Below are 57,671 nucleotides of genomic sequence, written 5' to 3'. Positions count from 1 at the left end.
CCTAGTACTTTGAATAACAATCTTACCTACTTTATTATTCTTTATATAATCAAAATCCTTGTTTTTCCACCCCATGTTTACTTGAAAGTTTTCAAAAGTACTACAGCTTGTTAAAAACAAACAAATTAATATAACTAAACTAATCAAAATTGGTGTTTGCTTATTTTTCACCCTTTACTAATCTCCCCTTTATATTGTTAATATAAAAAAATACTAATCCCAATATTAATGTAAAAATAGCAATAAATTGTGACGTAGATAAAATTCCTACACTCCCCCTTGGATCGTACCTGAAAAATTCTATAGCAAATCTTCCTATACTGTAGATAATAAGATATGCCCCAAATACCCTACCTGCTTTTTTATTTCTACTATCAAACCATAACAAAAAAGCAGCAAGCAAAAAATCAAAAAGTGCTGAAACTAATTGAGTAGGATATAGTGATACCGCTGATGGGGCTAAACAGTTATCAGGAAAAGTAATTCCAATGGGAAGCCTTGTTGGAACTCCATAACAACAACCTGCTAGAAAACAGCCTATTCTACCAAAACCTTGCGCTAAAGGAAGACTAGGTATTGTTAAATCAACTATATCAAGTACATTCCATTTCATTATTCTGCAATATATATAAATTGCTAAAATACCACCTATAATGGAACCATAAATAACAAACCCTAATCCAAAGTCTGTAAGTATACTCATCGGATCTTTTGCTAAATTTTTTAAATCTATAATTATATATAGAATCTTACCACCTATAATTCCTAAAACCACAGCAAATATTGCCATATTAAAAATGTAATCTTCATTATAGTTTTTATTTTTAGCTCTATAATTTAACAGAGTGATGGCAGAGAGAATTCCTAAAGCTATCATAAATCCATAACCATAAACCTTGATCTCAAGAATCTCAAAAAGTACTGGTCTCATACTTTCACCACCTTAAAAATAGGAGAAGCACATGCTTCTCCCGTAACTCTAAGATAAATTATAATACTATTAGAATATTAAATCAAATCTTATTTCCTGCAATTTTACAAAGTGAAACCTGGTTAAAACTGATTAGACTCGATGTCCTCTCAGCTTTATTTGCCATCATTTCACGAAGTGAAATCTGACTCAAGTTAAATAGGCTCGATGCCTGCTCAACTTTATTTATTGACCTTACAAGTCTCAACTATGGCATCAAATACTGCTAAAAGGTTTTCTTTATACTTCTCCTCTCCAACGCTAAATAATAACTTGAAGTACTTTTCCTCATCTACTTTAATGTAATAAACGTTATCGTATACAAGCTTACCTTCATCTAAGTTTAATTTGTAAGATATCCTATATCCTTCCTTATCGTTTATTTTAGTTTTTAATGATTTATATTCTTTCACCTTATTTTGTGGTAATTTATTACCATCACTAATCGTTATATGTTCTAACCCATCCTTTGAATTCATAACTTCAACATATCCTATAATTCCCATGCTCTCGCTTCTAAAAGAGTTATGATAAACAATATAACTACCTGGATAACTCTTTTGATTAGTTGTCCATTCTGCTGGCAAGCTATAAGAATATCCTTCCGTGCCTATACTATACTCTTTTAAGTTTGTTATATTACTATCCATAAGCATGACAAGTTTTAATCTATCATTGAAACCTTTTTGGGCTAAAAAAAGTACCATCATTAAACCTATAAGTATCAAAGTTACCCCGAGCTGCTTCTTATTAATAAATTGATTCACCTTATTCCCTCCTAAATATATACCCTTCATGATAAAATATACTATATGTACTGAACTTTTATGATTATAATATTGTACAACTATGCAAAATATAAAAAGGAGCCGTTCAACACCACCTTAACGTGCACTGATACGACACCTTCATAATGTGTAATTTACGATTAAACAAGTTCATAATCTAACTTAGAACCAAAATTGCTTATCCTGAACTACTTCATTGGTACAACGACCATAGAATTCTTAAAATCATAGAACATAAGCCAATAACCTATATTCGTACCCCTATCTGGATATGGCATCCAAGTTACAAAGCCAGATTTTCCACCATAAGGTTGATTTGATTTATCCTTTGTACCAGCAATTGCATAGACTAAATACTTCATCTTTCCAGCTGCATCACATTTAAAACCTATCATAAAATGTCCATGTTTCTTAATGTATGGATAGTAATTTATCATTGGATAATAAACCACTGTATATTTATTATAATTTGATATGTTACACATTACATCTAAGCTCTCAACTGGAACCTTATACCACTTACAGTATTTTATGTCTTTATGACCTCTTGCCTCTTCAAAATCACCTACTACACTTAGGAAAAACTCTCCTACACTACCCCTTATCGTAAAATTATCTTCCCAATCTGTTTCTTCTCTCTTTGTATCTTCTCTCTTTGTATCTTCTCTCTTTGTATCTTCTATATGTCTTTCGTAATTATCAAATTTACTTTCTTCTTCTAATGCTTTTATATTCTTCGCCTCTTCTTCATAATGATTTTTATAATCTTTTTTATCTTTTAATTCTTCTTCTATTTCACTCTTAACTATCTCCTCATGCTTATAATCATAATTATGTTCATTATAATCTTGATTATTGTCATTATTGCGATGTCGTTCTTCCTGCATATATTCTTCCTGCATATATTCTTCCATTGAATAATCCTCTTTCATATCTTCTTTCATATATTCTTTCATATCTTCTTTAATTTCAAATTCGATCTTTTCTTCTGGACATTTTTCTTTAATATCCTCTTTTTCAACTTTTATTTCTTCTTTTTTAACTTCAATCTTTTCCTGAATCTTTTCTTCAATTACTTTAAATTCTTCTTCTGAACTCGTTTTTACTGTTATCATATTATAGTTCTTCCAATCATCAGAAGGCATTTCTCCATTCATAAATCCCACCATTAAAAAAATGATCTTACCAGCTTTCTCTTTACATAAAGCTGCACCTGATATCTTTTCATAATGAATGCCTGTTCCGCCTATGTTATCTACAGTAAACTCACTAGTTGCTTCTGCCTTACCTTGTTCACTAATATTCACCGGTCCTAATTTAATAAGCTGCTTTTTATCTTTCCTTGAGCATATTAAAACCCTACAGCACTTATCCCCATCTTTTCTAAGATTTTGTGCATAGAAAGATATTTTACATTTGTCATTCTTCGCCTCAATCTTAGCATATCCTGATAGAGGTTTATCTCCTGAAACTGAATATCCTCGCTCATCCTCTTGTAATATTATGAAGCTCCTATATAATTTTCCGTGTGACAACTTAACAGTCCCTCCACATACATTTATTCTTTATATTATATGATAGTTTTAATGTTATATTACAAATTCATTTTTAGTACCTTTTAATTAATACTAATGAAAAATTCACTAATAACAGTTAAATTTATAGAAAAATATAATTCATAAAAGTTTTTAAAAAGTAAAACTGACCAGACATCACGTCTGCTCAGTTTTAGCTAGATTTCACTTTATGAAATGGCAACAAATAAAGGGAACTCAAATTTTTTGAATTCCCTCTAATGTAATCAATTATTTTATTTATGTATTTGATCATAAATGGCATTAGCAAGATTTGCAAATTCTTGAAGACTTAAAGTTTCTCCTCTTCTCTTCTGGTCTATATCACTATTTTCAAAAGCTTTCTCCAAATCCTCCTTTGAAAGGTTGAAACCTTTTGTTGCATTCCAAAGGGTTTTTCTTCTCATGTTAAAGGAGTTTCTTACCACATCAAAGAATAATTTTTTATCTTTTACATCAACTCTAGGTTTTTCAAGTTTATCTAATCTTATTACAATAGAATCAACTTTAGGTCTTGGAATAAAACATGAAGGTGGTACTCTTCTTACAATTCTTGTATCACAATAATATTGAACAAGTATAGATAAAGCACCATATTCCTTACAATTTGGTTCTGAATTTATTCGTTCAGCAACTTCTTTTTGTATCATTATGGTTAAGGACTTAAATTTATATCCTTCATTTAATAGTTTTGCTATTATTGGTGTCGTTACATAGTAAGGAAGATTAGCAACAAGTTTAACACTTTCTTCATCTCCTATGATTTCATTAAAATCAACCTTTAGAGCATCTTTATGTATTAAAGAAAACTTAGGATTATCTCCAAGTTCATTTTCAAGTATAGGTATAAGGTCCGTATCAAGCTCTACTGCAACCACTCTTTTAGCTTTTTTCAAAATTTGAGCAGTTAATGTTCCAACACCAGGACCTATCTCTATAACTAAGTCATCCTCACATACGTCTGCTCCTTCAACTATATCTTCTAAGACAGAACCATCTACTAAAAAGTTTTGTCCTAAACTTTTTGAAAATTTAAAGTTGTATTTTTTTACAAGTTCTTGAGTTTTTATATCTTTTATATCCATTTATTATTCTCCTGTACTAATAATATTTTCTAACTTTTTTATAGCTTCAACAAACTCTTCTTTAGTTATTCCATAATTATTTAATCTAGAAAGAAACTGATTACCATTACCATAGCCTATTCCTAGCTGTTTACCTAAAAGTTGTCTCCTTTCCTTAGCTTTTTGATCACCTATTAGTTTAAAAAACACCATATCTTGAGTAGTGAATTCTTCCCTCTTAACTTTTTCTTCAGCTTTTGCACTTTCAAGAGCCTTAAGAATTATTTCTGGTGATGCATTCTCTACACCAACATCTCCATCTTTAGTGCCATCTTCTCTAGCTATAAAAGCATGCTTTACATCTGGTACCCTTTTAGAAATGATCCTTCTTATCTTTTCTCCTGCAAAATCAGGATCCGTTAGTACTATTACACCTTGTCTCCTTTGTGCTTCCTTTATTCTATCTATTACTTGTTTATTTATTCCAAAACCACCTACTGCTATTACTTCTGCTTCTACTGCTCTTTTAACTGCAGCAATGTCATCCCTACCCTCTACAACGATTACTTCTTTGATCACAAAAAAACTTCCTTTCAAATTAAATAATTCCTATTTAAATTTACCTACTGGGGAGAATTATGTCAACTTATCATAATTATATAAAAAGTATGATCTCAAACTTAACAACTATAAATATCTTTGATACTCAATATAAAGACCCTACTTATTAATATTATTACCAAGCAAAAAAAAAATAGAGATAACAGAACTGTTATCTCCATTTTAGATTATTATTGCCCTGGATAAGCAATAATATAAACATCTACTCTTCTTACACCCCATGAAATTGCTTCACTATTAGAATTCATAAATAAATCTATTTTATTGTTTTTTATTACTCCACCTGTATCATGAGCCATTGCATATCCATACCCTGGAATATACACCTTTGTTCCCAAAGGAATTACCCTAGGATCTACTGCTATGGTACTCAATCCACCTGGCTGTCTCCTCGGAACTACTCCAGTGGCTGTAATTCCATCGCCACTATAAGCTGTAGCAATCATTGATAGTTTCTTCTTGTAACCTATACTTTCACCTCTTGAAAGAGCCACTGTATTCATTGTTCCCTTAGCAACAATCTTAGTTGTTGGTTCTTTAATGACCTTTTCTGAGATTACATTCTTTTCTACTTCCTTGCCATTTTCATATAGAATTTTGTAGGTCACTTCTTTTTCTCCAAGTATACCTTCTTGAATTGTCTTACTAACACTACTGTCTAAATTGTCATCATTTTTAACTATTGTATCAAAATCTAAATCTTGATTTTCTGTTACTACCTTAGTCTCAACTCTTGTAATTTCGACTTTCATTTCTGCTGTCACCTGGGTATCTACTGATGGAGATATCTTATCAACCTCGTCATACTTTATACCTTCAGCAGCTAATAAATCACTTACATTACTTTCTGCAGTCTCTATCTTTAGATTTTTTCCATCTACAACAACCTCAACTTGAACAGGTTTTTTAACCACTATCTTTTCATTGTTATAAACCTTACTGTCCAAATTTGGCTCCACTTTATCCTTTGGGCCTAAAACTATTCCATTATCGTGTAACGCCCCTTTAACAGTCCTCTTAAATGTCATTACTGTCTGTTCTTTTCCGTCTATACTAACTATTACTGTCTTTTTCATGTTGTAAATTGTCAATGACAAGCCTGCAATTATAACAAGCCCCAACACGATTTTTGCCTTAGGACTATTCGAAAAAATCTTTTTTAGGTTACCTTTTATTTTTTCTACCATTTCTTCCCCTCCTTTGGCAAGAGCATATGTTGCATTATAACTAACGAATCGAAATTTGTCAATTTTCCAACTCCTGCTATTACTTTTGACTGTTTAAATGCGCCATTGCATAAAGTTAATTTTAACAAATAAATTGTAGATCTTTATTCAGAGCATTCTACCTAGAACAGCCAGCTACAGGGGGTTTACACATAAATAGCCCAACTATATTTGTCTTTAATATATGTTATTTTCCTTTGTTAATCGTTCCTTTTTTCCATATAAAGTAAAATGTTTAAATCTATTTTATACTATAATTATAATTTTAGCAACCCTTTAATGTTTTTTACCAATTGGTTGTTTATTTCTTCGACTTCCATTCCCCTAATTTCTGCTAACTTTTCCAAAATAAATTTTATATAATCTGATTGATTTCTCTTACCTCTATACGGTGTTGGTGCCATATAAGGACAATCCGTCTCTACAAGCATTCTCTCTAGAGGGATTTCTTTAGCGACCTCCATGATTTTTCTAGAATTCTTAAAGGTTACAACTCCCGTAAAACCTATATAATAACCGAGTCTTATGCAATCTTGAGCAAATTCTACACTTCCAGAAAAACAATGGATTATACCCTTAACAGTCGGAAATTCCCTTAATATTTCTAGAGTATCACCATGAGCTTCTCTATCATGTATTACTACTGGAAGATTGAATTCCTTTGCCAATCTCATTTGTGCTCTAAATGCATTTTTTTGAACTTCTCTAGGAGGATTCTCCTTCCAATAATAATCTAAACCAATTTCACCTATAGCCTTTACTTTAGGATTTTGTGCTAATTCTCTTAATCTATGTAATGTATTCTCATCTACAGTGTCAGCATGTTCTGGATGAATGCCTACTGCAGCATAAAAGATATCATATTCACTTGAGAGCTTTACTGAATTTTCTGCTCCTTCTATAGAAGCGCCACAATTAAGTACTCCTATAACTCCATTATTCTGTATCTGTTCAATTACTCTTTCTCGATCCTCATTAAATGCCTCATCATCATAGTGAGCATGAGTATCAAAAATCTTTAGTTTTTGGTTCATCTTTATAGTCACCTCTGACATCCTTGAATATATAAATTATTACATAATAATTCCAAACTGTCAAATTTAATATTCAGATAATTCCGTTAATTCGTCCGTTATTAACATAAAATTACACATTTCACATACATATATACCACTATTCTTTATGATTTTAAGCACAGCATTCTTAATACATTTAAGATATTTTACAATAACCCTAAAATAAAGCTGACCAGACATCGAGTCTGCTCAGTTTTATCTAGATTTTACTTTATGAAATTGAAATTATAGTAAATATAACTAATCAAAACTATTCTCGGTTATTCTTATAAACTACCTAGAACTGGTGATAAAATTCCTATGATTCCTCCTAGTAGTGCCCCAAGCCATGTAATAGCCTTTAATTCTTTATCTGCAATGTCAAGAATAATCCTTTCCACATAGTCTACCTCAAAGCTATTTATCTGCTCCTCAACTATTCTTGGAATGTTTATTAATTTAATCACATTCACTGCTTCATTTTCTATAAAATTCTTATAAGTATTTTTAACAATGCTAAATATACTTTTAGTAATTGTACCTTTTTCATCATTAACAAACTGATTTATTGATACATCTAATAATTGATCAAAAACATTAGAAACCATTAATGATATATTTTTTTCTACTTCTGTACTTTTTACTACTACAGAAATTGTATCTTTAATGTAATTCTTAATATTCATCTCAAAACCTTCATCAAGTACCTTTAAAAGCTCCTCATATAAATTAAAATTTTCTAAACTTGAAATTATGCAATCAACACTTTTTTTGAAAAACCTGTCACTAATGGTATTACTAACAATTAAATCTCCACAATATTTTGCAATCTGTTCTTTAGAATTTTGAGGAATCTTAGAAAATACATCTTTAAGTTCTTTATTCCCAAATTCAGCTAGTGCCTTTCCAACCACTGAAGCAATAGCAATTTTATTTTCATCTTCTCTTAAGTATCCATCTATTGCAGCTAAAAATTTCTCATAAAGTGAATCTACACTTAAAAACATTGAAACTAGTGGAGTCATTGAGGATAGTATATTTGTACTTATTGATTGTTTTATTTTTTCTGCTACTACATCTTCTCTAAGTATATCAACTATTTTATTTGTTATTGCTTCTCTCTCGTTAAATATGTATACATTTATTGCTCCGAAGGTTTCTTCAGGCACTAAGTCCTTAACAAGCTTAGGACTATCCTCAATCTCTTTTAATCCTTCTAAAATGAAACTAACAACAGCTTCTTTTATATTTTGCTGTTCTCCTAAAAGTTGAAGATTTTTAAAAATCTTTTCTCTCATTTCATCTTTCTTTAAAAATTCTATAAGCTTTTCTGGCTTTTCCTTTAAGCTTATTTTAACCTTTTCTACTATAATTTCTAAAACCTTATTAATAAGCCTATCTTCTTTTAGTTTAGCTATTAGGTAAGATGAAATCTTCATCTCTAATTTCAGTTTAAATTCCTGGAAGTACAATCCAAAATTCTTTTCAAACTTTGTCCTTATACTATCATTTGAACTCGAAAGCTCTTTAATTTTATTATCTATTAATTTCTTAATATGATTTTCAATCTTTTCACTTTCAAGAGCTCTTATTACAGTATCTGTTGATAATAAATGAGTACCTACTGTCTCCCCTACACTCTGAGCTATTCTACTTCTCTCCTTAGGTATCAACCCTGGTGTGAAGGGTACTCTTAAGCCCCAAATTTTCTTTTCAGTATAAGGTCTAAATAACATTTTTATTGCAATCCAGTTAGTTATATACCCTATGATAGCTCCAATGACAATGCCAAATATATACTTCATAGAACCTCTTCCTTTCTATTTATAAAATTAAATTTACACATAAACATAATCCTATTTTATAAAATTAAGGTGTAAAACCACCATCCCTTTAGGGGAGTTTGCTATTGATATTATTTGATATATATAATCTAAAGTTATTATAAAATTCCCCACTTGCAATTTCAATCAATATAATCATAATATTAATTATAATACTTAAAATTTAGTATATAGTAAGCAAGTATAAAATAAACTTAAAGTTTTAGATAAAGGTAACCAACTTCTAAAATACTTGTAAAGTTTGTTTAGAAATAAATTTGCTTACTTAACTCTGAATGGTTGGTGGTAATATGCAAGATATATTAATGATAATTGGGACTCTTAGTAAGTGTAGACTCTTTACCCATTTTACAGAAGAAAACTTAAAATCTATTATAAACAACAAGTGTACTTACTTAAAAAAATATAGCTCTAATGACGTAATTTTTATAGAAGAAGAACCTTGTCAATATTTAAGTGTCATTATTTCAGGAACAGTAGAAATTCAAAAATTTGATTCTAATGGAAATATACTCATAGTATCTACTCTAGAAGAAGGTAATGTTTTCGGTGAAAATCTTCTATTTGGAGATAGACATTTTTATCCTATGTCAGTAGTATGTAAATCCTCATCTTTTGTGCTCCATATTTCAAAAGACTATGTATATACCCTATGTGAGACTGATCATATATTTATGAGACAAATGCTAAGAATTCTTTCAAATAAAGCAATGGTTTTAAGCTCAAAGTTAAAACAAGTTAGTATGAGATCTCTTCGTCAAATGATATGTCACTTTATCACGGCAAAATACAAAGAAACAGGTGAAAATATAATAGATTTAAACATGTCAAAAAAAGAATGGGCAGAAAAACTTGGTGTTCAACGTCCTTCTCTTTCTAGAGAACTTATAAAAATGAAAGATGATGGACTTATAGACTATGACAGAAAAACTATAACTATACTCGATATAGAAGGTATAGAAAGTGAAAATTAAAATTATTAATAGAATCTTCATTTTTTTGACATAAAACTGACATAAAACTAATATATATTAAAGATATAAAGTAGCTAAGCACTTAATTATTTACCCTTTTAATATTATAAAATACCTTGAAAGTAACGGTCCCCCTTATATGTACTTTCAAGGTATTTTGCCTTTTAAAGTTTAATTGAAAACAAAAGTATACCTTCTTTATTCTCTAAAAAAGAATAGAACCCATCCTCTTTCAAGGACGAGTTTTAATTTTAAAAAACGTGTATCGATAAATGAATTATCGTACTATATTTCCTGTTGGCAGCTCACCTGGATTTACTACAAAAAGTTCAGAATCATCATCTGTTGCTGCAGCAAGTATCATTCCTTGAGATAACTCTCCTCTTAATTTTACAGGTTTAAGATTTGCTACAAGCACAACATTTTTTCCTATAAGTTCTTCTGGCTTGTAGTATTTAGCTATACCTGAAATAACCTGTCTCTCTTCTCCACCTAAGTCTACCTTCAGCTTTAAAAGCTTCTTTGCTCCCTTTACAGGTTCACAACTTAGTACCTTAACTACTCTTAAATCTATCTTTTCAAAATCATCTATAGTTATTTCTTCCTTGATAGGTTTAATCTGAGATTTTTGCATTGTCTTTATTTGTGCTTCTCTTAAAGCTTCAAGTTCAGCTAGTTTAGCTTCTACATCTATTCTTGGAAATATAACAGTTCCCTTGTTTACCTTTGTTCCTGCGCTAGTTCCATCAAAAGAAGATAAGCTATTCCAAGCTGTAGTCTCTGTATTTATTTGTTCATTGATTTTCTCACTAGTTGTTGGTAAAAATGCATAAATCATAACAGAAATAAATCTTAAGCTTTCGATTAAATTATAGAGAACTGTTCCAAGTCTTTCTTTATTGCTATCATCCTTAGCAAGTATCCATGGAGTTGTTTCATCAATGTACTTATTTGCTCTTCCTATAAGTTCCCAAATCACCTCAAGAGCTTCAGGAATCTTTAAGGCATTTATAGCATCTTCAACCTTCTTCGGAGCAGTAAGAGCTAGGTTTATAAGTTCATCATCTAAGACATCCTTAGTTATAGGAGCAGGAATTTCCCCCTCAAAGTATTTCTCTATCATTGTAACTGTTCTTGATAAAAGGTTTCCTAAATCATTAGCTAAGTCTGAATTAATCTTCTTTATAAATATTTCATTATTAAATAATCCGTCTGCACCAAATGGTATTTCTCTCAATAGGTAATATCTTACTGCATCAACTCCAAAATTATTCACAAGAGTTACTGGATCCACCACATTTCCCTTTGACTTTGACATCTTTCCGCCGTCAACTAATAACCATCCATGACCAAATACCTGTTTTGGAAGTGGAAGATCTAATGCCATAAGCATAATTGGCCAATAAATTGTATGGAATCTTAAAATATCTTTTCCAATTAAGTGAACATCTGCTGGCCAATACTTCTGATAAAATTCAGTATTTTCACTACCATATCCTAAAGCAGTAATATAATTTGAAAGAGCATCTATCCATACATATATTACATGCTTTTCATCAAAAGTTACAGGAATACCCCAATTAAAGCTGGTTCTTGATACACATAGATCTTGTAATCCTGGTCTTAAGAAATTATTTAACATCTCATTCTTTCTTGACTCAGGTTGAATGAACTCTGGATTATTTTCTATATGTTCTATTAGTTTATCAGCGTACTTGCTCATTTTGAAGAAATATGCTTCTTCCTTTGCTTTTTCAACTGGTCTTCCACAATCCGGGCAATTGCCATCTGCAAGCTGTGTCTCTGTCCAAAAGGATTCACATGGTGTACAGTACCATCCTTCATATGAATCTTTATATATATCTCCTTTATCATATAACTTCTTAAATATATCTTGAACAGCTTTAATATGATAATCATCAGTAGTTCTGATAAACTTATCATAACTAATATTCATCATAGTCCATAATTCCTTAATTCCTGCTACAATGCCATCAACATATTCCTTTGGTGTTACTCCTTTATCTTCGGCTATTCTCTGAATCTTCTGTCCATGTTCATCAGTTCCTGTTAAGAACATAACCTCATATCCTGTTAATCTCTTAAATCTTGCTATCGCATCTGCAGCTACAGTTGTATATGTATTTCCTATATGCAGATTAGCTGATGGATAATAAATTGGTGTTGTAATATAAAAAGTCTTTTTACTCATTCTTATTGCCTCCTTTTTGTAACTACATTTAACTATATTAATATAAATTTGAGCCAGATTTCACTTTGTGAAATGGCAACAAATAAAAACGCCTCTACATAGACATTATTGTCTATGTAGAGGCGTAAAATACGCTGTACCACTCTACTTTATGCTTATCTCACGATAAACATCTCTCTAAGTAACTCCACTAGCAAACTAATAATTAACTAATTCTTTAAGAACTAATTTAACTTATTCACTAAGCTTTTATCACTTTGCAATATAACGGTTGCTCCCGTACTTCCCTAAAAAATTCAGGAAATCTGCTCCAAGGCCATCTTCATAAAGGTACCTGTCACTGGCTTTCACCTAATCCAGTTCTCTTTAGACACTTATCCTTACTACTATTCTTTTCAATGCATTTACCAAATATAATATTAGTTTATGTTATAAATAATGTCAATATTTAATAATAAATTATATTAATAACCTAAACATATAGGATAATACTACAATAAATTTAACTATTTAAGACTCCCCGACCTAATTATTGATACTAAAAGCCAGAGACTAAAGATTCCTGAAACAAAATAACCAGTTATACCTATGACAGGAAGGTCATATATCTTAGGGCTAGTATTAGAGTTAATTATTATAGAAGAACCCATTATCATAGCTGCAACAATAATTCCAAAAACAAGCCTGTTTACCATCTTATTTAGTTGATTCAACGGTTTTCCGATTTCATCCACTTGAAGATTTACCTTAACCCTTCCTTGAATAAGGCTTTCTGAAAGTTCAACTATCTTAGATGGGAGCTTTAATGTATCATCTGCAAAATTATAAAGTGATAGCATGAATTCATCTGAATATAACTTATTTAGAACATAATACTTATTTTTTGACTTTACGAAAGGAATTATCACTTCTAATATCTCCATTTCTGGAGCTATTTCTGCTATTACACCTTCTAGTATAACCATTCCCCTTATAAGAAGCACAAGTTCTTTGGGAAGTTGTATGTTGTTTCTCTTTGCTATCTCAAATATCTCTTTTAACAATACAGACACTTTTATATTTTTTAATGAGGTAGATAGGTAATTTTGAAATAAGTAATCTATATCTTCGTAGAGTATATTTCTATTTACTCTTCCCTTTTTAACACCTACAGACATTATAAAATTAATTATTTTATCTACATCTTTAGTTACAGTCGCAAGCAGTGCTTCATTTAGCCACCTTTGAAGATTTTTAGACAACTTACCTACAAGTCCAAAGTCTATAAAACATATTTTATTATTGTATATAAGGAGATTTCCTGGATGAGGATCCCCATGAAAAAAACCATCATTAAAAATCTGCTTGCAATAAGAAAGGGCAAGCTTCTTTGCCACATCACACCTATCATATCCTTCTCTTTCTATAGAGTGTATATCTGTAATTTTAAAGCCCTTTATGTTTTCCATTGTTATTACTCTTGATGATGAAAATTCATCCACAATGTAAGGAGCATAAGTACACTCTACGCTAGAATTAAGATTTCTAAAACTCTTAACGTTTTCACATTCTCTTTTAAAGTCTAATTCTTTCTCAGTAGCATTCAATATTTCCTGAAGCACATCTAAAGGATCAATAAGCATCTCATTGAATTTTTCTTTTCTAAACCTTACAATTCTCATTAAAATGCTAATATCTAAATGCATTTTCTCATAGATATTGGGTCTCTGAAGCTTAATAACAACCTCTCTCCCATCCTCTAAAATGCCCTCATGAACTTGAGCCACTGAAGCTGATGCAAGAGGTTTCTCTTGAAAATATGTAAAAACCTCATATATGGGTTTATTAAACTCCTGTTCAAAAACATGATTTATAATACTAAAGCTTTCAGAAGGAACGCTATCCTGTAGTTTTGACAATTCTCTCACATATTCTTCAGGCAGGATATCTGTACGAGTACTTAAAATCTGTCCAATTTTAATAAATGTTGGACCTAATTCTTCAAAAGCTTTTCTTAAGTTTGCTGGAGACTTTTTTTCCTCACTTATCTTACTATCAAAAATATATCCAAACCCATAAAAAGCAAAAACCTTTATTATTTTTTTAAATCTTTGAAGTGACTTTTTTCTCATATCTCACCTCTACATAAATACTTCTTTAGTCTACTAATTTTTAAATATAATTAAAGGGGCTGACTGTTAGTCCTCCCCTAGCTTTCTTCTTTTCTATTTAACTTTTCTTCAAGTTCTTCTATCTTTCTCCTTAAAGCTTCTAATTCTAGTCTCGAAGGAATATCACTTTCTTGAACAAAAGCTTTTAAATCATCTTTAGTAATAGGCTTTAGATCATCAAACTTACTCTTTACCTTATTAGTAGTAGATGAAGTCTTTTCTTTAAAATCTCTTTTAAGTTCCTCTGTGAGTTCTTTACCTTCTTCTACAGTTAATTTTCCCTTTTGTACCATTTCACTTATAAGTTCATTTGCCTTTTCATATGTAGCTGCTACTGCACCTACACCAATGAGTAAAGCTTTTTTAAGCTCATTAATCATGTAACCAGCTCCTTAAATGGTATTATATATTTATTATACCACTTTATGGATTTAATTATCACTTTTTTAAAAATAATATTATGTTTTCATTTTAAATTCATAGGCACACTTTTTACAGGTTACTATTACTTTTCCTTTTTTTCTAGGAAGTCGTAACTTTTGTCCACACTGAGAACATTTAACTATTTTAAAATTCTTTTTTTGATTATACCAAACTTCAACTTTGTCCTTATGCTGCTGAATAACTTCTTTTATAGAAGTATTATATCCCCTAGTACCTTGCTGTTTCTTTTCATAGACCTTCGCACCTATCTCCACAGCTTTATTTCTTAGCCATTGCTCGAATCTTAATGCTTCATTACTTCTCTTTAGAATGTCTTTTGAGAAAGCTCTATAAAGCCCTATAATTAATAGTACAAATCCAAGTCCAAAAGTATATTTCCATAGTGAAAAAATAAGTCCTAAAATTACAGTAATTTTTGATAAAAGATCAAACCCATATCTCCCTCTAAAAAATTTCATAACCATCCTCCTAAAACTAATGTCTAATATAGATAAATAACTTCATAACTGAACTTATAATTCAGATATACAAGTTCATAATTTAATTAACAACTTTATGGAAATTATGGAATTACCAGGCTTTTCTCTAAGATTCATTAATGATTGAACTTATATATCCTTAGAAAAAGTATTAATGCCGAGGCTATTTGCTGCCATTTCACGAAGTGAAATCTGGCTCAAATTTAACAGGCTCGATGCCTATTAAATTTTATTTAACATGAATTGTTTACGGTTTAAAGTGATGTATCTTTAGTATAAAACTTTTATCATTAACTTTTTATTTACTTACTATAAAAGCTTCTATATCATTAACAGACTTAATCATATCTTTAGTTAATACTTCACAGCAGTCTTCTGTAATAAGAACATCATCCTCTATTCTTACTCCAATGCCTTCCTCTTCTATATATATTCCTGGCTCTATAGTGAATACCATACCTGGTTTAAGAGTAGTATTTCTATTGCCTACGTCATGTGTATCTAAACCTAAGCTGTGCCCTATACTGTGCCAATAGTAATTCCTAACATCTTTCTTGTCGGTAATGAGACCTAATTTTATACACTCCTCAGCAATAAGATCTGTTGCCATGCTATTTAAATCTATAAAATTAATACCCGGCTTTATTTTACTGATTATTTTTTCATTTACTCTTAAAACTGCTTCATAAACAGCCTTCTGCCTCTCAGTGAATTTTCCACTTGCAGGAAAGGTCCTCGTGATATCAGCATTATAGTAATTTACCTGCACACCTAAATCAAAAAGAAGCAAATCATCCTGCTTAATAATGCTATTATTGTCTACATAATGAAGTATCGTAGCATTTACCCCTGCTGCTGCAATAGTCTTAAAGGCATAATCTTTAACTCCATTCTTTTTACAATAGAAGTCATAATAAGCCTCTAGTTCACATTCTTTAACTCCTATCTTCATATTCTTCATTAGAAATTTAACTGCCTCTATAGTTATTTTTATAGCTTTTCTTATTTCATCTACTTCTTCTGGAACTTTTATCATTCTAAGCTCCACTATATAATTATATACATTCTTAATCCTTGTATATGGATATCTTAAAATAACCTCTGAAGCAAACCTTTGTGATTGAGTCTCTATTTGTTCAAAACTATTTCTTTCTAAATCTAAGTAAACAACATCAATCTTTCCACCTGTAAGCTTTTGATTTAATGCTGCATGAAATTCGTCAAGAAACTTAACCTTATCTATTCCAGAAATCTCTTTAACTTCATCCTCTGTTATAGTTTTACCAACCCATCTTTCCATAACAGGATCTGGTTTTTGTATAAAGATAATTTCTTCAACAGTGTTATCTATTTTAGAAAGCATAACAATATGCTTTTCTTCATCAATGCCAGTAATATAGTAAAAGTTTCTATTGGGTGTAAAAGGATAATTCTCATCAGCACTTTTCTTCGGAGCAGTTCCTGCAAATAAAATTACTACTGAGTTATCCTCTAATTCCATCATAAGCCTTTCTCTATTATTGATAAAAACTTCTTTTTTCATAGATAACTCTCCTTTTTCTAAATATTTACTCTTATATGCATTATAACACAAATTATTCCATAGCAAAGACCTTTACATTTTTCACTATTGGAATACTTGTAATCCTTTCAATTAATTCATTTACCTGTATATTCATACTAGAAACGTCTATAGTAATAGTACAATAACACGTCATATTTATAGGAATATCTTGGTTTATAGTTAGTATATTTCCTTTTGCCTCCGCTACCTCATCAAGTACTCTAGAAAGGGATCCAGCTTCATGACTCACCGACACATACATTGTTAACTTCTTTGAATTTACACCCTCACTCATAGGATATACATAATCCTTATACTTATAATAAGCACTTCTACTTATACCTACCTCTCTAGCCCCTTCAGTAATATCCTTTACTTGACCAGTATAAAGAAGTTCCTTTACCTTTATAACTTTAAGAAATATCTCTGGAAGAACTTTTTCATTTACTATATAGAATCTATCCTCTCTCATATATCTATCACCTCATTTACTATTTTATAATAATAGTAAAACTAGAAAACCTACAAACATATTTATAATAAACTTGTAGTTTCTGCAAAAATTCAACTAACACTAAACTTCTTCTTTTTAGCAATTTGTACTTTTGAAGAAAACAAATCCTTCAATCTGTCCTTCTACTATTATTTTAGTTCTGCAAAATCAACTATTATTTAGGATAATTAATCGATAATAGAGATTATTATTGTACTCTTCCAGGTATTTTCCCTCTAATACGCAATTAATCATTAATCTTTAAAAACCCCTTTTTTTATTTTTTGTATCTGATATAATACATTTAAACATATTTTTGGGGCTATAAAATATGTTTTGTTTTCCACTTCACTCAATTTTAACTTTATAAATATTAAATAGCAATAAGCAAAGATAAATAGGGGCTTTTTTACATAGGAATATTATTGCTAACAATACAACATATATCTCTATTAAACATGCAGTTTAGACGGCATGTTTTTTTTATTTTTAAAATTTGTGATAATATAATATGGAATTAACGGTAATAATTAAACTTGTTTATTATTAATGTATTGTCTTATGTTTTGAAAGGAGAAGCTTATGAAGTTTAATAGAAAAATAGTAAAAGACGTACTAAAGCTTGCCCTTCCTGCTGTGGGTGAAATGACCTTATATATGATGATATGGGTTTTTGATACCATGATGGTTGGTCAATACGGAGGTAATTTGGCTCTAAGTAGTGTAGGATTAAGTTCAGAGATATTATATACTTTTTCTAACATTTTAATATCTTGTGGTATATCTATAGGCATTACTTCACTTGTGGCAAGAAACGTAGGAGCAAAAGAATATGCTATGGCGGAAGAATATGCTACTTTAGGCTTTTTAACTTCTCTATTTATATCTATACTTTTCAGTCTAACCTTCTTCCTACTTTCTACACACCTGTTAACAGCTGTGGGCGCAGAAAAACAAGTTGTAATTCTAGGATCAGTTTATATGAAAATCACTTCCATTGGTATTGGATTTAATATGATAATGAACGCTTTAAATGCAGCTTTAAGAGGATTTGGTAATACTAAAACCCCACTTTTAGCATCAATTATTGTAAACATAGTTAACCTTTCATTAGATTATATTTTAATCTTTGGTAAGCTTGGATTTCCTACATTAGGAACAATGGGAGCAGCGATAGCTACAACAACTGCTCAAATTATAGGATTTTTATTTATTGTATTCTATATGTACAATGTGTCATCAATAAAGGTAAGATTAAAGTATATTAAAGATTTGAATACTTCTATGCTGAAAGGATTATTTGACCTTTCAATACCATCATCATTTCAAGAGGGTGCCTTTAGCATAAGCAGACTATTAAGTAATTTCTTTATTGTATCTTTAGGAAGCATAGCCTTTGCAGCTAATCAAATTACTACGGCTATAGAATCAATATCTTTTATGCCTGGTTGGGGTTTTGCTGTTGCTGCAACAGCACTAGTAGGTCATAAGATTGGTGAAAAAGACTACAAGGGCGCAAAAGAATATGCATATGTATCTATTTTTTTAGCAACCTTAGTGATGACCTTTTGCTCAATGCTATTTTTCTTATTTCCTAGAACACTAATTTCTTTATTTATAAATTCATCAGAACAAGAGGTAATAAGATTAGGAGCTTTATGTCTTATGATAGCTGCTATAGAACAACCTTTTATAGCAATCTCCATGGTAGTGGGCGGAGCACTTAAAGGTAATGGTGACACAAAAAGTCCACTAAAAGTATCTATTTTCACCAGTTGGATTATAAGGGTACCATTAATGTTTGTAATAATATACCTTCTAAAATTATCAGTAATTTATGTCTGGATCATTACTTCAATACAATGGATCATAGACGGAATTCTTATTTTTATTATATTTAGAAGAAAACATAAGAACATTTAAGAAAGACATATCTGTATTTAAAGATTAAAACTCAAGTTAAGTAGGCATCGAGCCCTCTCAGCCTTAGCCAGATTTCACTTTGTGCAATAACAATAATAAAAAAGGCAATCTTTTAAAATTGCCTTTTTTATTAATTATTAATACTATATCCATGAATATCTCTAATCACTTAAGCTTTTAAACATCTTAACTCCTTTAGTTCTAAGCAAATTATACATAACCACATCAAGAGTTATTATTATTACTGCTAGAATTCCAAAGTAAATAATAAAACTTCCTTTTATAAATACCCAGCTAGCTACAGTAACGCCTGTACTAGCACCTCCTAATATTAAACCTATTAAAGTACACTTTAATGGGTTTAAATTCTGCTTTACCGCCTTTTGTTCATCATCCCACACAAGTTTTGGCGATGAAAGATCTATAAGAACTCCTACTACAGCCATAAAGTACAGCTCTAGTATTGCTAAAATTAATATTAACAATATTACCGTAACAGAACCTCCTAGCAAAATCATCACAACAACTGCAATTAAAATTAAAGCTCCGTTGATTATTATAGCACTAAGAATTTTAGCCGTTAGTTGAGTTAAATAGTCTACAGGGAGGAATTTTGATATATATAAATTGTCTCCCTCTCTTGATATGGAGGTTGAAGCCGTTGGATTAGTGGAAGAAATAAATAATACTATACCAAAAGTAGCAGCTATAATTATAGTAAAATTGGAGCTATTTGATAAAAACCTCCTTGCACTAGAAACTGCAGTTTCAAAATTTTCTTCTGCTAAAATAGGCATTACTAATATTATTGGGATAATAACTATTGTTGATACACAATTTAAAAGATAAGCTGGTGTTCTAACAAGTATAGTTAATTCTTTTACTAGCCATGTCTTTAAAGGAGATTTTTCTATTAGACTTTTCTGAAAAACTTCTTCCTTAAGTTTTTTTCTGCTTCCATAGCTTTCTGAAGCGCCTACTGCTCCTTTAAAATAAAACTTATCTGTAACTAAGGAAAATATTATTACAGCTAAAACATTTATTAATATAAATAATGTGATATTTATTAAAATCTTTGAAGGAGTATCTCCCACTGTTGCATAAGCTCCTACCTTTGCCGTTATAAAGAAGTTTGAGAGCTTATCTATCAATACATTCTTCCCTAAATTGGCTACATCAGCAATGCCTCCTGGCCCATTTGTAGCATTTGCTCCCATTTTAGTTGAAAAGAAATTTACTATTATAGCAATAGCTATAGCTAAAAATCCAGTGAATATCTTAAAAGCATCTTTATGTTTTGATAAATTAGTAAAATTCATTAATATCATAGAAATAAGAGAACAGTATACTGTGGGAAGTATAGGAAGTAATATAAAACAAATTAATGATGTAAGGTAAAAACCGATCTCTGCACCTGTTCTAACTCCATATATAAATATAGTTGGAATTAAGATAAAAGCAGTTACTACATACTGGTATATTACTACTGTTATGAATTTTGCTAGGGTTATTTCCCTCGGCCTAAAAGGTAGCGGCAATACAAAATTTATGTCTTTTGAAAAATAAAATATACTCATCACTGACATTATTCCAAATACAAATGTAATCACAGATGAAATATTATAAGCTAAGCCAATAAGTAGATCCTCTTGATTTATCATTTTTAGCCCTTCAAACACTCCAAATACTGTAATTCCTATACTGAAAAGTATCATGGGCATAGTAACTAGTAAGAGAACTATATTAAATATCTTAGAATTGTTTTGTTTCTTTATTCTCGTTCCTTCTCCAAAACCTGTTTTTAAGAAAACCTTAGTAAGAATCCATACTTTATTCATTTTCTGTTAACTCCAAGAACATCTGCTCTAATGATTCATTAGCCTTAAAATGCTCCTTCATTTCTGCTAACGTTCCGCAGAACAATATTTTGCCTTTATTTATTATAGCTACTCTATCACATACCTTTTCTGCAACATCTAAAACGTGGGTGGAGAAGAAAACAGTTTTTCCTGCATCAGTATGTTCTCTCATCATTTCCTTTAAAATATAGGCCGACTTAGGATCCAATCCAGTTAACGGTTCATCTAGTATCCAAACCTCTGGATCATGGATTAGTGCTCCCATCACCACAATTTTTTGTCTCATACCATGAGAATAAGTTTGAAGTTTATCCCCTAACGCACTTTCCATGTCAAAGCGTTTGCTTAAATCCTCAATCTTCTTCTTTCTTTCATTCTTTGATACTCCATAAACATCTGCCATAAAATTAAGGTATTCTATACCTTTTAGTCTTAAGAACATATCTGGAGTATCTGGTACATAAGCGAACTTTTTCTTTGCTTCTAAGGGATTTTTAGTGATACTTATTCCACTAACCTTTATATCTCCTTTAGTTGGCGCTATTATTCCAGTAATCATCTTAATAGTAGTAGTCTTTCCTGCACCATTTGGTCCTAAAAAACCAAAAACTTCTCCTTTGTTTATAGTTAAGCTAATATCATCAACCGCATTATTGATTTTATTATAACTTTTTGAAACGCTTATTATTTCAATCATACACTTCCCCCCCTATCTATAAATATAGTAGCATACCTTTACTCATTAAATATTACATATTTATTAAATAATTACATTAACAAATCGTATCTATATTATTTAATCATATAGCAATAAAAATAAATAAACCTAAAACTTATTCACTTTTAGCCATATTTTACTTTCTAGATGGCAATAACTCAGTTAAGTAGACATCGAGCCTACTAAAGATACACAACTTCACCCCTAAAAAAATTCATGAAAATAGCCTCGACATCCAATGCTTTTTCATGAATTACAAATTCAGTTATGAAGTTGTGTATATATAGTTTGAGTTAGATTTCATCTTATGAAATGGTAGCAAGTAAAAAGTTACCTACGTAACTCACTTCACAAAAAATATCTCACTATAGTAACTGCCATTATTATAGCTGTAAGATCGGCCATAATTGCAGCCCATAGAGTATGCCTTATTTTCTTAACTCCTACAGCACCATAATATATTGTTATAGTATAAAATATAGTCTCTGTGGTTCCCATTATTACAGAAGCTACCACGCCTATGTAACTATCTGGACCATATTCCTTAAGAATCTCTGTAAAAACTCCTAAAGCTCCACTTCCTGATATAGGTTTAACAAGTATTAAAGGTACTATCTCTCTTGGAAGGCCAATAAGACCTACCACTGGAGCTAAAAAGTTATTTATCATGTCCAACAATCTTGCTTCCTTAAATATTCTAACAGCTATTATCATAGATAAAAGATAGGGAAAAATTTTATAATTAACTTTAAGTCCTTCCTTTGCCCCTTCTACAAACCATTCATAAACCTTTTTACCAGTTACCATACCATAAGCTATTATAATAATAAACATAAGAGGTATAATGCTCTTTAATAGATATATAAACATATTTATCCTCCTTAAAAATACCTCTGAAGGATTTTACAACATATAACTCCCACTAAAGCAGCTACTCCTGTTGCTATAGTAGCTGGAATTATTATAATCCCTGGATTAGAGGATCCTTCAGCAGCTCTTATAGATATTACAGTTGAAGGTACTAGTTGTATACAAGCAGCATTAATTACAAGAAAAAGTGCCATATCATTAGTAGCCATTTCTTTCTTATCATTTAACTTGTCCATCTCTTCCATAGCTTTTATACCAAAGGGTGTTGCCGCATTAGACAACCCGAACATATTAGCTGTAAGATTCATTACTATTGCACCTAAAGCCTTATCATCCCTTGCTGCCCCTTTAAAGAGTATTCTTAAAAAAGGTTTTAAAAGATTGGCTAATTTATCTGTTAAACCACTTTTTTCAGCTACCTTCATTGTTCCACACCAAAAGCACATTACTCCCATTAATCCCAGCATTAAATCAGTGGTTGAGGAAGCTGAGTCTATGATTGCTTTTGAAATCAGCTCTCCATTACCAGTAAATATTCCTATTGCTATACCTAGTAATACCATTGTAAACCATATGTAATTAATCATATCTTCCTCCAAAAACTTATTAAATTCCATATAATATATGCCTTGCATAGATAATTTAGTAGTGATAACATAAAACTATACTTTTAGAAACTAATAATTTAAAACTTATAAAGATATACAGCTTTAATCCTTAAACAATTCATGAAAATAGCCTCGACATGCAACGCTTTTTCATGAATTATCAATTGAATTATAAAGTTGTGTATCTGTGATAGCATACTTAATTCACAAAAATAAAGGAGAGTTTTTAATGGATGAAAAAAATCTAAAGATAGCTCAGCAAGACATTGATGAGGCACTTCAAACTGTTGAAGCAATAGAAAAAAGCTTAGATAATAATGAATTATCTAAGGATAACTTAAAAGAACAATTCTTAGTGCTAACGGAAAAAGTTCAGGAGCTTGAAGATATATTAAAGACTGAAGGAATAATTTAGTATAGTTTTATTTAATATTACTTATTACAAAGACGACTAAAGATACAAGTTGTCTTTTAGTTTATTGCGACTTCACAAAGTGAAATCTAGCTAAAACTGAGCAAGTTCGATACCTGCTCAGTTTTATTTTTATAACCATATGCTCTGATCTTCTGTTATCTTTATCTTAATAGTCTTTTTATTTCTATTAACTTATTTTTAATCATTATCTATCTATACTAAAATTAAATCAAAAAAAATACTAAGAAAATACCACTATGGGAAATACTAATAAAGGTGATTTAGATGAAAAAAAAACACATACCACTTCCCATTATTTATAATATAATAGCTGCTATAGCCTTTTTCTCACACTATGTAATATATTTTAAGTATTTAAAAGTAATACCCACTGTTCAAGCCATTGAACAAACAACTAATATATCTAAAAAGCAACTAAAGGAGTATATTACCCTTAGCCCTTCTTCATTAACTGTACCTATCAATAAATCTAAGCAGGCACCGAGCCTACTGAGATTGAGTCAGATTTCACTTCGTGAAATGACAGCAAGCCAAGTTTTATCAAAAACTTTTTATGAACCTACTTTACAAGGAAACATGAGAAATGGAGGGTTTATCACTTATAATGAACCGTATATATATTTTTCTACAATAATAGCTCTTGAAAAACAAATTTATAGAGTAATGTCCGATGGTTCAACTATGATGAAGAAACTTAATATTCCTGCAGGAAAAATGATGTGCATAATAAATAATACTCTTTACTATATAACCTTAAACGAAACTCTCACAAAAACTTCTTTAACTGGAGAAGACACCATAAACATTGACGATACATGTATCTCATATTATATTTATAAAGATATAATTTATTACTTAAAACCTGAAAAAAAATGTGTTTTTAGAATCCACATTAATGGTCAAAAACTTGATCCAATTCAATTGAAAGAAGATATACTTTATGTATCTAACTTAGTAGTGATTAATGATAAAATATATCTTCAAACTATCACACAGATGAATTTTAAAAACACTGAGAATAATACGAACAACTGGTCTTCTTTCCTTTATTCAATGAATTTAGACGGTACGAGATTGACCAAGGTGTTAAATGATACTATATTAAATTTTATTGTAGATAATGATTATATTTATTATAGCCGTTCACATATCACCAAGGGGGATACTTCTAGTAATAATAAAGTCTATTTGATTCAATATAACATAAAAACTTGCAATAAAAAAACTCTATTCTCATACGCTTCTACAAATACAAATTGTATACCATTTAATTTGGATAAAAACCATATTTACTTTATCGCAAACGATGTTAGAAATTATGAAAATAATGACTTTTTCTTAAAGAAGTATAATTTAAACACTAAAACTATATCTAATGTTTCAAAGGATAACCTTTATCCTGGACAAATATTTTTAGTAAAAGATAGAATTTTTTTATTCCCAATTTATATAACAGATAAAAACAGCTATATTTTTTATACAATTAAAACTGATGGTAGTGAAGGTAGATTTATAAGATAAAACTTAACTATTCTAAAGAAAGTAAAAAAGCATGCTATACAGCATGCTTTTTTTACCTAGAACTTTCTCGCTCTATTAAATTATGTTGAAGAACAACATGCCCTTCATCTAATGGTTTTTGATTTATAATTTTTATGAGCATTCTCATTGCTATTGAACCCATGTCATACATAGGCTGAGCTATTGTTGTTAACTTTGGATAGAATATATCTGCTGCATAAATATTACTGAAACCAATAACACTTACTTCTTCAGGTACCTTTATCCCATTTTCTCTTAAAGTATTTATAGCTCCCATAGCAATTTCATCAGAAGCACAAATTATGGCATCTGGTTTTCCGCCCTTTTCAAGGATTGACATAACACCTTCATGCCCTGTCTTAACTCTTAAAGTATCACAAAATACATAATTCTCATCAACTTCAATTCCTCTTTCTTGAAGCGCCTTTTCATATCCAAGGTATCTAGCACTCCAAGCAGTATTAACATCTCTTCTCTTTCCTATGTAGGCCACTTTATTGGCCCCTTTATCCAAAATATAGTTTGTAGCATCGTAAATTGCTTGAACATTATCTACAGTTACACTTGGTAATGAACCTTCTTTATCCTTAGTTTCAACAAGTACAGTCTTAAGGTCAAGCTCATTAATAAGATCAAGAATTTCATCATCAAGAGAACTACTCATATAAAGAACTCCATCAACCATCTTTTCTTTAAGAACCTTAAGATACTCCTTTTCCTTTTCCACATCAACATCAGAGTTACATAAAATTACATTATAGTCATAAATATTAGAAACATCCTCTGCTCCTCTAACTACTTCCGGATAAAATTGACTAGAAATATCCGGAATGAGAATTCCTATGGTTTTTGTTCTCTGAGTTTTTAAACTTCGTGCAACTATGTTAGGTCTGTATCCAAGCTTTTTTATTGCATCTAATACTTTTTTCTTAGTTTCTTCATTTACAACATCAATATCATTTAATACTCTAGAAACAGTAGCAATTGAAACTCCAGCTTCTTTAGCGACATCTTTAATTGAAACAGACATTCACCCATCAACTCCTATAATTGGTTTCAATAAGAAATATTATAATATCTAAAGAATTGTATTACAAGGAAATAAACGGTATTATGTCGATTTATTTATATTTTGCGTAAAAAAGTGATAAAATACACCTCATTTAAACGTTTCCTATATTTATTTGCAGAACGTCCTTAACGAAATCCATTATGTAAAATATGATATAATTGTAATATAATGTTAATATAGTTCTGTATTTAACAAAATGTAATTTATAAAATATTTTGGGAGGGAATAATAATGAATCAAATTACTATTGCCGAAGCCAAAAAACTTATAAACGATAATGAAAACGTTTTAGTGTTGGATGTTAGAACTCAAGAAGAATATACTGTTGGGCACATACTTGAATCAATACCAATACCAGCAAATGAACTTCCTCTTAGAATACACGAAATAGAAGAGTATTATGATAAACCAGTTATAGTGCACTGTCAAAGTGGGAGAAGAAGTCCAGCAGTAGTCCTGTTTCTTGAAAATAATGGATTTAAAGAAATATATCATATGTATGAGGGCTATAAAAAGTGGAGATAGTAATATCTTTTAAATATACTAGTAATAATTACAAGCTCAGGATTTAAATAATATTAAATACTTATAAAAATAAATAGTACTCGCATCTATTAACTTTTATTCAGATTTTACTTTGTGAAATTCCAACAAATAAAGTCGTACAAAATTCATATATGACTTTATTCTGGGGTTATAATAGTAGTTAAAAGGTCTTACTCCTTTAAGTTTAGGAGCAAGACCTTTTGTAAGTTATTATTAAAGCTTTTCTACAGCCATATCGAATTTTTCTCCGTTGATGTTGCATTCAGTGTATTGTACTTCACCATTATATACTATATCAACAGTTAAAGTTTCTCTCTTTATATTTTCAGCAAACTTCTTTACAACCTCTAAAAGCATATCATTATGTGCTACATAAAGGCTGATCTTATCTGATACTTGGAAGCCGCTTTCCTTTCTCATATTTTGAATCTTAGAGATTATTTCTCTTAGGTGTCCTTCTTCTTTTAACTTTTCAGTGATTGTTGTATCAAGAACAACCCCTATTGCACCTTCTCCAGCAAAAGCAAAGCCTTCTAATCCTTGCATTGTTACAAGAAGATTTTCGTTATTAAGAACTATTTCAGTACCATTTACAATTATGGTTTCACTTCCGCCATTTTGAACCTTTTGAGCAAGCTCCATTTGGTTTCTAGCTGCTATTTCTTTTCTTATTCCTGGTATAAGCTTACCATACGCCTTTCCTAATACAGGTAAGTTTGGTTTGATTTCAAAGTTAACGTACTTAGAAAGATCAGCACCAAATTCAACTTCTTTAATGTTAAGCTCATCCTTTATTATATCTCCATAGTACTCTGGAAGTGACTTAGTTGAAACTAACATTTTTGAAAGTGGCTGTCTATTCTTTATATTAGCTCCATTTCTCGCACTTCTTCCAAGTTTAACTATTGAGTATGCAAGTTCCATTTCTTCTTCAAGCTTCTTATCAACTAATTCAGAATTAAATTCTGGCCATCTGCATAGGTGAAGACTTTCTGGAGCATTCTTATCAAGATTAACCACAAGATTTTGATAAATCTCTTCTGTCATAAATGGAACAAATGGTGCTGCTACCTTAACAAGAGTTGCTAGCACTCTGTATAGAGTTACATAAGCTCCTATCTTATCATCTGTTAACTCCTCGCTCCAGTATCTAGCTCTATTTCTTCTTACATACCAATTTGATAACTCATCAGTAAATTCTTCTACTGCAAGTGCTGCTTGAGTTATTCTATAGCCATCTAAGTGGTTTGCAACATCTTGAACTAACGTGTTAAGTCTTGACATTATCCACTTATCCATTACGTTATCTGAAACAAAATTAACATACTTAGTTGCATCAAACTTATCAATATTAGCATATAGCACATAGAATGAATATACATTCCATAATGTGCTTAAAAATTTCCTTTGAGCTTCTGCTACATCATCTATTGAAAATCTTGTTGGAAGCCATGGTGCACTAGCAGTATAGAAGTGCCATCTTGTAGCATCAGCTCCTTGAGCCTCTAATACATCAAACGGATCGACAACATTTCCTTTATGCTTTGACATCTTTATTCCATGCTTATCCAACACATGTCCAAGCACTATACAGTTTTCAAAGGAATTTATATCAAATATAGCAGTAGATATTGCAAGTAATGTATAGAACCATCCTCTTGTTTGATCAACAGCTTCTGAAATAAACTGTGCTGGGAAATTAGCTTCAAATATTTCCTTATTTTCAAAAGGATAGTGTAATTGAGCAAACGGCATTGAACCTGAGTCGAACCAGCAGTCTATAACCTCATTAGTTCTTGTCATTTCTCCACCACAATGATCACACTTAAGCTTAACTTGATCTATATATGGTTTATGAAACTCTACTCCCTTTGGAGTATTTATACCTTTCTTCTCAAGGTCTTCTCTACTTCCAACACACTCTCTATGACCACATTCACATTCCCAAATTGGAAGTGGTGTACCCCAGTATCTATCTCTTGAAATACCCCAATCTATAACATTCTCAAGGAACTTACCAAATCTTCCTGTTCTTACGTTATCTGGGTACCAGTTTATCTTGTTATTATTTTCAAGAAGCTTATCTCTTAAAGATGTCATTTTTACAAACCAACTATCCTTTGGATAGTATAAAAGTGGAGTATCACATCTCCAGCAGTGTGGGTATGAATGCAGATGTTTTTCTGATTTATGAAGCATATTATTTTCCTTCATGTAATCAAGAATCTTAGCGTCTGCTTTCTTAACAAACATTCCCTTCCATGGTTCTACTTCATCTGCAAAGTTACCTTCTGAATTAACTAGATTAATAAGTGGTAGATCATTTTTCTTACCAACAAGATTATCCTCTTCTCCATATGCAGGAGCTATATGAACTATTCCTGTACCGTCTGAAAGGGTTACAAAATCACCATGTACAACAAAGAATGCCTTCTTTTCTGGTGTATGGAACTTAAATAATTGCTCATATTGAATTCCTAAAAGTTCTGCTCCTTTAAATTGTTTTACTATTTCATACTCCTCACCTATAACTCTGTCTAATAGTTCTTTAGCAAGGATTAAGTGCTCTTGGTTGTGTAGAACTTCAACGTAGTCATATTCTTTGTTAACTGCTAAGGCAACATTTGAAGGTAGTGTCCACGGAGTTGTTGTCCAAGCAAGTATATACTTGTTTTCTTCTCCCTTAACCTTAAACTTAACAAAAGCAGTTGCATCCTTAACATCTTTATAACCTTGAGCAACTTCATGAGATGAAAGTGCAGTACCACATCTTGGGCAGTACGGAACTATTTTATGACCCTTATATAAAAGTCCTTTATCCCACATTTGTCTTAATGCCCACCAAACTGACTCAATGTAATTATCATGATAAGTAACATAAGGATTATCCATGTCAACCCAGAAACCTATCTTCTCTGTCATCTGTTCCCACATATTTACGTAAGTAAATACGCTTTCCTTACATTCCTTAACGAATTTTTCAACACCAAACTCTTCAATTTGTGGTTTACCTGATATACCAAGCTTCTTTTCTATTTCAAGTTCTACTGGAAGACCATGAGTATCCCATCCGGCCTTTCTTAGAACTCTATATCCCTTCATTACCTTGTATCTTGGAATAATATCCTTCATAACTCTTGTTAATATATGTCCTACGTGTGGCTTTCCATTTGCTGTTGGAGGACCATCGTAAAATGTGAAATATTCGCCACCTTTATTTAAATCAAAGTTCTTCTTAATAACATCCTTCTCTTTCCAAAGCTGTGCGATTTCTTTTTCCATGTCCACAACGCTTCTTGAAGGATCAACCTTTTTGTACATATTCCCATCTCCTTTCATCTGCGCACTCTATAAATATTATTATTTACAAAAATTTTCATATCTAGTCTTTTCTCTTCTGTCTTTTTAATATAGTTTCTACAAAACAAAAAAACCCCATCCTAAAGGACGAAGTTGGATTCGCTATACCACCTAAGGTTGCACACTGCCCCTATGTATGAAATTATAAAACTTCCATTAAGAAGTCCTAATTTCTGACAGTTAATCTCGAGTACAATCATACTCTATCCTTTAACGCAGGCTAACGAGATAGCTTAATCAGAATATTCCTTTCAGCTTCCAACTCCTAGGTGATTTTCCTTAAGTCTTTCCGTGACTTCTCACCAACCAGCCACTCTCTGAAGGTAGAAACTTAAGTACTTGCCCTAATCATAGTTTTTCATTCAAAAAGATTATAAACTACCTTTAAGTAGTTGTCAATAATCTAAAATATATATATTAACTAAAGATTAAGTTTTTGTAAAGTTATTATAAACAACAGGATAATATCCCTTGTTTGTTGAATAATTTCAATAATAAAATATATCCTAAATTATTATAATAACATAATTAAAATATCTTAATGAAAGAGGGTATGTATTGTGTATGCCAACATTGTAACTTTCTCGGTAATTGCAATTTTCATTTTAAACGCTGTTTTTGACTTTTATAATTATCTTAAATTTCAATCCAATTATTCTAAGGAAGAATATAAAGTCATACAACCGCCAACTTTCTTTTTAGCATTTCATTATGCATCATCAATAATACTATTCATAATTTTTCTTACGGCGTCCTATTATTCAGATAAAAACTTCAATCTATTTAATATTATTGAAGTCTTTATAATATGTCTATGCTACTTATTAACTTTTATTATAAACTCAAAACTTTACTTAACTAAAGATGGCGTTATGGTTAATGGTGGTATTCATAAAAATAAAGGATTTAAACTTCCTTGGAACAAAATTTCTAGCTGGGAATTCAAAAGTTCTAAAGGACTTTTTATACTGAAGTATCAAAATAGGCTTGGTAAGTCAAAAAGCTTTGACTTTAGAGTGCGAGATGAATTAAGAGATGATATACTTTCTTTTATAAATAAATATATTTCTCATAAAAAGGTCTAACTTATATACACATTTAAGCTAAATATAAAATTTAAAACAATTGAGATTATTTAACATATATTATTATTTAATATTGACTTTTGCCACTTTGTATATTTTAATTAAATCATTCAATACTTTTCTAAATAATCAAATTATATTAAATAAGGAGCATAAAAGTATGCAAGATAAATTAGATGAGCAAATTCTTGATAAGATTACAAAAGTCTGCTTATGCAAAGCCATTCCACGCTCCAAAATAAAAGATGCAATAAGAAATGGTGCGCTTACTCCTGAAGAAGTTACAAAGGTTACAGGAGCACGTACAGGCGGGTGTAATGGTAGAAGGTGTACTCCTAAAATACAAGAGTTGATAGATAATTATCTAAATAATGGATGGTCCTAATTCACCAAAGAGAGTGTAGAATGCTAGACAATTAAATGGCAACTGACTTAGCAGTTGCCATCCTTTATATAAAATAACAAATTGTATTATAAAATTTTCTTTAATCTTTTCTTAGCCATCCAGCTATACTTTTTCCCTCACCTATAAATGGCTTATCATCCTTATACGTTATTCTCAGTTTATCTCTAGTTTTTCCATAAACATTCTGTTGAACTATCTCAACATACTCTTCTTTAACCTTACTAATAATAGCTAAATGGCCATATTCTCCATTAGTAAATACTACTATATCATCAACCTTAGGCTTATCACCATCTCCATTTTTAAACTGAATAAGTCCTCTTTTAGCATTTAATTCACCATTTTTTACATTAGTGTCAAAATACTCATTTGCATTTCCACCTCCTAATATAGAGAAATGTAATGCATCATGATAATATCTATTTATAAATTCTACACATTGCCACTTATAACCATAAATATAGCCATCCTGGCTTTTATTTATTTCAAAAACTTTTTTACTATCCTCTCCATTATTATATATCTCAACGTTCTTATAAACATCTACTACCTTTCCTATTTCATCACTATACTTATATGATATAGCTGTTATAAAAGATATTATTGTTCCAAAAACAATAGTTAAAAATATAGCAATAAATATATAAAAAATTAATCTTAAGCTATTATTTCTAACTTTCATATATCCTCTCTTAAACATTCCTATAACATTCCAAATTATTAGATTAAATAAAATATATCTACAGTAAAAACTACCATTCAAACTTTAAAAGTTCATCTTTTAATCCCCAACAAAGACAGTGTCTAGGATAACCTCTTTTTGTGAGATCACCAACATAAAATATCTCTTTTGAAATATCATTTATATGCTTATGCTTTCTTATAAGTTTTAAAATATGCTCAACTCTTGCATTATATATTTTTTGAATATCTAGTATCGCTTCACCCCAACCAAGAATTATATAATCTGCCTCCAAAAGTGCTGATATAATTATGTCATCATTTTTAATAACTCTATTTTCCAATACAAAACTATCATCATTTCCCGTAATAAAGGTTTCTCCTTTATTAAAAAAAGCTTCAGTTACATTCTGTCTATCATACTCTATAGGTACAAACAAATTGACTAATGTAATCTTTAATATAGGTCCTAAATCCTCTTTTTTAGAATTAATATACTTTAAAATTCTTTGTACCATCTTATTACATTGGTTATTATCACAAGGTTTTGGAGCTCTACCTATGACAAGTACATTTTTCTTTCCTCTTCTGTTCATGTGGAAAGAAAGTTTATAGCATCTATCACCCTCATAATCCTCAATTCTTTCAATTGAATTCTTGCAAATAAACCTAGGATATTTTCCACTTAGCATACTTTTTATTCCCTTCTAAAATGTTTTCATAAAATCTTATTAATAATTATTTAATAAAAATCGAATATATTCGCAAATTGCGAAATTAATTATCTTTAGATGAAAGCAGACTACTTATTTTTGTAAGATTATTTAAAAAAAATAGGAGGTCATATGACCTCCCAAGCTTATATATTTATAGCTTTCCTAATAATTCTTTTATTATATCTACTTGTCGCACTGTAAGTCCTACAGCATCACCTATACTTCTTGAATCACTACCATCATGCATCAAATCTTTTACCATTTGAAGTTTATCAGGATCCATTATAAAACCTTCTACAGCATCAGAATCTTTATCAGATATGCTCTTTAAACTATTTTTAAGTTTATCATCAAGGTTCAATTCTTTTATTCTATCCCATGCCATAATAAAAACCTCCCAAAATAAGTTCTGTAATTAGTATCTCTTAGGAAGATTATTTTTATGTTAATTATTTTCTCATACGATAGATAAACTAGTGTATTTTTAGACTAATTTATGAAATCATCTTCTTAAAATTCTTCTCTTTCTTCTACATACAGGCTTGTTTATAATTTCTGAATAAATTATAGCCTGTTTAAGTTTAGTGGAATTTATTTCTTCCACAATGCTTTCTATAGCTCCCGTTTCTTCATATTGATTACTATTGGTTTTTACATCTTCAACATTATTATCCAAAATCTTAGAATTTTGTTCTTGTAATTCATCTTGTTCTTCACTATCCTCAAAACTTTGCTGCTTAAATTCATTTAATTCTTTTTTAATATCAGAACCTAACTGCTTAAATTCCTTTATACTCTCATTAATAAAATTAAAAATACTTTCACCCATATTCATCACACCAAAACCCTATTTCTTATCGTCAACTATTGTTTTCTTTTTCTGCCCAGACTCTGAAATAGAGGATCTCATTTTTGTATCAGCAATAATATTTTGCATATCATAATAATCCATTATTCCAAGTTTCCCATCTCTTAATGCCTGCGCCATAGCTCTTGGCACTTCAGCTTCTGCTTCCACAACTGCGGCTCTCATCTCCTGTTCTCTTGCAACAGCCATAGCTCTTCTCTCTTCTGCTTTTGCCTGAGCAATATTCTTATCTGCTTCAGCTTGAAGGGTTTGGAGGTGAGCACCTATATTTCTTCCTACATCAACATCTGCAATATCTATTGAAAGAATCTCAAATGCAGATCCTGCATCTAACCCTTTATTCAATACTGTTTGAGAAATAGCATCAGGATTCTCTAATACTTCCTTATGGCTAGTCGAAGAACCAACAGTAGTAACTATCCCCTCACCAACTCTGGCCAATATAGTAGCTTCTCCCGCTCCACCTACTAATCTCTCAAGATTAGTTCTTACTGTTACTCTTGCCTTTACTAAAAGTTCTATACCATCTTTAGCCACAGCTGAAACATTTGGAGTTTCTATAACCTTTGGATTAACGCTCATCTTAACAGCTTCAAAAACATCTCTTCCTGCAAGGTCTATCGCAGCAGCCTTTTCAAACTGTAAATCAATATCTGCTCTGTGCGCGGCTATCAAAGCATCAACAACCTTATCTACATTACCTCCAGCAAGGTAGTGAGCTTCAAGCTGATTTACACTTAAATTCATCCCTGCTTTTGTTGACTTTATAAGTGGAAGTACGATTCTACTAGGTATAACTCTTCTAAGTCTCATACCTATAAGATTGAAAATGCTAACCCTTACATTAGCAGCTAGTGATGAAACCCAAAGTCCTAGCGGTACAAAAGTAAAAAATGTACTTAACAAAAAGAACATAATTAATACTGTAATAATCATTTTAACAAATGTGTTCATCAATATCCCCCCCTATTTAATTCTTTTTACACAAAGTTTTGATCCTTGAACTTTAAAAATTCTAACAGCTGTACCCTTTGAAATGTATTCACCGTCAGCAACAACATCGAACTTTACTCCATCAAAATCTGCTGATCCTGATGGTCTTAAATCTGTTATAGCCACACCACTTTTGCCCAATAAATACTCTAAGTTTGAATAGCTTATATAACCTTTTTCCTTCCTTTGCTCTTCTGTAAGTATGAGCGGATTAAATAGCTTACCTTTTGTGAATGATCTTAAAACCACAGCTAGCATTATTCCCAACACAGCAAGTATGCTAAGAATCATGATTAAAGCTTCTAAAAAAGATGTAGATGTTATAAACACAGCAGCAATAAGACATATAGCTCCAATAATTCCTGGTAGTCCAAACCCTGGAACTATCATCTCTATAATTACCAATGCAAATCCTACGATCAATAAGATTACAGTTAATATAGAAAATGCTGAAAATAAAGCTGTTCCCAACGCACCTCCTCCTTTCCATCTTACTTAGTTTTATATTACTCATAACACTAAAGTTTTGTAACTCGCCCATTGTCCATTAATTTCCAATGACCTTAAATATATGATACCACAAAATAGGATGCTTGTTTACTCTAGTAAAAATTGTTCCATATGTTATAATCTTATAAGAATTTGTACGAAGGAGTGAAAATATGGCTAGTAAATTTTATTTACACAAAGGATTAAGTAAAAAAGTTGAGCAAGGACGCCCTTGGATATATATTGATGAAATAAATGAATATGATGGTGATTATGAAAATGGAGATATCGTAGAGGTATATAATCCTAAAGGTTACTTTATTGGTAAAGGCTATATAAATGATAGAAGTAAAATAACTATTAGAATAATGACAAGAAATGAAAATGAAGAAATAAATGAGGACTTTTTTAGAAGAAGATTTAGGGCAGCATGGGAATATAGAAAAAAAGTTATAGATACCTCTAGTTGTAGATTCATCTTTGGTGAAGCAGATTTTCTTCCTGGCCTTACAGTTGATAAATTTGAAGATTATTATGTAATTCAGATTTCTACTCTTGGTATGGACAAATATAGGGATATAATAGTTAAGATATTAACTGAAGAATATAGTGCAAAGGGTATTTATGAAAGAAGTGATATTTCCACAAGAGAGATAGAAGGCTTAGAGCAAAAAAAGGGATTCCTTACTGATCCTTTTGATACCATGATTGAAATTATAGAAAACGGAGTTAAGTACCATGTTGACCTTGAAAATGGTCAAAAAACTGGTTTCTTCTTAGACCAAAAAGAAAATAGAAAAGCAATCCATAGGATTTGTAAGGATATGGATGTCCTTGATTGCTTTACTCATACCGGTTCCTTTGCTTTAAATGCTGGTATTGCTGGAGCTAAGTCTGTATTAGGCATAGATATCTCTCAGCATGCTGTGGACTTTGCTACAAGAAATTCAGAACTTAATAAGCTTTCTGATAGAGTTAAATTTGAATGTCATAATGCCTTTGATGTGCTTCCACAATGGTCAAGAGAGGGAAGAAAGTTTGATGTTGTTATCCTTGATCCTCCAGCCTTTACAAAATCCAAAAACACAATTTTAGGAGCAAAAAGAGGATATAAAGAAATTAACCTAAGAGGATTAAAGATGGTTAGAGAAGGTGGCTACCTTGTTACATGCTCCTGTTCACACTATATGAGTGAAGAGTTGCTTGCTAAAACAATAGCTGAAGCGGCACAGGATGCTAAAAGGCAGATACGACAAGTAGAATTTAGAACCCAATCTGCAGATCATCCTATTTTATGGAATTCAGATGAATCATATTACTTAAAATTTTATGTTTTCCAAGTTATTTGATAATGGTATCACCAGGAGGATGTTATGAATATAAATAGTATTGATGTAGCTAAAGCTTCAATAAAAATGTCCACTTCTTCAAGAGAAGAAGAAATGATACTAATACAGGAGTTGAAGAAACAAGGAATTTCTGCTGTAGCTGTAGATATAGGTGGAAACCTTATTGCTTCTATCCCTAAGATTATAGAAAGAGCATTAGTCGCTTCAAAAAGAAGTGGCTTAATATTAGATTATCATGTTCACGATGGTGCTGTAGCTGGAGCAACGCGAGATGCAATAATGCAGGTTTCACTAAAGGCAAATGGATTAAATGTTGGTGGAAAGATTGGTATTGCTAGAGCTGGTGAACATCTAAGCGTATGCATATTTATGAGTATAGGATTACTTCATCTTAACGAAGTAGTTATAGGCTTAGGTCATAGATCATTACCAGATAATACATAAAGTTTGTTATTGACTTAACATTTGGAGTATTTTAGAATAACTAATGTAGTATATGTAGTTTTTTAACATATTGTTTTCGTAGTATGATTTTTGTAGGATAGTAGATTAACCAGCATTTTAACATGAAAAAAGTAGCACAGTGGAATGGTAGGAGATATTAAGCAGAAGGGGATTTTTATGCCCTCTTAATAGTATTTATTTTTGTTAATTTAGCCTCTCCTATTTACGGAGAGGCTTTTATTATTTTATTTATTTAGGAGGATGGTAGTATGGTATCAAGAAAAAGACTTTTAGCACTAATTTCCACAGTTGTACTTTCAACAATCTTATTTATGTCATGTTCAGAAAGTACCAAATCAACAAACAAATCTAATAAGATAAAAATCGGAGTTACTCAGATTGCAGAACACCCTGCTTTAGATGCTTCTCGTAAGGGTTTTGTAGATGCTCTTGCATCAAAGGGTTTTAACGACGGAAAAAACCTTGAAATAGATTATCAAAATGCTCAAGGTGAAATTGCAACTGCTCAAACAATTGCACAAAACTTCGTTTCTCAAAAGAAAGATATGATTTTTGCAATTGCAACCCCATCAGCACAGGCTGCTTTTAATTCTACAAAGAATATTCCAATTTTAATCACCGCAGTTACAGACCCGTTAAAAGCAGGATTAGTTAAAGATTTAAGTAAAACAGAAACTAATATAGCAGGAACTAGCGATGCTGCACCAATTGAAAAACAACTTAATCTATTAAAGACTCTTGTACCTAACGCAAAGAATGTTGGAGTATTATACAATACCAGTGAGGCAAACTCCGAGATACAAGTAGCTCAGGTTAAAGAGATTGGTAAGAAGCTTGGTCTAGAGATTGTTATAGCAGGAGTTACTAACGTAAATGAAATCCCTCAAGCCTTCAGCTCTATATCAGGAAAGATTGATGCTATGTATACAATTACTGATAATACAATAGTTTCAGGTATGCCAATATTAGCTACAAAAGCTATAGAGAAAAAAATTCCTATTATAGGTGCTGAAGAAGGACAGATTAATGGTGGCGGATTAGCAACTGAAGGAATAGATTATTACAAGCTTGGATTCCAGACTGGACTTATGGCAGTAGATGTGCTTAACGGTAAAAATATAAAGGATATGCCTATAGAAACTCTTAAAGAAACTCAATTAGTTATAAATGAAGATACAGCTAAAAAGCTTAATATAGCTATACCAGATGAATTAAAATCAAAGGCAAAAATAGTAAAAGGAGGCAACTAATAATGGATTTCCTTATTAACACTCTTGAGCAAGGCTTTATATTTGGAATAATGGCTCTTGGAGTATTCATTACCTACAGCATTTTAGACTTTCCTGACCTCTCAGTAGATGGAACCTTTGCCTTAGGAGCTGCTGTTTCTGCTTCCTTTCTTACAAAAGGGATTAATCCTTGGATAGTTTGCCTTATTGCTCTGCTCTATGGTTTAATAGGAGGACTTGTAACAGGTATCATACATGTTAAGCTAAAAATTACTAATCTTCTTTCAGGTATTCTAGTGATGATATCACTTTATTCTGTTAACTTAAGGATAATGGGAAAAGCAAATGTGCCACTATTTAATAATAAGACTATTTTTTCGTATGATCTTTCACCTATTTTAGTAATCTCAATACTTGTAATATCAGTTAAGCTTCTTATGGACTTATTCTTCAAGACAAAGCTTGGATATATGTTAAAAGCTACAGGAGATAATAACCAGTTAGTAACTTCATTAGGAGTAAGCATTGGATGGTGCAAAATTCTTGGTCTTATGCTTTCAAACGGATTGGTAGCATTAGCAGGATCAATAATGGCACAATATCAGAGATTCTCCGATATAACCATGGGTAACGGAACTATAGTTATGGGACTCGCAGCTATCATTTTAGGTCAATCCATATTTAAGAAGCTTACCTTCGCAGCTTCTACTACTGTGGTTATCATAGGTGCAATACTTTATAAGGGAAGTATAGCCTTAGCTCTTAGAATGGGGTTCCCTCCAACAGATTTAAAACTAATAACGGCACTTATAGTTTTAGCTGCTATTGTAACAAACAATAAAAATTTTAGTAAAAGCATAAAAATGCTATTTTCAAAGGGGGGTAATGAAGTTGCTTAAGCTTGAGAACATTAATAAAATTTTTAATGAAGGAACAGTAAATGAACAAAGAATTTTTGAAGGTCTTGACTTCTCTGTTAAATCGGGTGATTTTATAACTATACTCGGTAGCAATGGTGCAGGAAAATCAACCTTGCTTAACCTTATAGCTGGTACCCACGCTGCTGATAAGGGAAAAATTATTTTAGCTGATAAAGATATTACAAAGTTAAAAGAACACCAAAGAGCTAAGTTTATAGGAAGAGTTTTTCAAAATCCTACTTTTGGAACATCACCTTCAATGACTATATTAGAAAATCTTTCTCTTGCTTTAAATAAAGGAAAAACTTTTGGACTATCCTTAGGTGTGAACAAGAAAAATATTACCTACTTTAGAGAAATCTTAACTACCTTAAATCTTGGTTTAGAAGATAAACTTAACATTAAGGTAGGTGCTCTTTCTGGTGGACAGCGTCAATCTCTTTCTTTATTAATGGCAACCTTAGTAGAACCACAGCTCCTTTTATTAGATGAACATACTGCAGCCTTAGATCCTAAGACTTCCGCCTTAATAATGGAGCTTACTAATAACATAGTACAGGAAAAGAAAATTACTACACTTATGATCACTCACAATCTTAATCATGCCATTTCTTATGGTAGCAGATTAATAATGCTTCACAAAGGTAAAGTAATCCTTGATATATGTGGAGAGGAAAAATCTCAACTTACTATAAATAAACTAGTGGATTACTTTGATTCTATAAAGTGTAGTGATGCTTTAAGTGATGAATTAATGTTAGCATAAAAAAATATAACTGAATTAGTCTTAATATATAAAAAAATCAACAGGCATCGTGCTTGTTGATTTTTTAAATAATATGAAAGATATGAAAACTATAATAAAACTAATCTAGACTGCATTAACTATTTCCCCATTTCTATATTCGGGTACTATGTAAAATACATCTTTTTGCATGCAATAATCTATATCATCATGAAGATTTAAACTTTTTAATATATTGAAATGGCTAGCATTCTTTATATAATCAATAATATTACTGTTATTTTCATAAATATATTTTGCAGTAAAAGCGATATCACTTAATTGAACTTTACTATGTTCCATTAAACAATTTATCATATATCCAGCACATATAAAATCATCCATAGAAAATTGTCCAACAGTACCTGCATTAACAAATACTACATCTTCGTTAAGGTCTTGTAGTTTTTCAACAATTGCCTTTCCATTTAGCATAGAGCCTATAAATATCCTCTTTGCCTTATGACAAGCATTTATCGCTCTTGTCCCATTAGTAGTTGTAAGTATAACATCCTTACCGCTAACTAACTCTGAACTATAATCAAGAGGAGAATTTGAAAGATCAAAATCCTCTATTTTTACAGCTTTTCTTTCTCCACCTAAAATATAGTACTTTCTGTTTTGTTTAGCTAGTTCTAAAGCTTCTTCAACTGTTAACAAAGGTATTACTCTATTTGCTCCATTAGCTAAAGCAGTAGTAATAACTGAAGTCGCCCTAAGCATATCTATAACCACTACTACTTTATTACTAAGATATTCATCCTTTATATGGTCTGCAGATATTATAATATCTACTTTCATTATATTCTCCTTTCCTTCCACATAAGGAAAGCAATTATAAAAATAGAAGCTTGTTTGAAATCTCTTATGTCATATCCCGTATCTTTAAGTATTTTATCAAGCCTATATATTAAAGTATTTCTATGAATATAAAGTTTTTTTGCAGCCTCACTTATATTTAAACCATTGTTAATAAACTCTTCAATTGTAGTAATTATTTCACTATCAAATTTTATAAACTTATCTTTAAACTTTTCACAAACTTCGTGTTTTACGTGATCATTAACATTATATACTATTTTCTCTAACAAAAGACTTTCTTCATCAAATATTAAATTTTTCAAGTCATATTTTTTTCCAATAAATATACAAGTTAATGAATCATCAAATGACTTTTTTAGCTCTACAGCTCCACCTTCAAAGGAACTATAGCTTACATAGCACTTCGTATAGAGATCTGAAAGTATGGCTTCTCTCATACTAATAGCATGCTCCATCTCATCCTCAAAATTACCTAAAACAACTATATACTCCTTATAAATCATGCTTATTACTTCTTCACTATTATATAACTGTTTAATTATATTTAATGAATCATATATGTTTTTGTCTACAGCTATTAAAAAAAGAGTGCACTTATTATGTAAGAAAGGAAGGGCACTATAAAGTGCCTCTGTAGAAACACCTCTTCCTTCTAGCATATCTATAATTACTTGTTCCCTTATCGAAAAGATTTCATTATATTTTGATTCTATAGAGTACTTAAGCAAAGATGCACAAATTTCAAAATCCTTATTAAGTAAAAGATTCGCTGTTTGATTTCCTAGCCAAATTTCTTTCTTTATTAAGTTTTGTCTATCTATATTAATAGTTGAGTCAAACCACACGGTGCCATCTTCAGAAACTAATTTAAAACTAACTCCACTATGTTCATTTAGCTTCCTTAGAAACTCTTTGAAATTGTACATCTTAAATCCTCCTATAGTACTGTAACTTCTGATTCTTTATCGAAAATGTGCAGCTTTTCTACTTGTAGTGCAAATTTAGCCTTATCTCCTGATTGAAGTTTAGTGTTTCCATTTACTTTTACAGTTATATTATTGTTACCCTTTGAAGCATAGATATAGCTTTCAGATCCCATAAGTTCAGTAACTTCTACATTCGCTTCTATTACAGCATTTGGATTATTAGCTATAAAGTCAACATTATCATTAATATGCTCTGGTCTTATACCCATTATAACATCTTTTCCTATATAGCCACCTCTTTTTAGCACAGCGGCTTGACTGTCAAGTAACTCTATTGTATCCTTTCCAAATTGAACTGTAACCTTTTTATTTGCCTCAACAATCCTTGCATCAATAAAGTTCATTTGAGGACTTCCAATAAAGCTTGCAACGAATACGTTAGCTGGGTTATCATATACTTCTTGTGGAGTATCAACTTGTTGAACTATACCATCTTTCATAACAACTATTCTTGTACCCATTGTCATAGCTTCTGTCTGGTCATGTGTTACGTATATAAATGTTGTTTCTAGTTTCTTATGAAGCTTTGAAATCTCAGTTCTCATTTGAACTCTTAGCTTAGCATCAAGGTTTGATAATGGCTCGTCCATTAAAAACACCTTAGGTTCTCTAACTATAGCTCTACCCAAAGCAACTCTTTGTCTTTGTCCTCCTGATAAAGCTTTTGGTCTTCTTTGTAATAAATGTTCTATATCAAGAGCTTTTGCAGCATCTCTTACCTTTTTATCTATTTCATCCTTTGGTACTTTTCTTAACTTTAATCCAAACGCCATATTTTCATATACCGTCATATGTGGGTATAAAGCATAACTTTGGAAAACCATTGCAATATCTCTATCCTTTGGTGCAACATCATTAACTAGTTTATCACCAATCCAAAGTTCTCCACGTGATATATCTTCAAGCCCAGCAACCATTCTTAAAGTTGTTGATTTACCACATCCAGATGGACCAACAAATACAATAAATTCCTTATCCTCAATCTCAAGATTAAAATTCTTTACTGCTGTAACATTCCCTGAATAAATTTTGTATATATTTTTTAGTGATAGGTTTGCCATTTGTCCTTCCCCCTTCAATTATCTTTAATATAATTGTAACCGTTTAATGAGGAATATTCTATATGAAGAAATTACAAATCTATTTCAAGTTATTTGTAAAAAAATCCAACCCCTGGTAAGATGAATTATCTTCCATATATTTATCTATATCATTTAAAACTTCCCACTTCTTCAAACTCCACATAGGTCCTATAAGAAGTGCTCTTGGTGCATCACCAGTTAATCTATGTACTACTACATCCTGTGGAAGCATACTTATCGACTTACATATAAGACTTATATATTGCTCTTGACTTAGGAACTTTATTCTGCCTTGTTCATATAACTTAACAAGTGGAGTATCCTTCATAAGATGTAGAAGATGAAATTTTACTCCTTGTATATCACAATGTGCTACATAATCTACTGTTTTAAGCATATCTTTTTCATCTTCTCCTGGAAGTCCAAAAATAGTATGTACTACCACATCTATTCCTCTAATTCTTAAGTTTCTTACAGCTTCTTCAAAAACATTCAACTTATATCCTCTATTTATTACCTTTGCAGTATCTTCATTTACAGTCTGAAGACCAAGTTCTACCCATGTATAAACTCTCTTATTCATCTCTTGCAACAAATCTAAAACTTCTTCTGTAAGGCAATCTGGTCTTGTAGCTATCGCTAGAGCAACTACATCTTCTTGTGATATAGCTTCTTCATATTTTTCTCTAAGCACTTCTATAGGTGCATAAGTATTCGTATAAGCTTGAAAGTATGCTATATACTTTCCATTCTTCCACTTTTTGGCCATCATTTCTTTTATATGTTCAAATTGCTTAGATATAGAAAAACATCTTTCTCCAGCATAATCTCCTGATCCTCTTTCACTGCAGAAGATACATCCTCCTCTACTTATTGTCCCATCTCTGTTTGGACAAGTAAATCCTGCATCTAATGATATTTTAAATACCTTTTCTCCAAACTTTTCTCTTAAAAAATAATTAAGACTATGATATCTTTTGCCTCCCCATTCTGTCTTCTTGTTCATGAAATCAACCTTTCTAACTTAAATTATTTTATAAACTTAATATATACTAAATTGTATTTAAGAATTAGACAACATACTTGACATTAAAGGAAGAAATTCAGCTAAAGCCGAATTTCTTCCATACTTGCTAATTATAAATACTAATTCTAACTTTATTCTAATCTATGCCTAACTTCTTATATTTTTATTTTTAAAGATATATATCTAACATTAAGTAATTATGTAAGTTTATTATATTACAATTTCATTACCTTTAAATCTTTTATATCTAATTTATACTTGCCAACTACATCTTGTCTTGAATCCTTTGCGTTTTTAAGTGCCTTTATATCAAAAAAGACTTCATTTTTACCAAACTTTGAAAAAACTATTTCATATTTATCTTTAGGAAAAAGTTGATCAAAATCTGCATCAACTAGGTTTGTTTCTGAAACGCCATATATCTTTAATCTTCTACCACTTCCTTGTTCTATATATTCTACAGCTAAATAATTATCATCTTGAGAAAAAACTAAGGCATTGACATAAGCATTGTCGTATATGTCCACAGATTTTATTTTCTTAGCTAATGGTTTTTCATCTTCTTTTTCTTCCTTTTCATCTTCTTTTCCTTCCCCTTCTTCTTTTTTATCTGCAATAGTAGGAACGGCTTCTTCTATTTCTAATGTAGCTATATATGAACCTTTATCATCCCTCGTAGATATAGCCATCTTCTTACCTGAGATAGCATAATTTATTGCTCCAAACTGTTTATCTGGCACAGTCTTTTTTAAAATATTAGCTTTATTACTCTTAGGATACATATCCTTTGGTACATTAGTAAGTTTTATTACAGTTTTTGATTTTGGATCGTCTGCTGATATAGATTTAATTTTATCCCCCTCCTCATAAGCCTCACTTATTATAGAAGCTTTCACATCCTGTATTTTATAGTTTTCCCCATTTTTTTTGCTGACCTTAACAATAAATAAATCTACATCTGCTCTTGGTACTCCTCTTTTTATTCTATTTACCTTAACTCTTACAACTACATTTCCTCCTGCTTGACTTATATCACTTACTAAATAATCTACTATCTCTAGCTCAGCATTGTACAAATCCTGAGTTTTATTTGCAAGCTCTGGATCACAAAGTTTTCTAGCATTCTCAAAATCATTCATTGCAATATAGCCTATGTACTTTTCAACCACTTCAACAGCTTGTTTTTCATTAACTAAATATTTCTTTTTTTCACTCTCGCTAAGCCCATTACCTTGTTTTTTACATCCACAAAATGAACAAAAAATAATTAATATAACACCAAGAAATGACCATATTTTTTTACTCATGTCACTCCACTCCTTATCTTTTCTACAATATTAGGGTTTCCAAATACGTTAAAAGTATAATTGAATTTTCAATGTATATCTTAGAATAATTCTAGGACAACCCATATATATTATTTATAAAGAACTACCTACGGAGGGATCATATTGAAAAAAGAATTTGTTAAGGTTTTTCAAATAGCAGCAGTTTTTATAGGAACTATAGTAGGAGCTGGTCTTGCTTCTGGAAAGGAAATAACTCAATTCTTTACTTCTTATGGATATAAAAGCTTCATTGGAATAATTTTATGTGGAATCTTTTATATTTGTATGTGCTCTATAATATCACGGATAAGTATACGTTATAATCTTAATTCATATAGTGAACTTATTAATATTGTAAGTCCAAATTTTTTAGGTAAAATAACTGGTTTTATTACTACTTTTTATCTTGTATCATCAGCATCTATAATTCTTGCAGGAAGTGGAGCTATTATGAATCAGTTTTTCGGAATACCTAAAATAATAGGAACATTAATAATGGCAACATTAGCTTTACTTACACTAATGAAGGAAACCTCCGGATTAATTGAAATTAATTCTCTTATAGTACCATCTCTTATTATAGTAACTTCTACTATACTCATTCTATACTTAATGTTCTATAGAGACATAATAACCCTTGACCACATGAAAAATCTTGGAGCAAAAAAAGATGAATGGTGGCTCTCTACTATTCTTTATGCAGGATATAATATTCTGTGTTGTTCTGGAGTGCTAGTACCTTTAAGCACCGAGATGAAAAAAACTAAAACTATGATTTTAGGTATTACACTTGGATCAATAGGACTTACTATTTTATGTTTATTTATAAATCTTATGCTTATGCTTAATCAGCCTTACATTTATCAATATGAGATTCCATTGCTTTATATCACAAATAGATTTGGAAAGTTGATGCAGTTAATGCTTTTAATCATTATTTGGCTTGAGATGTTCTCTACTGAAGTCTCTGATGTTTATTCAATTTCAAAAACCTTAGATAGAACCTTTAAACTTAAATACAAGTATGGTATATTCTTAGTAATAGTTATCGCTCTACCTATATCTCAAATAGGTTTCACAAATCTTATATCTACTCTTTATCCAATTTTTGGAGCATTAAGTTTATTCTTTATTTGTCAATGTATATGTTTCTATATCTATAAAATGAAGTAGAATAAACTTTCTATAGTCAACATCTTTTGAATTTTGTATAATGAAACTGTTTAAACATTGAATCCACTTAACTTTAGGCAGATTTTGCTTGATGAAATAGTAATAAATCATAGCATAAATATGTTCACTAGAGGTGTTAAAATTGAACAATACAAAAATACTGCAAAGATGTAAGCTATGTGTTAGAGAATGTAACGTAGATAGATTATCTGGAGTTCTAGGTTTCTGTAAAGCAAGCGCTGAAGTAAAAATAGCAAAAGCAGCGCTTCATTTTTGGGAAGAACCTTGTATCTCCGGAGAAGAAGGTTCTGGTACTGTATTTTTCTCACACTGTAATCTTTCCTGCGTGTTTTGTCAAAATTATGAGATAAGTCAAAAGTATAGAGGTAAAGAGATTTCCATAGAAAGGTTAAGTGAAATATTCCTTGAACTTCAACAAAAAGGAGCAAATAATATAAATCTTGTTACTCCAACTCATTATGTTCCCCAAATTATTGAAGCTATAAAATTGGGAAAAAATAGAGGCTTAAAACTTCCTATTCTCTACAATACTAATGGCTATGATACCATTGAAACAATAAAAACCTTAGAAGGATGTATAGATGTTTACCTTCCTGATTTTAAGTTCTTTGATAAAAAATATGCCATTAAATATTCTAAAGCTCCTGGTTATGTGGAAAATATAAAAAATATAATTAAAGAAATGTTTCATCAGGTTGGAGAGCCTAAGTTTAATGAGAAAGGATTAATTGAAAAAGGAGTTATTATAAGACATCTAATGCTTCCTGGACTTCTCTTTGATTCTAAAAAGGTTCTTGATGAAATTTATACTACATTTGGACACACAGTTTACTTAAGCCTTATGAATCAGTATATTCCTATGAATAAAACTAATGAATACCCTGAAATAAATAAACCATTATATCCAAGTCATTATGACTCTATGATAGACTATGCTCTTTCTATTGGAATTAAGAATGGCTTTGTACAGGACAGTGGAACAAATAATATTAGTTACGTGCCGAAATTTGATAATGAAGGCGTTTAGTGAATTAATACCTTTCAATAAATAATGAATTTAAAAAGGAATTCAACTTAAGCTGAATTCCTTTATTTCTTATCATTTCACGAAGTGGAATCTGACTACAACGGAAAGGGTTCAATGCCCTCTCAACTTTATTGGTGCCATTTCACAAAGTTACATTTGATTAAAGCTAAGTATGTTCGGTTTTATTTAATAACTAATCTAAATTTACAAACTTTTTTGTTAAGTTAACGTACTTAACTAAGCCATTGCTTTGGAAAGAATCAACTTGGTCAACTATAAGTGGTTCAATATAATCTATCATTTCTTGATTAACTGTAGCTTTCTCAATATTTATCCATTCTACTGGTACTTTTTTAACCATGTTGCATACTTCATTAAGTGGCACAAGGTCTGCAACAGCTTTATATCCCTTATCAGTTGTTCTTTTTATGCCAACCATATATCCACTGATGCCCTTAATTGCATAGTCTACTGCTGCTTCTCCTACCATTATAGCTTCATCTATATCAGTCTTTGAAGCACAGTGCCTCGCACATCTTTGAGTTATATTTAACTCTATCATCTTTACTCTATTATGTATATTTTCTTTTATAACTTCTTGAAGATATCTTCCTATCCCACCAAGCTGTTTATGTCCAAACGCATCACTACTATAGCAGTTACTATCAATATTTATGTACTCGCCATTTTCATCTTTTAAACCTTCTGACGCTATTATTAAAATTTTACCATTCTTTTCTCTAGCCTTCTTAACATCCTCTATAAACTTACTCTCAGTAAACGGTGCCTCTGGTAAGTATATCAACTGATTAACATCAGGAACAGCTTTTTGTATAATACCACTTGAAGCTGCTAACCATCCAGTATCTCTTCCCATTACCTCTATTATAATAATGCCTTCATCTTTATAACAATTCACATCCATCCAACATTCTATTGCTGTATTACATATATATTTTGCTGCACTTGCAAATCCTGGACAGTGATCAGTTCCTACCAAATCATTATCTATAGTTTTAGGCACTCCAAAAATCTTTACATCGTGTCCATTTGCTTGTGCATACTCATTAAGCTTGCTTGCAGCATCCATAGAGTCATTACCACCTACATAGAAGAAATACTTTATATCCAGCTTCTCAAATGTAGAGAATATATTTTCATATTCTTCAGGCATGGTCTTAGGATCTTTTAATTTATATCTATTTGAACCTAATGCTGCTGATGGCATGTATTTAAGCATTTCTTGTTCACTACTATCTAATGCACCTAAATCAAATATTTTCCCCTCAATTATACCTTGTATTCCATTTGCTCCAGCATATACTTTTCCACCTTCTGATACTTCTAAAAATCTCTTTAAAACTCCATATACTGAAGAGTTTATCACTGCTGTAGGGCCTCCAGATTGTGCTACAATACAGTTTCCTTTAACTAAACTCATATAACATATACCTCCAATACAGATAATAATTGGTCAAAATCCATAAACGTTCATCTAAGTCTCCCTAAAGCATTTTAATACAAATTAAGCTGTGGGTAAACAATTTATTTTTTATGGATAATTTTTCAATAATTCTTGTTTAATTTAATATTATTTTTCATTATTATCCTCATAATATAAAAAAATCTATTTTATAATATCACCTTAAAATTCAATACATATATTATATATTCATTTAATATAATATGTTCTATTTAAATAGAATAATGAAAATCTCCTTTATACAGTCACGAATATTATGATATTCTTGTCGTAAGTTGTAAAGTAGTTAATTTTTTATTAATTTTTTATTATTTTATTTAATAATACTATATTTTTTATCAAAGTATAGTTATAGTATTTTTAAACGACAATTATATAATCCTCACAAAATAAAGAAACATTAATTAAGGAAAAAATATTATTAGGTTAGTTAAAATAGCTATGTAAAATTATGTAAACAGACAAAAGATTATTCTTTATTAGGAGGAGTGTTACACATATGATTACATCATTAAAAATAGCATGGAGATTTTTAATAACAAACAAAATTCAAACATTAATAATAATTTTAGGAATTGCTGTTGGCGTATCTGTACAAGTTTTTATTGGACTTCTTAGTAAGGGACTTGAAAATTCGCTATTGAATAAAGTTGCAGGCAATTCTGCCCATATAGTAATTTATGGTGCAATAGAAGATTACCAGCAAAAAAAAGAAACTATAAAAAAATTAGATAGCCAAATAGTATCAGTAGCCCCTAATTCAGAATATAATGCCTTTGTTAGACTTAATAATACGACTGAACCAGTGCGAATACAAGGATTCATTCCTCAAGATCTTGATTCACTATATAATATAAAAAGTAAGATTTACAAGGGAAGAACTATTGAAAATACTGGGGAAGTATTGATGGGAATAGACTTAAAAGAAAAGTTAGGGCTCCAAATAGGTGATAAAATTGATATAGTAACAATTAATAATAGAAAAACCCAATTAACAATAGTAGGTTTCTATGACTTAGGTTCTGTAAAGGTAAATAGACTTTGGCTTATTACGAATTTACAAACCTCTCAGGATTTAATAGGCTTTGGAGATCGTGTGAATTCTATAGAAATATCTATTAAAGATCCCTACAATGCAGATTACATAGCAAAGAAAATAGAAAATGGCCTTTCAGACAGCAAATTAAAAGTAGAAAATTGGAAAACCCAGAATAAACTTTTACTTAGTGCAATAGTAGGACAAAAAATATGCAGTATTATAATTCAGTTTTTTGTACTTCTTTCAGCAGTTCTAAGCATAATAAGTATACTTGGAATAAGTGTGGTTCAAAAATACAAGCAAATAGGTATTTTAAAATCAATGGGAATGAAAGATGGTTCTTCAGCACTTATATTTATACTGAAAGCTTTTATATTAGGTATGTTTGGGACTGGACTTGGCATATTGTTAACCCTTATATATATAAAAGCTTTTAATATACATATAATTTCATCAGAAGGTACTCCTTTAATTAATATAGTTATAGATTATAACTTTATAATTATATCGTCTGTAATTGATATAATAGCATCAACTTTAGCTGCTATCCTTCCCGCTATAAAGACCTTTAAACTAACTCCTATGGAGGTAATAAAAAATGGCTAACATTATAGAATTAAAAGATATTAATAAAGTTCATGGTAAAAAAGTAAAAACACATGTGTTAAATAATATAAATTTATCTATCAATGAAGGTTCATTTAATTCTATTATAGGAGCTTCTGGGAGCGGTAAAACTACATTACTAAATATAATAGGTACTCTAGACAAACCTACAAACGGACAATTATATATAGAAGGTGAAAGAGTTGATAAAATGAGTAGACGAGCCTTAGCTTCGATTAGAAATAAAAAAATAGGTTTTATATTTCAATTTCACTACCTATTGCCTGAAATTAATGCCTTAGAAAATGTGCTTATGCCTTATAATATAAAAAGCTTTTTAGGATCAAGAAAAGTTCGTGAAAGAGCGGAGGAACTTCTTGAATTAGTTGGACTATCTGCTATAAAGAAAAATAAGGTTTACGATTTATCAGGTGGGCAGCAGCAAAGAGTTGCAATTGCTAGAGCTCTTATGAATAATCCTAAAATTATATTGGCAGATGAACCTACTGGGAACTTAGATTCTCACTCAGCTGAATGTGTATACAATATTTTTAGAGATATAAATAAAAAATTTGGTACAACCTTTATAATAATAACTCATGATAAGAACATAGCTGAAAAAGCAGATAGAGTAATACAGATAAAGGATGGTATCATAGTCTAATGATATTAAACAAGCATATACCGTAGTGCTTATAAACAGAGATCAGACCTAACATGAAAAGCAATAAAATTAAGAAGTTTTACTTTTCTTTTCAATGGTAACTCTCTATACTATATGTAACCTAAAAGTGCTACAAATACCTTAGATACTTGTTCATCGGTTGAAACCTCTGAATATATACATAAGAACAGACCTTTAAGTTAATACTAAGTGTGTATTTTTTTAAAGGAGGCGTTCTAAATGAGTCCAATTGCAACAATGCCAACAAATACTCTAATGAAACCCAACGATCAATTCCAAAATTGTATCGATATATGTACAAAGTGTGCACAAATTTGTGAGGAATGCTTTGCTCTATGTCTACAAGAACCAGATGCAAATGCTAGAATGAATTGCATAAAAACACTTATTGACTGCGCACAAATCTGTTCATTGGCAGCTTGTTATATGTCAAGAAGAAGCATAAATGCACAACTAATTTGCGACACTTGTGCAACTATTTGTGAAAAATGTGCTAGTGAATGTAGTATGTTTAAGGATGAACACTGCAATATATGTGCAGAAACTTGCCGTCAATGTGCTACAGAATGTAGAAGAATGGCAGAAATGTAGTAAAAATTAAAAGTAAAGTGTACTACTGTAAAATTAAGTAGTACACTTTACTTTTAATTATATTAAATATCATAAAACATTGATGGTACTAAAATGATGCACCATCGTCTCAGTTTTGATCATCAAAGTATGGAACATGAGGAGTATTATTAGGTCTATATGAATCATACGAAATTGGAGGAAAGAAAATTCTCTCTATTCCTGAACTCCTTCTAAGTTCTGCTATCTTTGTTACACCTACATATATATCTGAAATTCTATACCAAGTAGCGTAATCTACATTTCCTGTCTGTGGCAAATTAAAAACACTTTGAAATACCTTAACTGCTTCCTGTGTTGCAGGTCCATAAACACCATCTACTGGCACCTTCGGAATTAATGGATAATTCTCTGCAATTCTATTTAAAAATTCTTGAACAGTTCTAACAGGCTCACCTCTCGCCCCTATAGTTAAGGTATAACCTGGATAAGAGGTAGGGATTCCTTCGACCTCTTCTGCTCTTCGGAGTTCTATGTCTGTTCCATAAAAGTTTGTTAGTATTTCATAAGGAGCTCTTCCTTGATCACCCAAATATTTACTTCCCCATTGAGTCAGCCATCCTGGACACTGAACTTTTTGTCCATCACAGTACTGCGTTAATAAAGGTTGCTTCCTTCCAAATCTTTTAATATAAGTTGCAAATATTTCATCTACTATTGAACTTATGTTATCGTATATGTTTCTACCAAAGCTAAAAGCATGATCATATGCTGTAGAACTTGTAATATCAAAATTCTTTCCTTTTCCTCTATACCACTCTGTATATATCCTATTTAATGTAAAAGAAACTATGCAGTATACATTTGCTCTTATTGTAGTATCAGGCCATGTTGCAAAAATCTCTGAACTAGCTACATTTTTAATATAATCCTTATATCTAACTGTGTAATTAGGTGCTGCCGGATCATCTGGAACCCCCTGGTGTACTACCACAAACTCTGGAACAACTGGCTCAGGTAGCACTACGGTTCCAACTGGTGGAGGAAGCGGTTTTTCTGGATCTTCTGGAATCTTAGGTGGAAAATTGCCTACAAGCCTATTAGGTTGGATTAGTATAATTTGGCCCTCCTGTCTTGCTGTTCTTGTTTCTTGTAAATTAGCCTGCTGCAAGGCTATCCTTTCAGGAAATATCTGACTTCCTCTTATAAATACCGGTGCGAATCCCTCCCTCTCAATCTTAATATCACATAAGCTGTAGGGAACTTGATCTGTTGGTACCTGAGAATACTCTATAGGTGGTGTCTGAAGTTCTACCTCTGGCGTTGTTCCTGATGAGTCTGTTGTAACTTGTATGTCTTGTGTACCTGGCGTAGCAAATTCTCCTACTTGGCTTATTGTTATTCTACTATTATCTAATGGAATATACTCGTTACCCCTAAAAGCTTGGATTTTTAATCTTCCTATAGCCATGAACCAAACTCCTTAATAAATTTTTCTCTATTATAGTATGAGAGGTGTTCATTTTATGTGATTAATATTCTGGCATTCTTATAAATAGATCTCCTATCTTAAATTCATTATCACTAATAAGAACGTTACTTCCATCTAATCTATTTCTATTATCACGTCTGTCTAATCCTCTTATATTATCGAAAACCCCTTTCATATTAAGCATTCCATAGCCCCACTGTTGATTCGGATAAATATCACCCTCACGTTTTGAAGTACCCCTTATTAAATAAGTTCTGAGTTTTGTTGCATAAAGAGTAGGATCATTTCCATCAACAATTCCCCATTGGAGAAGTAGTGCACAGCATCCTGTGGTTACTGCTCCTGCTACACTTGATCCTGAAATTGAAACAACACTTCCTCCTGGTGATGTAGTTTTTGCATTTACTCCTCCAGCTACAAAATCTGGCTTAATCACTCCATTCCTAGTATATCCTCTTCCAGACGCCCCTACAGTAGCATTGATATTTTGATTATAAAATCCAGAAGTAATGACTCTTCTAGCAGTAGCAGGAATAGTTAATGTTATATACTGATTTGGTGCTAAGAACTTTGTATCTGGTGCTAATAACTTTCTTTGAAGAAGCCATGCATCATATCTTCCTTCTACTACTAGATCACCTATAAGCCTAAACTCCCATATACCTTCCCTAATATTCCGAGCCCTAATTACAATCCTTTGGTCTCCTGTGGTCTCTTCTGGGATAAAATATTGTATGGTCATAGTGGTGCCTTCATAAACAAAGTTAATGTCTATTGCTTGATCTATTCTTGGAGGAATTCTATCAATTACTTCTCCAGAAGGAGAATTAATACCTAATGAGAACTTATTAGGTTTACCTACCCAGATTTCAAACATAAGATTTGTCTGATTTCTTCCTACTCGAAGTTCAATTGTACTCATATCTCCCTGCTTTCTTATAGTACCAGAAGTATGAGTGTCTGAATCCCCTTCATTTCCTGCACAAGTAACTACTATTATTCCTCTTATCTTAGTTATTTCATCAATATACCTTTCAATAACAGTAGATCCATCATGAGCTCCAAAATTAGTTCCCATTGGTATAAAAATAACCATTGGCTTTCCTAAACTATTAGCTAGATTGAATAGATACTTTATACCTAGCAAAAGATCAACATTATTATATCTGCCAGGTTCATCTCCATACACACCAAAATAGTCAAGATATGCTCTACTTGATTCCTTAAGTTTCACGACAGCTAGTGTACTTCTTGGTGCAGCTCCTACAACCTCTCTATTTTTCCCTCTAGCAGCAGCTAATCCTGCCATTCGAGTTCCATGACCTATCTCATCTCTTGAAGGAACTATAGTGTAAGGATCTCCACCTTGAATTTTTGCCTTTATTGCGCTATTTATATCCTCTTCAGTGTATTCACTTCCAAAGGGGAATTCTGCTGGTTTGTTTCCCGTCTGAATAGTCTGATCCCATATTTTAACCACTCTTGTAGTGTCATCCTCTTTTATAAATTCATCATTTAAATAATCTATACCAGTATCAATAATGCCAATAATAACCCCATTACCATTTAACGGAAGATAAACATTATTATGAAATAGCGTGGCTTGAGCGGCTTCAACTGGAGCTATCTGACTTAGAGTATATATCCCTCCTATATCTATATTAACTATTGGTTTGATTGATCTTGCTATTTGCAGTAATTGACCAGCTGGTGCACTTAGTATTGCACGAAATTCATCCAATACAAAAACACTAACATTAGGATATTGACTTGCTGCTTCAACTATATCTCCTGAATATTCAACTACAACACTATTATAATTTTCACTAATAAAAGGATTTTCTTGTCTCAAGAGCTCTCTCACTTCACCTCTCCCCTCCTTAGCCTCTTTAAGCAAATTAATAGTATTTGATGCACAAACAGTTCCAAAGCCCCAACTTGCATTTGGATATACTACATCCGGCCTATCTCTCTGAGCTCCCTTTGAAATATAATACTTTAATCTATCTGCAAAGAGGAACAGATCATTACCTCTTATGATGCCCCATTCAATAAGAAGAGCACAAATCCCAGATACATGTGGAGCTGCCATAGATGTTCCTGTTTTAGTATCAAACCCTCCACCTCTTGCTGTAGAAAATATTTCTTCACCAGGTGCTACTATATCTGGCTTAGTGTATGGAGCATTTAGTAATTGTCCTCTTCCTGAAAAAGATGATAGATTGTTAGTCCTATAGTCATAGCTGCCTACAGAAATAACACCTTCAACAGTTGCTGGTATTCCTAAAGTATTATATACAGTAGGCTGAAGAAATCTGGTTTGAGGACTTAATGCCTCAGCGATAGGAAGCCAGATATTGAACACTCCTCTATATCTGTTTAATGATCTCAATGTAATTCTCCACTCCCCTGGAACTATCATGTCTCCCGTGGAAATAAAACTTACAGTTATCTCTCCGTTTATATCAAAGGGTTTAGGACCTGTAAAATATATTAAGCATCTATCCTGACCTATATTTTGACTTATGAACCCTTCATTTACGATAATTGGACCACTAGTATTACCGGAGGGATTAGTTATTTGAATAGAAATATCTGAAAGTAGCGGCTTATAAAATTGAAGAGTTAAACTTTGCTCCAATTGGGAAACTACTAAAGAAACATTTAACTCTTCCCTTAATTCTCCACCAACATGATGTGCTGCCTCACCCTCGTTACCTGCTGCGATAACTATAGAAGCACGCTTAAGTTTAGAAACAGTTTGAATATATTGCTCCAAAAGGCTAGTTCCATTATGAGCGCCATCATTAGTACTTAAGCTTATATTTATAACAAGAGGTATATTTAATTCTTCTGATTTATCAACTAAAAATTTTATACCTCTCATCAGTTGTGTACTTAGAGCAAAATTAGCAAACCCATATCTTGTTATTTTCACCATAGCAATAGAACTTTTAAATGCTACTCCATAATACTGCTTATCGATTCTACCTCCTGCACAGGCTATTCCAGCTACATGGGTACCATGTCCTAACGTATCGGTGACATTAACTACTGAAAGAGGATTTGGTGATCTCAGTGCTTCGTTAATTTCAGTCTTAGTATAAACTCTTTGTTCTTCAGACAAATCGTAAATATATTCAATCCTCGTATCTCCATTATCATCTCTAAATGCAGGATGGGTATAATCAATACCTGTATCTATAAAACCTACTAAAACTCCTTCTCCTGTTAATCCGTCAATATCCCATAATGGAGGAACACAGCAAGCTCTATTACTCTCAAAACTAGAAGTAAAAAGAACCTTAGGAAGTTCAACATACTGAACCCCTTCAAGTTCTGATAACCTGCGTATATCCACAGCTTTTATGGTAACTATACCAAACCCAAAACCTAGGATTTCTAGTTTTCCACCGATTTTATCCACAGATTGTCTAACTTTATCCACATCTTCCCCAAATAAGACTACAACTTCTATACTTCCCCTGTTAATTCTTTCATTCTGTGCTATTTTATTTAACTTCAATATTAATTCATCTGGTATATTGCTTAATAGATTTAAAGTTGTATCAAGCTTATTATTAGCTATGATAACCACTCCCCAAAAATCTTTATTTAAGAACAAACAACTTGAATCCTCGGTCAATTCAATTATGAAGTTGTTTATCTATATATAATAAAGTATTCGGGAAGTTTTAAAAAAATGTAGTTATTAAATATATGATCATTAACTAAAAGCAAAAGCTAAGCAAGCATCGTCCCCCTTCATTCTTAATCAGATTTCACCTGATAAAATGACAACTAATAAAAAAAATAACGACTTTCGTCGTTATTTTTTTCCAGTTTGCTGAAAAACCCCCTGTTTAAAAAACAGAGGGGTTTTCTAGCAAACTTGTGGATAAATTTTAAAAGAGAGCTTTTCTATTAATTTGAATAAAATTTTATATAAATCT

Annotated in this window: 52 protein-coding genes and 2 other annotated features (1 of these 54 running past the window's edge); of the genes, 17 read left to right on the top strand and 35 right to left on the bottom strand. The window is 31.2% G+C overall.

All coding sequences use genetic code 11. The features are described 5' to 3' along the window. The 9 genes from CPJCM30710_RS08530 to CPJCM30710_RS08490 form a co-directional block, all read right to left on the bottom strand. Positions 1-171, bottom strand: partial view of a hypothetical protein gene (locus tag CPJCM30710_RS08530; protein WP_212903750.1) — the 5' portion only. The gene continues 654 nt to the left of window position 1, outside the view; only the first 171 of its 825 coding nucleotides appear in the window; it begins with the start codon at positions 169-171; the stop codon falls past the left edge of the window. Then, positions 161-931: a prolipoprotein diacylglyceryl transferase gene (locus CPJCM30710_RS08525; protein ID WP_212903749.1), complete on the bottom strand. Its 771-nt coding sequence runs from the start codon at positions 929-931 to the stop codon at positions 161-163. Before CPJCM30710_RS08525 ends, CPJCM30710_RS08530 begins: the two co-directional genes overlap by 11 nt. 221 nt (positions 932-1,152) lie before the next feature. Further along, complete coding sequence (locus tag CPJCM30710_RS08520; protein ID WP_212903748.1) at positions 1,153-1,737, bottom strand: PsbP-related protein; 585 nt, start codon at positions 1,735-1,737, stop codon at positions 1,153-1,155. Between the two features lie 209 nt (positions 1,738-1,946). Beyond that, on the bottom strand, positions 1,947-3,293 hold the full coding sequence (locus CPJCM30710_RS08515) for a DUF7922 domain-containing protein (protein WP_212903747.1): 1,347 nt from the start codon (positions 3,291-3,293) through the stop codon (positions 1,947-1,949). A gap of 275 nt (positions 3,294-3,568) precedes the next feature. After that, the gene (rsmA, locus tag CPJCM30710_RS08510) at positions 3,569-4,417 is read right to left on the bottom strand and encodes a 16S rRNA (adenine(1518)-N(6)/adenine(1519)-N(6))-dimethyltransferase RsmA (protein ID WP_212903746.1); all 849 of its coding nucleotides are present in this window, start codon (positions 4,415-4,417) and stop codon (positions 3,569-3,571) included. Between the two features lie 3 nt (positions 4,418-4,420). Next, positions 4,421-4,975, bottom strand: a complete 555-nt coding sequence (gene rnmV, locus CPJCM30710_RS08505) for a ribonuclease M5 (RefSeq protein WP_212903745.1) — start codon at positions 4,973-4,975, stop codon at positions 4,421-4,423. Positions 4,976-5,187: 212 nt separating this feature from the next. Then, positions 5,188-6,204, bottom strand: coding sequence for a ubiquitin-like domain-containing protein (locus tag CPJCM30710_RS08500; protein ID WP_212903744.1), 1,017 nt, complete (start codon positions 6,202-6,204; stop codon positions 5,188-5,190). A gap of 296 nt (positions 6,205-6,500) precedes the next feature. Next, positions 6,501-7,277 carry a TatD family hydrolase gene (locus CPJCM30710_RS08495; RefSeq protein WP_212903743.1) on the bottom strand — a complete coding sequence of 259 codons (777 nt, stop codon included), beginning with the start codon at positions 7,275-7,277 and terminating at the stop codon, positions 6,501-6,503. Between the two features lie 308 nt (positions 7,278-7,585). Further along, a complete protein-coding gene (locus CPJCM30710_RS08490; protein ID WP_212903742.1) occupies positions 7,586-9,103 on the bottom strand; it encodes a DUF445 family protein in 1,518 nt (505 codons plus the stop codon). Positions 9,104-9,432: 329 nt separating this feature from the next. On the opposite strand from CPJCM30710_RS08490, the gene CPJCM30710_RS08485 reads away from it, so the two are divergent. Beyond that, positions 9,433-10,116, top strand: a complete 684-nt coding sequence (locus CPJCM30710_RS08485; RefSeq protein WP_246503497.1) for a Crp/Fnr family transcriptional regulator — start codon at positions 9,433-9,435, stop codon at positions 10,114-10,116. A gap of 277 nt (positions 10,117-10,393) precedes the next feature. Here the strand turns inward: CPJCM30710_RS08485 and metG are convergent, their stop codons facing one another. The 6 genes from metG to CPJCM30710_RS08455 form a co-directional block, all read right to left on the bottom strand. Then, the gene (metG, locus tag CPJCM30710_RS08480) at positions 10,394-12,364 is read right to left on the bottom strand and encodes a methionine--tRNA ligase (protein ID WP_281413967.1); all 1,971 of its coding nucleotides are present in this window, start codon (positions 12,362-12,364) and stop codon (positions 10,394-10,396) included. 79 nt (positions 12,365-12,443) lie between these two features. Next, positions 12,444-12,736, bottom strand: a binding site (T-box leader). Between the two features lie 98 nt (positions 12,737-12,834). Next, on the bottom strand, positions 12,835-14,439 hold the full coding sequence (locus CPJCM30710_RS08475; RefSeq protein WP_212903740.1) for an ABC1 kinase family protein: 1,605 nt from the start codon (positions 14,437-14,439) through the stop codon (positions 12,835-12,837). Positions 14,440-14,516: 77 nt separating this feature from the next. After that, positions 14,517-14,858, bottom strand: a complete 342-nt coding sequence (locus CPJCM30710_RS08470; protein WP_212903739.1) for a phasin family protein — start codon at positions 14,856-14,858, stop codon at positions 14,517-14,519. Positions 14,859-14,936: 78 nt separating this feature from the next. Then, positions 14,937-15,380, bottom strand: a complete 444-nt coding sequence (locus tag CPJCM30710_RS08465; RefSeq protein WP_212903738.1) for a hypothetical protein — start codon at positions 15,378-15,380, stop codon at positions 14,937-14,939. A gap of 319 nt (positions 15,381-15,699) precedes the next feature. Next, the gene (locus CPJCM30710_RS08460) at positions 15,700-16,944 is read right to left on the bottom strand and encodes an aminopeptidase P family protein (protein WP_212903737.1); all 1,245 of its coding nucleotides are present in this window, start codon (positions 16,942-16,944) and stop codon (positions 15,700-15,702) included. Between the two features lie 52 nt (positions 16,945-16,996). Next, positions 16,997-17,437: an ACT domain-containing protein gene (locus CPJCM30710_RS08455; protein WP_212903736.1), complete on the bottom strand. Its 441-nt coding sequence runs from the start codon at positions 17,435-17,437 to the stop codon at positions 16,997-16,999. Between the two features lie 603 nt (positions 17,438-18,040). Between CPJCM30710_RS08455 and CPJCM30710_RS08450 the strand changes: the two genes are divergently transcribed. Further along, the gene (locus CPJCM30710_RS08450) at positions 18,041-19,381 is read left to right on the top strand and encodes an MATE family efflux transporter (protein ID WP_212903735.1); all 1,341 of its coding nucleotides are present in this window, start codon (positions 18,041-18,043) and stop codon (positions 19,379-19,381) included. Positions 19,382-19,542: 161 nt separating this feature from the next. On the opposite strand, the gene CPJCM30710_RS08445 is transcribed toward CPJCM30710_RS08450, so the two are convergent. From CPJCM30710_RS08445 to CPJCM30710_RS08430, 4 genes are all read right to left on the bottom strand, one after another. After that, positions 19,543-21,219: a putative ABC transporter permease subunit gene (locus CPJCM30710_RS08445; protein WP_212903734.1), complete on the bottom strand. Its 1,677-nt coding sequence runs from the start codon at positions 21,217-21,219 to the stop codon at positions 19,543-19,545. Further along, the gene (locus CPJCM30710_RS08440) at positions 21,212-21,937 is read right to left on the bottom strand and encodes an ABC transporter ATP-binding protein (protein WP_212903733.1); all 726 of its coding nucleotides are present in this window, start codon (positions 21,935-21,937) and stop codon (positions 21,212-21,214) included. The genes CPJCM30710_RS08445 and CPJCM30710_RS08440 overlap by 8 nt, the downstream gene beginning before the upstream one ends. 369 nt (positions 21,938-22,306) lie before the next feature. After that, complete coding sequence (locus CPJCM30710_RS08435; RefSeq protein WP_212903732.1) at positions 22,307-22,828, bottom strand: spore maturation protein; 522 nt, start codon at positions 22,826-22,828, stop codon at positions 22,307-22,309. A gap of 11 nt (positions 22,829-22,839) precedes the next feature. Continuing rightward, on the bottom strand, positions 22,840-23,415 hold the full coding sequence (locus CPJCM30710_RS08430; RefSeq protein ID WP_212903731.1) for a nucleoside recognition domain-containing protein: 576 nt from the start codon (positions 23,413-23,415) through the stop codon (positions 22,840-22,842). 250 nt (positions 23,416-23,665) lie between these two features. Here CPJCM30710_RS08430 and CPJCM30710_RS08425 point away from each other — a divergent pair, with 250 nt between their 5' ends. Beyond that, complete coding sequence (locus tag CPJCM30710_RS08425; RefSeq protein ID WP_212903730.1) at positions 23,666-23,851, top strand: hypothetical protein; 186 nt, start codon at positions 23,666-23,668, stop codon at positions 23,849-23,851. Positions 23,852-24,136: 285 nt separating this feature from the next. Next, the gene (locus tag CPJCM30710_RS08420) at positions 24,137-25,393 is read left to right on the top strand and encodes a DUF5050 domain-containing protein (protein ID WP_212903729.1); all 1,257 of its coding nucleotides are present in this window, start codon (positions 24,137-24,139) and stop codon (positions 25,391-25,393) included. Between the two features lie 52 nt (positions 25,394-25,445). Here the strand turns inward: CPJCM30710_RS08420 and CPJCM30710_RS08415 are convergent, their stop codons facing one another. Then, positions 25,446-26,444 (bottom strand): LacI family DNA-binding transcriptional regulator, encoded by a 999-nt coding sequence (locus tag CPJCM30710_RS08415; protein WP_212903728.1) that lies wholly within the window; start codon positions 26,442-26,444, stop codon positions 25,446-25,448. Between the two features lie 273 nt (positions 26,445-26,717). Here CPJCM30710_RS08415 and CPJCM30710_RS08410 point away from each other — a divergent pair, with 273 nt between their 5' ends. Further along, entirely contained in the window at positions 26,718-27,011 is a 294-nt protein-coding gene (locus CPJCM30710_RS08410; RefSeq protein WP_212903727.1) for a rhodanese-like domain-containing protein, read from the top strand. Positions 27,012-27,245: 234 nt separating this feature from the next. Here CPJCM30710_RS08410 and ileS read toward each other — a convergent pair whose 3' ends face one another. Further along, positions 27,246-30,353: an isoleucine--tRNA ligase gene (gene ileS / locus CPJCM30710_RS08405; RefSeq protein WP_212903726.1), complete on the bottom strand. Its 3,108-nt coding sequence runs from the start codon at positions 30,351-30,353 to the stop codon at positions 27,246-27,248. Between the two features lie 119 nt (positions 30,354-30,472). After that, positions 30,473-30,753, bottom strand: a binding site (T-box leader). A 199-nt stretch (positions 30,754-30,952) separates the two neighbouring features. Between ileS and CPJCM30710_RS08400 the strand changes: the two genes are divergently transcribed. Then, complete coding sequence (locus tag CPJCM30710_RS08400; protein WP_212903725.1) at positions 30,953-31,477, top strand: hypothetical protein; 525 nt, start codon at positions 30,953-30,955, stop codon at positions 31,475-31,477. Positions 31,478-31,637: 160 nt separating this feature from the next. Then, entirely contained in the window at positions 31,638-31,862 is a 225-nt protein-coding gene (locus tag CPJCM30710_RS08395; RefSeq protein WP_212903724.1) for a (2Fe-2S)-binding protein, read from the top strand. Positions 31,863-31,962: 100 nt separating this feature from the next. Here the strand turns inward: CPJCM30710_RS08395 and CPJCM30710_RS08390 are convergent, their stop codons facing one another. From CPJCM30710_RS08390 to CPJCM30710_RS08365, 6 genes are all read right to left on the bottom strand, one after another. Beyond that, positions 31,963-32,565 carry a CHAP domain-containing protein gene (locus CPJCM30710_RS08390; RefSeq protein WP_212903723.1) on the bottom strand — a complete coding sequence of 201 codons (603 nt, stop codon included), beginning with the start codon at positions 32,563-32,565 and terminating at the stop codon, positions 31,963-31,965. A 70-nt stretch (positions 32,566-32,635) separates the two neighbouring features. After that, positions 32,636-33,256, bottom strand: coding sequence for a DUF1643 domain-containing protein (locus tag CPJCM30710_RS08385; protein ID WP_212903722.1), 621 nt, complete (start codon positions 33,254-33,256; stop codon positions 32,636-32,638). 175 nt (positions 33,257-33,431) lie between these two features. Further along, positions 33,432-33,665 (bottom strand): hypothetical protein, encoded by a 234-nt coding sequence (locus CPJCM30710_RS08380; RefSeq protein WP_212903721.1) that lies wholly within the window; start codon positions 33,663-33,665, stop codon positions 33,432-33,434. Between the two features lie 117 nt (positions 33,666-33,782). Next, on the bottom strand, positions 33,783-34,109 hold the full coding sequence (locus CPJCM30710_RS08375; protein ID WP_212903720.1) for a hypothetical protein: 327 nt from the start codon (positions 34,107-34,109) through the stop codon (positions 33,783-33,785). 18 nt (positions 34,110-34,127) lie between these two features. Beyond that, a complete protein-coding gene (gene floA, locus CPJCM30710_RS08370) occupies positions 34,128-35,084 on the bottom strand; it encodes a flotillin-like protein FloA (RefSeq protein WP_407644980.1) in 957 nt (318 codons plus the stop codon). 30 nt (positions 35,085-35,114) lie between these two features. After that, positions 35,115-35,612, bottom strand: coding sequence for an NfeD family protein (locus CPJCM30710_RS08365; RefSeq protein ID WP_246503496.1), 498 nt, complete (start codon positions 35,610-35,612; stop codon positions 35,115-35,117). A gap of 191 nt (positions 35,613-35,803) precedes the next feature. Between CPJCM30710_RS08365 and CPJCM30710_RS08360 the strand changes: the two genes are divergently transcribed. The 5 genes from CPJCM30710_RS08360 (at position 35,804) to CPJCM30710_RS08340 (ending at position 40,359) form a co-directional block, all read left to right on the top strand. After that, positions 35,804-36,979 (top strand): class I SAM-dependent rRNA methyltransferase, encoded by a 1,176-nt coding sequence (locus CPJCM30710_RS08360; protein ID WP_212903718.1) that lies wholly within the window; start codon positions 35,804-35,806, stop codon positions 36,977-36,979. Positions 36,980-37,003: 24 nt separating this feature from the next. Then, positions 37,004-37,423 carry a HutP family protein gene (locus tag CPJCM30710_RS08355; RefSeq protein WP_212903717.1) on the top strand — a complete coding sequence of 140 codons (420 nt, stop codon included), beginning with the start codon at positions 37,004-37,006 and terminating at the stop codon, positions 37,421-37,423. Between the two features lie 269 nt (positions 37,424-37,692). Then, complete coding sequence (locus CPJCM30710_RS08350) at positions 37,693-38,694, top strand: ABC transporter substrate-binding protein (RefSeq protein WP_212903716.1); 1,002 nt, start codon at positions 37,693-37,695, stop codon at positions 38,692-38,694. Between the two features lie 2 nt (positions 38,695-38,696). Beyond that, positions 38,697-39,572 carry an ABC transporter permease gene (locus tag CPJCM30710_RS08345; RefSeq protein ID WP_212903715.1) on the top strand — a complete coding sequence of 292 codons (876 nt, stop codon included), beginning with the start codon at positions 38,697-38,699 and terminating at the stop codon, positions 39,570-39,572. Continuing rightward, positions 39,565-40,359, top strand: a complete 795-nt coding sequence (locus tag CPJCM30710_RS08340) for an ABC transporter ATP-binding protein (protein WP_212903784.1) — start codon at positions 39,565-39,567, stop codon at positions 40,357-40,359. Before CPJCM30710_RS08345 ends, CPJCM30710_RS08340 begins: the two co-directional genes overlap by 8 nt. Before the next feature lie 105 nt (positions 40,360-40,464). Here the strand turns inward: CPJCM30710_RS08340 and CPJCM30710_RS08335 are convergent, their stop codons facing one another. The 5 genes from CPJCM30710_RS08335 to CPJCM30710_RS08315 form a co-directional block, all read right to left on the bottom strand. After that, a complete protein-coding gene (locus CPJCM30710_RS08335) occupies positions 40,465-41,178 on the bottom strand; it encodes a 2-phosphosulfolactate phosphatase family protein (RefSeq protein ID WP_212903714.1) in 714 nt (237 codons plus the stop codon). Continuing rightward, positions 41,178-42,125 (bottom strand): PucR family transcriptional regulator, encoded by a 948-nt coding sequence (locus tag CPJCM30710_RS08330; protein ID WP_212903713.1) that lies wholly within the window; start codon positions 42,123-42,125, stop codon positions 41,178-41,180. The genes CPJCM30710_RS08335 and CPJCM30710_RS08330 overlap by 1 nt, the downstream gene beginning before the upstream one ends. 11 nt (positions 42,126-42,136) lie before the next feature. Beyond that, positions 42,137-43,246, bottom strand: a complete 1,110-nt coding sequence (locus tag CPJCM30710_RS08325) for an ABC transporter ATP-binding protein (protein ID WP_212903712.1) — start codon at positions 43,244-43,246, stop codon at positions 42,137-42,139. Between the two features lie 79 nt (positions 43,247-43,325). Further along, positions 43,326-44,273 (bottom strand): TIGR01212 family radical SAM protein, encoded by a 948-nt coding sequence (locus CPJCM30710_RS08320; RefSeq protein WP_212903711.1) that lies wholly within the window; start codon positions 44,271-44,273, stop codon positions 43,326-43,328. A gap of 236 nt (positions 44,274-44,509) precedes the next feature. Next, positions 44,510-45,601 carry a hypothetical protein gene (locus CPJCM30710_RS08315; RefSeq protein WP_212903710.1) on the bottom strand — a complete coding sequence of 364 codons (1,092 nt, stop codon included), beginning with the start codon at positions 45,599-45,601 and terminating at the stop codon, positions 44,510-44,512. Between the two features lie 144 nt (positions 45,602-45,745). Between CPJCM30710_RS08315 and CPJCM30710_RS08310 the strand changes: the two genes are divergently transcribed. Continuing rightward, positions 45,746-46,795, top strand: a complete 1,050-nt coding sequence (locus CPJCM30710_RS08310) for a YkvI family membrane protein (RefSeq protein ID WP_212903709.1) — start codon at positions 45,746-45,748, stop codon at positions 46,793-46,795. Between the two features lie 142 nt (positions 46,796-46,937). Next, on the top strand, positions 46,938-47,843 hold the full coding sequence (locus tag CPJCM30710_RS08305; protein WP_212903708.1) for a radical SAM protein: 906 nt from the start codon (positions 46,938-46,940) through the stop codon (positions 47,841-47,843). 193 nt (positions 47,844-48,036) lie between these two features. Here CPJCM30710_RS08305 and CPJCM30710_RS08300 read toward each other — a convergent pair whose 3' ends face one another. Beyond that, positions 48,037-49,284, bottom strand: a complete 1,248-nt coding sequence (locus CPJCM30710_RS08300; protein WP_212903707.1) for a 6-phosphofructokinase — start codon at positions 49,282-49,284, stop codon at positions 48,037-48,039. A 541-nt stretch (positions 49,285-49,825) separates the two neighbouring features. Between CPJCM30710_RS08300 and CPJCM30710_RS08295 the strand changes: the two genes are divergently transcribed. From CPJCM30710_RS08295 to CPJCM30710_RS08285, 3 genes are all read left to right on the top strand, one after another. Further along, positions 49,826-50,971 carry an ABC transporter permease gene (locus CPJCM30710_RS08295; protein WP_212903706.1) on the top strand — a complete coding sequence of 382 codons (1,146 nt, stop codon included), beginning with the start codon at positions 49,826-49,828 and terminating at the stop codon, positions 50,969-50,971. Beyond that, positions 50,964-51,635 carry an ABC transporter ATP-binding protein gene (locus CPJCM30710_RS08290; RefSeq protein ID WP_212903705.1) on the top strand — a complete coding sequence of 224 codons (672 nt, stop codon included), beginning with the start codon at positions 50,964-50,966 and terminating at the stop codon, positions 51,633-51,635. Before CPJCM30710_RS08295 ends, CPJCM30710_RS08290 begins: the two co-directional genes overlap by 8 nt. Before the next feature lie 240 nt (positions 51,636-51,875). After that, the gene (locus CPJCM30710_RS08285) at positions 51,876-52,247 is read left to right on the top strand and encodes a four-helix bundle copper-binding protein (protein WP_212903704.1); all 372 of its coding nucleotides are present in this window, start codon (positions 51,876-51,878) and stop codon (positions 52,245-52,247) included. A 109-nt stretch (positions 52,248-52,356) separates the two neighbouring features. On the opposite strand, the gene CPJCM30710_RS08280 is transcribed toward CPJCM30710_RS08285, so the two are convergent. After that, on the bottom strand, positions 52,357-53,697 hold the full coding sequence (locus tag CPJCM30710_RS08280; protein WP_212903703.1) for a peptidoglycan-binding domain-containing protein: 1,341 nt from the start codon (positions 53,695-53,697) through the stop codon (positions 52,357-52,359). A 61-nt stretch (positions 53,698-53,758) separates the two neighbouring features. Next, the gene (locus CPJCM30710_RS18065; protein WP_281413965.1) at positions 53,759-57,343 is read right to left on the bottom strand and encodes a S8 family peptidase; all 3,585 of its coding nucleotides are present in this window, start codon (positions 57,341-57,343) and stop codon (positions 53,759-53,761) included. Positions 57,344-57,671 lie beyond the last annotated feature (328 nt).

This window comes from Clostridium polyendosporum (assembly GCF_018332455.1).
Lineage (GTDB): Bacteria > Bacillota > Clostridia > Clostridiales > Clostridiaceae > Clostridium_AY > Clostridium_AY polyendosporum.
Note: the sequence above shows the minus strand (reverse complement) of the source record. Positions and strands in the feature narration are given on the sequence as shown.

Coding starts and splice junctions, on each gene's coding strand:
- CPJCM30710_RS08280 (WP_212903703.1), bottom strand. CDS start 53,697: ATGGCTATAGGAAGATTAAAAATCCAAGCTTTTAGGGGTAACGAGTAT.
- CPJCM30710_RS08335 (WP_212903714.1), bottom strand. CDS start 41,178: ATGAAAGTAGATATTATAATATCTGCAGACCATATAAAGGATGAATAT.
- CPJCM30710_RS08445 (WP_212903734.1), bottom strand. CDS start 21,219: ATGAATAAAGTATGGATTCTTACTAAGGTTTTCTTAAAAACAGGTTTT.
- CPJCM30710_RS08490 (WP_212903742.1), bottom strand. CDS start 9,103: ATGAAGTATATATTTGGCATTGTCATTGGAGCTATCATAGGGTATATA.
- CPJCM30710_RS08415 (WP_212903728.1), bottom strand. CDS start 26,444: ATGTCTGTTTCAATTAAAGATGTCGCTAAAGAAGCTGGAGTTTCAATT.
- CPJCM30710_RS08525 (WP_212903749.1), bottom strand. CDS start 931: ATGAGACCAGTACTTTTTGAGATTCTTGAGATCAAGGTTTATGGTTAT.
- CPJCM30710_RS08420 (WP_212903729.1), top strand. CDS start 24,137: ATGAAAAAAAAACACATACCACTTCCCATTATTTATAATATAATAGCT.
- CPJCM30710_RS08360 (WP_212903718.1), top strand. CDS start 35,804: ATGGCTAGTAAATTTTATTTACACAAAGGATTAAGTAAAAAAGTTGAG.
- CPJCM30710_RS08315 (WP_212903710.1), bottom strand. CDS start 45,601: ATGAGTAAAAAAATATGGTCATTTCTTGGTGTTATATTAATTATTTTT.
- CPJCM30710_RS08485 (WP_246503497.1), top strand. CDS start 9,433: ATGCAAGATATATTAATGATAATTGGGACTCTTAGTAAGTGTAGACTC.
- CPJCM30710_RS08410 (WP_212903727.1), top strand. CDS start 26,718: ATGAATCAAATTACTATTGCCGAAGCCAAAAAACTTATAAACGATAAT.
- CPJCM30710_RS08440 (WP_212903733.1), bottom strand. CDS start 21,937: ATGATTGAAATAATAAGCGTTTCAAAAAGTTATAATAAAATCAATAAT.
- CPJCM30710_RS08450 (WP_212903735.1), top strand. CDS start 18,041: ATGAAGTTTAATAGAAAAATAGTAAAAGACGTACTAAAGCTTGCCCTT.
- rsmA (WP_212903746.1), bottom strand. CDS start 4,417: ATGGATATAAAAGATATAAAAACTCAAGAACTTGTAAAAAAATACAAC.
- CPJCM30710_RS08345 (WP_212903715.1), top strand. CDS start 38,697: ATGGATTTCCTTATTAACACTCTTGAGCAAGGCTTTATATTTGGAATA.
- CPJCM30710_RS08465 (WP_212903738.1), bottom strand. CDS start 15,380: ATGAAATTTTTTAGAGGGAGATATGGGTTTGATCTTTTATCAAAAATT.
- floA (WP_407644980.1), bottom strand. CDS start 35,084: ATGATTATTACAGTATTAATTATGTTCTTTTTGTTAAGTACATTTTTT.
- CPJCM30710_RS08355 (WP_212903717.1), top strand. CDS start 37,004: ATGAATATAAATAGTATTGATGTAGCTAAAGCTTCAATAAAAATGTCC.
- CPJCM30710_RS08455 (WP_212903736.1), bottom strand. CDS start 17,437: ATGAGAGAGGATAGATTCTATATAGTAAATGAAAAAGTTCTTCCAGAG.
- CPJCM30710_RS08435 (WP_212903732.1), bottom strand. CDS start 22,828: ATGTTTATATATCTATTAAAGAGCATTATACCTCTTATGTTTATTATT.
- CPJCM30710_RS08500 (WP_212903744.1), bottom strand. CDS start 6,204: ATGGTAGAAAAAATAAAAGGTAACCTAAAAAAGATTTTTTCGAATAGT.
- CPJCM30710_RS08325 (WP_212903712.1), bottom strand. CDS start 43,246: ATGGCAAACCTATCACTAAAAAATATATACAAAATTTATTCAGGGAAT.
- CPJCM30710_RS08495 (WP_212903743.1), bottom strand. CDS start 7,277: ATGAACCAAAAACTAAAGATTTTTGATACTCATGCTCACTATGATGAT.
- CPJCM30710_RS08425 (WP_212903730.1), top strand. CDS start 23,666: ATGGATGAAAAAAATCTAAAGATAGCTCAGCAAGACATTGATGAGGCA.
- CPJCM30710_RS08295 (WP_212903706.1), top strand. CDS start 49,826: ATGATTACATCATTAAAAATAGCATGGAGATTTTTAATAACAAACAAA.
- CPJCM30710_RS08395 (WP_212903724.1), top strand. CDS start 31,638: ATGCAAGATAAATTAGATGAGCAAATTCTTGATAAGATTACAAAAGTC.
- CPJCM30710_RS08350 (WP_212903716.1), top strand. CDS start 37,693: ATGGTATCAAGAAAAAGACTTTTAGCACTAATTTCCACAGTTGTACTT.
- CPJCM30710_RS08290 (WP_212903705.1), top strand. CDS start 50,964: ATGGCTAACATTATAGAATTAAAAGATATTAATAAAGTTCATGGTAAA.
- CPJCM30710_RS08385 (WP_212903722.1), bottom strand. CDS start 33,256: ATGCTAAGTGGAAAATATCCTAGGTTTATTTGCAAGAATTCAATTGAA.
- CPJCM30710_RS08460 (WP_212903737.1), bottom strand. CDS start 16,944: ATGAAAAAAGAAGTTTTTATCAATAATAGAGAAAGGCTTATGATGGAA.
- CPJCM30710_RS08475 (WP_212903740.1), bottom strand. CDS start 14,439: ATGAGAAAAAAGTCACTTCAAAGATTTAAAAAAATAATAAAGGTTTTT.
- CPJCM30710_RS08330 (WP_212903713.1), bottom strand. CDS start 42,125: ATGTACAATTTCAAAGAGTTTCTAAGGAAGCTAAATGAACATAGTGGA.
- CPJCM30710_RS08430 (WP_212903731.1), bottom strand. CDS start 23,415: ATGATTAATTACATATGGTTTACAATGGTATTACTAGGTATAGCAATA.
- CPJCM30710_RS08390 (WP_212903723.1), bottom strand. CDS start 32,565: ATGAAAGTTAGAAATAATAGCTTAAGATTAATTTTTTATATATTTATT.
- CPJCM30710_RS08380 (WP_212903721.1), bottom strand. CDS start 33,665: ATGGCATGGGATAGAATAAAAGAATTGAACCTTGATGATAAACTTAAA.
- CPJCM30710_RS08300 (WP_212903707.1), bottom strand. CDS start 49,284: ATGAGTTTAGTTAAAGGAAACTGTATTGTAGCACAATCTGGAGGCCCT.
- CPJCM30710_RS08285 (WP_212903704.1), top strand. CDS start 51,876: ATGAGTCCAATTGCAACAATGCCAACAAATACTCTAATGAAACCCAAC.
- ileS (WP_212903726.1), bottom strand. CDS start 30,353: ATGTACAAAAAGGTTGATCCTTCAAGAAGCGTTGTGGACATGGAAAAA.
- CPJCM30710_RS08470 (WP_212903739.1), bottom strand. CDS start 14,858: ATGATTAATGAGCTTAAAAAAGCTTTACTCATTGGTGTAGGTGCAGTA.
- CPJCM30710_RS08320 (WP_212903711.1), bottom strand. CDS start 44,273: ATGAACAAGAAGACAGAATGGGGAGGCAAAAGATATCATAGTCTTAAT.
- CPJCM30710_RS08375 (WP_212903720.1), bottom strand. CDS start 34,109: ATGGGTGAAAGTATTTTTAATTTTATTAATGAGAGTATAAAGGAATTT.